Origin of the sequence: Streptomyces sp. URMC 126 (genome assembly GCF_051386555.1) — a bacterium.
GTDB lineage: Bacteria > Actinomycetota > Actinomycetes > Streptomycetales > Streptomycetaceae > Streptomyces.
In genome coordinates this window covers 1-40,859 of sequence record NZ_JBPQTX010000022.1, presented here as the reverse complement: position 1 = coordinate 40,859, position 40,859 = coordinate 1, and the positions used below count along the sequence as shown (strand labels likewise).

The following is a 40,859-nucleotide window of genomic DNA, read 5'->3' as shown; positions in this document are numbered from 1 at the left end:
CGGACGGGCTGATTTCAGCCCGTCCGGCGTTTGAGGACAACCGCGCGCAGCGCGGTTTGCGGGGGTCCGGGGCTCACCCCCCGCCGTCAGGCGAAGCTCTGGCTCCGGGAGCCGTCGCAGCGCTGGAGCCGTACCGGGTCCTTCGCCGACGCGAGCGTCAGGCAGAGATCGGGCGCGGCCGCCGGGCGGAACGTTCCCGCGGACCGGGTGAAGCGCTGGTTGTCACCGCCGTGGCAGTTCCACAGCGTCACGGCGGTGCCCGCCGCGTACTTCCCGCCGGGTACGTCGACGCAGCGGTCGTGGGAGAGGGCCGTGCGCAGGGAGCCGCGCCCGGCGTCGTACATCCAGTCCTGGTTGCGGGCGCCGGTGCAGTCCCATCCGCCGACCGTCGTCCCGTTACGGGAGGCGGAGCCGTAGGCGTCGACGCAGGTGCCGGTCGCGCTGTTGCGCAGCGGTCGGTACGCGTCGTCCCACGCGCCTCCGTAGAGCTCGGGCTTTCCGGTGCTCGCGGGATCGGCGCAGCCCGCCTCGCGGTGCGAGGAGGCGTAGAAGGCGCTCAGGCAGGCCGCGAAGGCGGCGTGGCCGCGGGCGTTGGGGTGGAAGGACTGGCGGACGGAGTTGGAGTCCGGCGGGAACGGGTTGGAGAGGTCGACGTAGAGGCCGCGGGCCCAGGCGTCGTCCATGCAGACCTCGTGGCCGTGGAAGAGGCGCGAGTTGTCCAGGTAGAAGGCGCCGGCCTCGCGTGCGGCCCGGCGCATGCCGCGTTCGAAGGCGGGGACGGCGGAGTTACGGCCCCAGGCGGCGTCGGAGGTGTAGCCGACGCAGCCGCCCGGGAGCTTGCCGGGGTAGGCGGGGTTGTCCTCGAAGTCGGGGCCGATGGGGCTCGGGTAGCCCATGACGACGAGTTTGTAGTCGCCGTCGGCGTACCCCGCGTCGCGCATGACCGTACGGAGGTCGCGGACGGTCTGTTCGACCTTGGGCACCAGGCCGTCGACGCGCGCCTGCCAGCCGGGGGCGTACTTCGGTTCGCAGGTGCCCTGGAGGGTGAGGTAGCGGGTGACGCAGTCGGTCATGACCGGGCCGAACTGGAGGTCGTCGTTGGCGCCGGCGACGAGCAGGACCATCTTGACGCGGGTGTTGCGGGCCTTGACGGCCAGGTTGTCGCTCTGGACGAGCTCGTCGGCGTACTGCTTGGTGCCGCCGGTACGGATGTTGGCGGTGTTGGCGCCGGAGCAGGCGACGTTGTAGGTGACGTCGGCGGGGATCGAGGTGCGGTGGATGGCGGCGTCGGGCGAGCGGTGGCACCAGTTGTCCGGGCCGTTGGTGCCGGGCTCGTAGGTGCCGACGCCCTCGCCGGATATCTCGCTGTCCCCCAGGGACAGCAGGGAGGTCTTGCGTTCGGCGAGCGGGCGTTCGGCGGGGTCGCCGTAGAGCCTGACCGCCTCGGCGGCGCGGATCTTCTCCAGCTCGGGGCTGAGCGGGGTCGACGCGGTGGCACGGTCCGCGGCGTGCGCGGTACCGGCGGTGGCCATGGTTCCGGTCATACCGCCGAACACGGCTGCGAAAGCCGCGACGGCTGCGATGGAACAGCGCAGGGTGGGTCTGCGTGTCATGAAGCCTCCCCGATTTCTGTTGTTACTCGCGGTATTTACTGGCTGGTAGTGGCCTTCGGGAACACGCTGAACCGGACAAACGCTGTACTCCACAGGAGGTAAGTGACGATGACCGAGAGCGATCAGTACCGGATCGAGCATGACTCGATGGGTGAGGTGCGCGTCCCCGCCCATGCCAAGTGGCGGGCGCAGACCCAGCGGGCCGTGGAGAACTTCCCGGTCAGCGGCCAGCGGCTGGAGCGGGCGCACATCGAGGCGCTGGCCCGGATCAAGGCCGCCGCCGCCAAGGTCAACGCCGAGCTGGGCGTGGTCGACAAGGAGGTGGCGGAGGCGATCGCCGGCGCCGCGGCCGAGGTCGCCGAGGGGCGCTGGGACGAGCACTTCCCGGTCGACGTCTTCCAGACCGGGTCCGGCACCTCCTCCAACATGAACACCAACGAGGTCATCGCCACCCTCGCGAGCGAGCGGCTCGGCCGGGACGTGCACCCCAACGACCACGTCAACGCCAGCCAGTCGTCCAACGACGTCTTTCCGTCCTCGATCCACATCGCCGCCACGGCCGCCGTCACCCGCGAGCTGATCCCGGCGCTGGAGCACCTGGCGGAGGCGCTGGAGCGGAAGGCCGAGGAGTTCGCCGAGGTCGTCAAGTCGGGCCGGACGCACCTGATGGACGCCACGCCGGTGACGCTCGGCCAGGAGTTCGGCGGGTACGCCGCGCAGGTCCGGTACGGCGTCGAGCGGCTGCGCGCCTCGCTGCCCCGGCTGGCCGAACTGCCGCTCGGCGGCACGGCGGTGGGCACGGGCATCAACACCCCGGCCGGCTTCTCCGCCGCCGTGATCGCCGAGGTCGCGCGGGCCACCGGGCTGCCGCTCACCGAGGCCCGCGACCACTTCGAGGCGCAGGGCGCGCGCGACGGTCTGGTGGAGACCAGCGGCCAGCTCCGGACCATCGCCGTCGGCCTCACGAAGATCGCCAACGATCTGCGCTGGATGTCCTCGGGCCCGCGCACCGGTCTGGCCGAGATCAGCCTTCCCGACCTCCAGCCGGGCTCCTCGATCATGCCGGGCAAGGTCAATCCGGTGATCCCGGAGGCCGTGCTGATGGTCGCCGCCCAGGTGATCGGCAATGACGCGACGGTGGCGACGGCGGGCGCGGCGGGCAACTTCGAGCTCAATGTGATGCTGCCGGTGATGGCCAAGAACCTGCTGGAGTCGGTGCGGCTGCTCGGCAACGCGGCACGGCTGCTGGCCGACCGTACGGTCGACGGGATCACGGCGAACGTGGAGCGGGCGCGGGAGTACGCCGAGTCGTCCCCCTCCGTGGTCACGCCGCTGAACCGGTACATCGGCTATGAGGAGGCGGCGAAGGTCGCCAAGAAGTCGCTGGCCGAGCGGAAGACGATTCGCCAGGTGGTGCTGGACGGGGGGTACGTCGAGCGCGGGCTGCTGACCATGGAGCAGTTGGACGAGGCCCTGGACGTGCTGCGGATGACGCGGCCGTGACGCGGCTTTCCTGAGTTTTCCGAGAGGTCTGCGGGGTCTGCGGGGTCTCCGGGGCCGCGAGGTCCCCGAGGTCCGTAAGTTCCGCGCGAGGAGGGCGGGGTGGCGTAAGCCCCGCCCCGGCCGGCCCGGGTGGCCACCGCCCGTGCGGTACACATCACGGCACGCCCCCGGCCCCGCCCCCTAAGATCTGCGCATGGCAGCGGAGACAGCGGACACCAGGACCACCACAGGCCCCGCGGGCGGGTTCTGGGCCCCCGGCGACCGGATTCTCTGGCGGTACCGCGCCAACGCCGAGGACCGCGTGCACATCTGCCGGCCGGTGACGGTCGTCCAGGACACCGCGGACCTGCTCGCCGTCTGGGTGGCGCCCGGGACGGAGTGCGTCCGTCCCGTCCTCGCCGACGGCACACCCCCGTACCAGGAGCCCCTGGCGACCCGTTACACCAAGCCGCGGACCACGCGCGTCGACGCCTGGTCCGGCACCGGCGTGCTCAAGCTGGCCCGGCCCGGCGAATCCTGGTCGGTCTGGCTCTTCTGGGACCTCGACTGGCGGTTCAGGAACTGGTACGTGAATCTTGAGGAACCGCTCGCGCGCTGGGCCGGCGGGGTCGACTCCGAGGACCACTTCCTGGACATCGCCGTCTACCCCGACCGCAGTTGGGAGTGGAAGGACGAGGACGAGTTCGCCCAGGCGCAGCGGGTGGGCCTGATGTCAGCCGCCCGGGCCGAGGAGGTGCGGGCCGCCGGGCGGGCGGCGGTCGAGCGGATCGAGGCGTGGGGCGCCCCGTTCGCCTCCGGCTGGGAGCACTGGCGGCCCGACCCCTCGTGGCCGGTACCGGCCCTCCCGGACGACTGGGGGCGCACTCCGGCGCCCTTGAGGGCGTGAAGCGCTTGCCGTCGCCCCGCGGGGCAACCGTAGGATCGTCCTCCGCGCCCCCGTGTGTGCCGCCGACCGGCAACGCACCGGGCCCGACGGGGAAAGTGACGAACAGTCAGCAGAATCAGGCGGAAGGGCGGAGCGGTGAGCGGTGACCACATCCGGCGGGCCTACGACGACTACGCCCCCGCGGGCCTGGACCGCAGCGGGCAGGCCGAGGCGTTCGACGCCATCGGCGACCGGTACGACGAGGCGTTCCCGCACAAGGAGGGCCAGCTGGCCTCCGGCGCCTGGCTCGCGGAGTCGCTGCCGGCCGGCTCCCGGATCCTCGACGTCGGCTGCGGCACCGGCCTGCCGACGGCCCGGCAGCTGGTGGAGGCCGGGCACGAGGTGGTGGGCGTCGACCTGTCCGAGGGGATGCTCGACCTGGCCCGGGCGCACGTTCCGGGGGCGGAGTTCCATCAGGCCGACCTCGCGGACCTGCGGGACGGGCGGCTGGGCACCTTCGACGGCGTCGCCGCCTTCTTCGCCCTGCTGATGCTGCCGCGCCCGGAGATACCGCACGCGCTGCGGATGCTGCACGGGCTGCTGAGACCCGAGGGGCTGATGGCTCTCTCGATGGTGGAGGCGGACGTGGACGACTATGCGATACCGTTCCTCGGTAACACGATTCGGGTATCGGGTTACCTGCGCGACGAGTTGCGGGAGGTCGTCCGCGAGGCGGGGTTCGAGATCGTCGGGGAGAACTCGCTGGCCTACGCCCCGCTGAGCACGGACGTCCCGCCCGAGATCCAGCTCTTCCTCAACCTTCGACGCGCCGCCTGACCATGGTGCGCCCTGTGCGACCGGGCTTGACGCCCCGACGGATGGAACCCCACGCGTGACGGAGCAGACCGACTCCCACGGAGGACAGCGGAATGCCGCAGTCCGGCATAGCCCCGCGCCGACGCCCGCGCCGACGCCTTCGCCGGCCGGCGCGTCGCGCCCCCGCCCCGGCGACGCCCCCGACGACAGGCCAGGCGACCGGGCCGACGACGGCCTGCCGCTGCCGCGCGGGGCGCGGCCCGTACGGCCCGTCATGAGCGCCTCCGAGGCGGCCGGACCGCCCGCCGGCACGGGCCCCGCGGCCGGGGCGCACTCGGGCGGCGGGGAGCGGCTGCGCTTCGTCGGCGCCGCCACCCGCAGGATCGCCCGCGGCATCGACCTGGACGAGATCGTGCTGGGACTCTGCCGGGCCACCGTGCCGACGTTCGCCGACGCCATCCTCGTCTACCTGCGCGACCCGCTGCCGGTGGGCGACGAGCGGCCGGTCGGCCCCGTCGTCCTGCGGCTGCGGCGCACCGACCGGCTCCCCGAGTACGCGCGCGGCCTGGGCACGCCGGACACCGCCTGGCCGCCGGAGACGCCGGCCGGAGCGCCGTCGGGGGTGTCATCGGGGGTGCCGTCCGGGGCGCCTTCGGGGGCGCCGTCGGGGGCGCCGGAGACCGCTCGTCCCGCCCAGGCCGGTGCCGCCGGGCTGGGGCTGGAGCTCGCCGACGAGGCGGCCGAGCGCTGCGAGGTACGGATAGGCGGGCCGCTCGCGGAGGTGCTGCGGGGTGTCCGGCCCGTCTTCGGGGACTCCTCGGCCGCGCGGGCGGCCCTGCCGGAACTGCTGGGCGAGGACCGGCACGTCCCGCAGCGGCGCCGGACCATCCTCGCGCCGCTGCGCGGGCGCCGCCGCGTGATCGGCGCGGCGGTCTTCATCCGCCGCCCCGACCGGGCGGCGTTCGAGGGCGACGACCTGCTGGTGGCCGCGCAGCTCGCCACCCACACCGCGCTCGGCGTGGACAAGGCCGTGCTCTACGGCCGCGAGGTCTACATCGCGGACGAGCTCCAGCGCACCATGCTCCCCGACTCCCTCCCGCAGCCCACCGGCGTCCGGCTCGCCAGCCGGTACCTCCCGGCCGCGGAGACCGCCCGGGTGGGCGGCGACTGGTACGACGCGATCCCGCTGCCCGGCAACCGGATCGCCCTGGTCGTCGGCGACGTGATGGGCCACTCCATGACCTCCGCCGCGATCATGGGCCAGCTGCGCACCACCGCGCAGACCCTGGCGGGCCTGGACCTGCCGCCGCAGGAAGTGCTGCACCACCTCGACGAGCAGGCCCAGCGGCTGGGTTCGGACCGGATGGCGACCTGCCTCTACGCGGTCTACGACCCGGTCTCGCACCGCATCGTGATCGCCAACGCGGGCCACCCGCCGCCCATCATGCTGCACCGCGGCGGCCGCGCCGAGGTGCTGCGCGTGCCGCCGGGCGCCCCGATCGGCGTCGGCGGCGTGGACTTCGAGGCCGTGGAGCTGGACGCGCCCGCCGGCGCCACGCTGCTCCTGTACACCGACGGCCTCGTCGAGTCGCGAATCCGGGACGTCTGGACGGGCATAGAACAGCTCCGCGAGCGCCTCATCGACACCGCCCGCCTCACCGTCCCCAATCCGCCGCCGCTGGAGCCGCTCTGCGACGAGGTGCTGGGCATGCTCGGCCCGGGCGACCGGGACGACGACATCGCCCTGCTCGCCGCCCGCTTCGAGGGCATAGCGCCGAGCGACGTCGCGTACTGGTTCCTCGACCCGCGCCCGCAGACCGCCCGCCAGGCCCGCCGGCTGGCCCGCCGGGCGCTGGACCGCTGGGGCCTGACCGACCTGACCGACGCGGTGGAGCTCCTGGTCAGCGAGGTGATCACCAACGCCGTCCGGTACGCGGAACGGCCGATCACGCTGCGCCTGCTACGGACGGACGTCCTCCGCTGCGAGGTCGGCGACGACGTACCGCAACTGCCGCGGCTGCGGCAGGCACGCCCGTCGGACGAGGGCGGGCGCGGCCTCTACCTGGTCAACAAGCTGGCCCGGCGGTGGGGCGCGACCCGGCTGAGCACGGGGAAGGTCGTCTGGTTCGAGCTGGGGCTGTCGGGGGCGCCGGGGTCCTCCACCGTCAATGAGTGAAGGGCGGCGCTCCACAGCCCGTGTCCGGGTACGGGCCGTGGACGTCGACCGCGACGCGGTTCTTGGCCACGCTTCCCGACACACAAGCGGTAGCGCCCACTCCGAAGGAGAACTCGGAGCCTTCTTCCCGCGCTCCGGACCGCGCCGGCCGTAGCCGGTTCACGGACAGGACGGACGGGCCGACGAGGCGCCCGAGCGCCGTCCGTACCGCCGCCGGGCCGACGTCGCCGCGACGGCGTGACGCGTCGAGCGCCTTCTCCGCCTCCGCCGCCTTCGCCCGCGCGTCCTTCTCGTCACGCGGGTCCATCGCGGCGGCCCGGGTGACGCGGGAATTGTCCGCGTGATTCGGCGGCGCGTCCCCTGGGGGCGTCCCTTGGGGTGTCCCTTGGGAGGACGTCGTGGGCGCGTCGTGACCGTTCATGTTCTTGAACAGGTCGTCCTCGTCGACTGCCCCGCACCCCGTCACCATGAGGGCGGTCACCACGGCGACGAGGGCGCCGATTGTCCGTCGTGCCGGTGCGTGCTGCGACATACGGCCAGTCTCCCCTCTCGGGCGGGCGGCGTTCATGAGTACCCGTACTCAATTACGGTTTCCGCATGCGAAAGGACCGGGCCCCGCTGCCGCGAAACCCGGTCCCTCAAGCGCCGGCCGGGTGGTCCCGGCCTCGTGCGACGGGCTAGAGACCCATGCCGGCCATCGTGCTTTCCAGCGCGTCGGCGTAGAGCCGGGCCCCACCGATCTTCGGGTGGAACGACTGGGCCGAGAGGCCGTACTTCTCGGTGATCACCCGGGAGTACTTGCCGATGATCGGGAAGTCGTCCAGCGGCTCGTCGGAATCCACGAGCGTCTTGACCACACCGTGGACGGTCTCCGGGTCACCACAGACCGTCTTCCCGGCGAAGTTCTCCTTGGGGTTGGAGAACCAGGCCTGGACGCCGTCCTTCCTGACGTCGTCGACCGCGCTCCCCATCGCGCCGGACAGCGTGTCCGCGACGGTGTTGAGCCACGCGGAGGAATCCTCGGACAAGCCGAACGAGACGCCGAATTCGAAGCGCAGGCACTCGCCCTTCTTGGAGATCAGCGGCGGATACCCCATGAGCACGATCTTCGCGTTCGGGGCCTTGGCGTGTATCTCCTTCAGCGTCTTGGCGATATCGGCGCGGACCACCTCGTTGATGATTCCGGGAATGGCCTCCTTCAGGGGCTTCCCCACGAATTTCCGGTCCCGGCCCTCGACGCGCCGGTCCGTGTCGCCTTCTCCGAAACCGTCGTCCTCGCAGCTGGACGAGCCCATCTTGATCAGGCACTTCTGGATGACCGCCGCGAAGCGGGCGTCGTTGCCGCCGATGCTGATCGTGACCAGGGACGTGTTCTGGTCGAGGTATCCCTTGTCGAGCTGCGGCAGTTCACCGCCGTTGCTCTGGACCTCGCCATAGGGGAGCACGTTGTACGTACGGGCGCCCGAGCAGGCGATCAGGTGGTAATCCAGCGACGGATCGCGCTGGTCGGCGCGGGACCCGTTGGACGCCCCACGGCCCGGGATGGTCGCCTGCCGCGACCAGGCCTGGGTGGACCGGTGGCAGGCGTCGCGTGCCGAGGAGTTCTGCTTGTCCCGGAAATTGGTCTCCGGGTAGTAGTCCCGGTTGCCTTCCGAGGCGCCTTCACCGGACGAGTAGGAATCGCCCATCGCGACGACGAAGTCCTTCGGCTTGCCCGGCAGCGGCTGGAAGGCCACGGAATCCCAGGCGACGTCCTCCTTGCCGACACCGTCGTCCGTATCCGCTTCCAGGGTCACGGTCGGAGTGCCGGTGAAACGGAAGACACCCAGGTCGACCCAGCTGTTCTTGCCGATGCGCTGCGGCTGCACCCGCTTGGGGCTGGTGGAATCGGTTCCGCCCACGACGTACCTGGCCTGCCGGGTGTGCGCGCCGTGGTCCGGAATGTGGGTGTACACCCGCATCCAGCCGCGCTGGGACGAGTTCAGCGTCCATTTGCCGCTGACGGCCATGCGCTTGCCCTCGGCCGTCGCCTTCCAGCGGGTGTGGGCGAACCAGAAGTGGTTGCCGTTGCCGGCGCCGATCTGGTGCAGGTCGACTCTCGCGTTGTCGCTGCCGAAGTCGAAAGCGAACGACCCCTGCGAGGACACGGCTCCGCACCCGCGTGACGGTGATCCTGCCGGCACCGTGCCGTTGGGCAGGTCGTCCACGATCAGCGAACCGGCGGGGAGACCCGTGTTGCAGCGCGGCGGGTAGGAGTCCGCGTCCGGCTGCTCGGGATAGGTGTCGTCGAAGCGGTGCACCGGATTGCCGCACTGGGCGAGGACCGTGCACTCCTTCCATTTCGCCGGACGGTTGTACCAGCACTTCAGGTACAGCGGGTTCTTGGTGTCGGGGTCACCGGGCAGCAGGCACGGCCCCTTGCCGGTGGCGTTCGACGCGTCCGTGCCGATGGCCGACGGATTGCAGTCGTTGCTGCCGTCGCAGAACAGGCCGATCGGCGGCTTCGCCGCGGTACGGGCTTCCTTGCTGTTCCACCACGCGGCCCGGTAGCCGGGCTGGAAGTCCCCGGGCTTGGCCATCGCCGAGATCGGCCGGGCGGCCCAGCCGATCACCTTCTCCTCGTAGGGCCAGTCCTGGGGATGAGCCGCGTGGCTGTAATCGTCGGTGCCGTCCGGCTTTTCCAGGAAAGGAGTGCGGTTCTCCTTCCACAGCGGGTTGGCGGGATTGTTCGTCCAGCCGACACCCCACTTGCCGTTCTCCGGGCTCGACTTGGGGTGGTAGCCCGCGTTGTACGCCCACAAGGCGTAGAACCAGTTCTCGATGTACTTGGGACTGCCGTCATTGATGACGAGGCCGTCCTTCTGGGTGGAGTTCCACTTCTCGATGAGGATGTTGACACCCGCGGCGATGTTCGCGGCGTAGTCCAGCGCCACGGCCTCCTGCTGCACCGTGGTCTTGGGCTGCTCGATCTTGTTGCCGTTCTTGTCTGTCTTCTCCTTGCCGTGCACCCGCATGCCGTCGGTGACCTGCGTGATGCCGTAACCGCAGTCGGCCTCTTTGAAGTCGATGGCGAACGGGTCGGCCTGGTTTCCGTCGGCGGAGTACTTGACCCCGTAGAAATTGCCGATGAGGGAGTTGCCGGTGGCACCCGGCACCACGAAGCGGGTGGCCTGCCACATGTTGGATTCCTGCGCGGTGATGCCGAGCATCACCGTCGCGGGTACGTGCCAGTCGTCCCCCTTGCCGCCGGCCAGCGGCGTCAGGGGAAACAGCGACTGCGGCGCGTACGCCGCCATGCCGGTGTTCTTCCAGTTCGCCGGACGGGTGGCGCCCTTGTTCAGTTTGCCGACGACCGCCTGGTCGACGGCCCACTCGATCTGGCGCGGCGTCGGCTGGAACGCCTGCTTCCGCGGGTCGTTGCGCGGCACGGAGCAGTAGCGGTCGGGCTCGACCGTACCGCCCGCGACGGAGCGTCGGGACGCTCCGCCGCCCTGCGCCGCGAGCGCGGGCGACGGGGCGCCTCCCGCCCGGAGGGCGGGCTTCCCGCCGATCGGGTCGCCCGCGGGCGGGGCGTCCAGCTCGATCGCCTTACCGGTGTCCAGGGCCTTCACCGTGGTCCGCACGGTGCGCTCTTCGAGTGCCTCTTCGGGCCGGATGCGGGAGTCCTTGCCGTCAGCCCAGCGTGAACTGACCGCCGCCCGCCCCTGGCTGGACACCCGGGCGTCCTTGTCGATTCCGCCGGGATTGTGCAGCGGGCCCTCGGCACGGCCCTTCGTCGCGGCCTTGCCGGTGACGTACACCTGCCCGCCCGGGGAGGCCGACAGGTCGAACTCCGTCAGCTTGCCCTGGGCGAGGACCGCCGGTTTGGTGTCCTTCTTCGGCTTGCCGAGTTCGTTCGCGCCCACGCGCGAGACGGTGGCGGTCTCCGCGGCCGGGGCGGCGGTCGCGGTCGCGGTCCGCCGGGGGCCGGAGGCCGCGGGCGTGCGGTCGATGAAGGTGACGCCGCCGTCCGCGTCCGCCTTGAGCTGGAACGGCCAGGCCCTCGTCGTGGCGACCGGGCGCACCTTGCCGTCCTTGACCGTGACGATGTGCGGCCCCGAGGCGCCGACGACGCCGTGTCTGGTGGGGATCGCCGACGTGACCTGGCCGGCCACCGTCTGTTTCTCGCCGATCCGACCGGTGGCGGCGTCGACCGTGACGAGACGGGTCTGGTTCTTGTCCGCCTTGTCGTCCGACAGCGCGGTGAACACGGCCTGGTCGCCATGGCCGCAGCCGGGTGAGAAATAGCCGAGCGTGGCCTGGAAGGGAAGCTTGGTGACCTTTCCGGCGGCCAGGTCGACGACCGCGGTGAAGGCACCGCGCGACATCAGCTCGGGTTTGTTGGTGAACGTCCGCGGCGCGTAGGCGACGGCCGCGTAGGCGCCCGACGCGGTCACACAGGCGTTGCCGATCCAGGTGTCGGTGTCGAACCCCGTCTCGGACAGGGACGCCGCCGTCCGCCAGGCGTAGCCGTTCTTCTCGTCCGCGACCATGAGGTGGAATCCGGTGCCGTCACCGGAGGTGGTGAAGGCGCGGTCGCGGGAGTCCTTCCAGTCCTTGCCGAGCAACTCCGCCCGCTTCTCCACCGGTACGGCGGGCGCTTTCTCACCGTCCTTGCCGTTGCCGGGCCCGGCGGGCGCCGACCAGCCGTCGGCGCTTCCGGGGGGCGGCGTGGCCCCCGCGAACGCCTGGGTGGTGCCGACGCCGGCGGCCAGCGCCATGGCCACGGCGAATGTCACGGGTATGCGCGTGCGTCTCCACAGAATGCGTATCACTCTCGGTCCTTCGCTGGGATGGGGAGAGAAACGTCCCTGCACCGGGACATGGGAAATCACGCCCCGAAGGGCGCGCAGGAGAATGCCGAGCGGGGCCTCGGCCTGTCGCTCAAGGCCCCGCAAGGGAAAGTGGTCTCGACCGTCGTTCAGAAAGACGCCGAGCCCACGCTTCCGTCAAGTGAACAGAGGTACCGTGGAACGGTCCGGGTTCTCAGGACGTAGGCGGAACGTTCAGCGGGCCTCACGCGCCCGGAACTCCGCCTGTGAATCGGCACTTGCCTCTACCGGGTAACCCGAACCCCTCGGGCATACGACGTACGACGTCGAGTCCGGGTCGGTCCAGTGCCCGAAATACCAGCCATTCACTTTACTGCACCGCACAGCGGGACGAAATGCAATGGATTTGCAGTAGGCGACGGCCTTGTCTCCGTCGATCCATGCCGAGCACCTACTGCCGTTCACACTCAGGGTGACACCTCCGATTTCCTGGCGGTCAGCCGTGACCGTCTCCGCGGAGGAGATGCCGGCGGACGCGAGCACAGCGGCCCCCGTCGCTACCGATACCGTCACGGCACGAACCTTGTTTGCCCAACTCATGGCCTTCTCCTTCGTCTTGAAGGCGAACACCGGAGATCATTCCCGCGGGGAGAAGGCAGGCGCCAGGCGCTATCCCGCCACGTTGCTTTTCAGCCGCGCGGCTCGGGGCCGGCACAGGACCGGAAGTGATCGTTTCCGTCGCGCCACCCATGGGAGGTGTTACGGGAAAAGACACCTTTTAAGGGCGCTATGGCGGCTATTCGAGGCACGAGAGAACGGCGCCGCGGCTCCCCTTCCGCGCAACTCAGGAGCAGGCGGGCGCGGTCGGAGCGACGTGTCCGGGCGGGCGGCGGGGCGGAGGGCGCGCGGCAGTACCCAGAGCCGCCCTCAGGTATGCCTGATTCCGGCCGGCTACGGCCCGGCACCCGGCCTTGGCGACCGTACGGCTCGTGGCCGGGATGTGACGTCGCGAGCGGGTGGTTCTCGTGCCCCGCGGACAAAAAGCGGACAAAAAAGCGGCTGCCGTGCCCCCTTGAGGCACGGCAGCCGCTCGGCTCCGCTACGGCAGGTTCAGCCCGTCGTCTCCACCCGGGCCACCCGGGCCACCGGGGTCACCGGTGTCACCCGGACCACCGGTGTCCGGCGGCTTGGGGCGGCCGGTGTGCGGCGGCTTGGTGACGGGCGGCTTGGGCGGAAGCGTGTGCTTCGTTTCCTTGTCGCTGGGCGTCTTCGGCGTGCTCGGCGTGTTCTTGGTCGGCGGCGGCGTCGACGGCGCCTTCGTGGTGGGCGGCGGCGTCGTCGGCGGGGCCGTCGTGGCCGGCGGGGCCGTGGTGGCCGGCGGGGGCTCGGCGGTGGCGGCGCCGTTCTCCGTCTGCAGGTCGAACTTGGCTTCGGCGTTGTCGCCGAGGGCCGCGTCCGTGTAGGCGGACCAGATCTCGGCGGGGAAGCTGCTGCCGCCGATCCGGTCCCTTCCGCCCGCGCCGTACAGCGGCACGTGGTCCTTGCCGGACTCGCCGTAGACGGCGACGATCGTGGTCAGCTCCGGCGTGTAGGCCGTGAACCAGGCGGACCGGTCCTCCTCGGACGTACCCGTCTTGCCCGCCACCTCGTAGCGCGAGTTCTTGACCAGGTTCGCGGTGCCGTCGTCGCTCTCGACCACGCTCTTGAGGACGGCGGTGACGCCGTCGGCCGCGTCGCGCTTGAGGACTTCTTCCCTGCCCGAGGTGCTCGGCAGGTCGATGTCCTGGCCGTTGCGGCTGATGGACTGGATGATGCTGGGCTCGACGCTCTTCCCGTGGTTGTTCAGGGTGGCGTAGGCGGCCGCCATGTGCAGCGGGCTCTGCGACATGGCCCCGAGCGCCATGGCCGGGTGGGCGCCGAAGTCGTTGGCGTTGCCGTTCATGCCCAGGGCGACGGCGGTCTCCTTGACCTTGTTCAGGCCGACGTCCACAGCCATCTGCGCGAAGACCGGGTTGATCGACTTCTGCATCCCGAACTCGACGGTGACCGGGCCGTAGCTGCGCTGGTCCTCGTTCTCGGGGTGATAGCCGTTGGCCCCCGGGCCTTCGATGACGTGCTCGTTGTCGCCGTTGTAGATGGTGTTGGCGTTGATCGGCTTGCCGCCCTGGGTCTTCGAGCCGTTCGTCAGGGCCGCGGCGTAGATGAAGGGCTTGAACGTCGAACCCGGCTGGTAGTCCTCACGGGTGGCGTTGTTGATCTGGTGCTGCTGGAAGACCTTGCCGCCGTACATCGCGACGATCTTTCCGGTCTTCGGGTCCACGGAGACGGCACCCGGCTGGACGGCCCGGTCGACCTTGCGGGTCTTCGGGTCCAGTCGGCTCCACAGTTTGTCGTCGACCGCCTTCTCCAGGGCCGCCTGGCGCTTGGGGTCGATGCTCAGCGTGATGGTGTAACCACCGGCGCCGATGTCCATCCCCTTTTTCTTGAGGATTTCCGAGGCCTGCTCCTGGGCCAGGTGGTAGAGGTACCCGTTCTGGCCCTTGAAACCGGTGTCCGCCTTCGGCCTCTTCACCGTCGGGAACTTCATGGTCTGGCGCTTGTCCTTGGCCAGCCAGTTCTTCTCGACCATCTTGTCGAGGACGTAGTTCCAGCGCTGGTGGGCGAGCTTCTTGCCCGTCTCCGAGCCGGTGATGACGTCGTACTGGCTCGGCGCCTGGAGCAGGGCGGCGAGGTACGCCGACTCCTCTATCGTGAGCTTGGAGAGCTCCTTGTTGAAGTAGGCGTGGGAAGCGGCCTGGACGCCATAGGAGTTGCGGCCGAAGTAGCTCGTGTTCAGATAGCCCTCAAGGATTTTCTCCTTGGACATCTTGTTCTTGAGCTTCAGCGAGATGATCAGCTCGGTCACCTTACGGCTGACGGTCTGTCGCTGGTCGAGGTAGTAGTTCTTGACGTACTGCTGGGTGATCGTCGAACCACCCTGCTTGCCCTCGCCCATCACCGTCTTGACGATGCCGCGCGTGGTACCCATCAGGTCCACGCCCGAGTCGTCCCAGAAGTCCTTGTTCTCCGCCGCGATGACGGCGTTCTGGACGTTCTTGGGGATCTTCGAGAAGTCGACCATTTCGCGGTTGAACTCGCCGTCCCGCTTGATGGTCTTGCCGTCCGGCAGCTTGTAGATCGTGGCCTGTGCCATGGCCGCGTGCTTGCCGTCCTCCGGCACGTCCACGTACAGGTACAGCGCCACGAAGGCGCCCACCCCCAGGGCTATCAGCCCGAAGAAGTACGCGAGCAGCTTCTTCCAGGTGAAAAAGCGACGTATACCGGTCTTTTTGGGCTTCTTGCCCTTGGCGCTGCGGGCACTGCCCTTCTGCGCCCGTCGTGCTTCGGCTCGACCCATCTCTCCCGTAGCTCCACTCTGTCCGCCCCCAACCAGCTCACGAAGCTAACACCGCAAGTGTGACCAAAGGCCCATCGATCAAGGGTTTGGCGCACGTGACATATAGCACCCCGGAGGACGGAACCCGGGTGCGGCGCGATGCGGGAAACCGTACAGGGAGATAAAGTGATATCAGTTTGCTAGACACCATCCAGGGGGAGAGCCATGCCCGAAGCGCCCATCGACACCGCCGTCGACACCACCACCGCGCCCGCGTCCGGGGCGCCCCGGCCACCCGTCCACGAGGTGCCGGCCAAGGACATCGGGGGCGGACTCGCCCTGCTGCTGGGGCTGGTGGGACTGCTCGCCGGTGTGGGGCTGGTCGTGCTGGGCGCGGGTTTCGGGGCGGACGGGAACAAGGGGGCCGCCGGCGCTCTCATCGCCGCCGGGGTGGTCATCGGCCTCGGCGCGATCATCGCCATGTGCGGGCTGAACACCATCGCCCCCGGTGAGACCCGCGTCGTCCAGCTCTTCGGCCGCTACCGCGGCACCATCCGCACCGAAGGCCTGCGCTGGGTCAACCCGTTCACCAGCCGGGAGAAGATCTCCACCCGGGTGCGCAACCACGAGACGGCCGTACTGAAGGTGAACGACGCCTACGGCAACCCGATCGAGCTGGCGGCGGTCGTGGTGTGGCGGGTCGAGGACACCGCCCAGGCGATGTTCGCGGTGGAGGACTTCCAGGAGTTCGTCGCCGTGCAGACCGAGGCGGCCGTCCGGCACATCGCCATCGAGTACCCCTACGACGCCCACGACGAGGCGGCGCTGTCGCTGCGCGGCAACGCCGAGGAGATCACCGAGAAGCTGGCCGTCGAGCTGCACGCCCGGGTCGCGGCGGCGGGCGTCCGGATCGTCGAGTCCCGGTTCACGCACCTCGCCTACGCTCCGGAGATCGCCTCCGCGATGCTCCAGCGGCAGCAGGCCGGCGCGGTGGTGGCCGCCCGGCAGATGATCGTCGAGGGGGCGGTGGGCATGGTGGAGCAGGCCCTCGCCCGCATCAACGAGCAGGGCATCGTGGAGCTGGACGAGGAGCGGAAGGCGGCGATGGTGAGCAACCTGATGGTGGTGCTGTGCGGGGACCGGGCCGCACAGCCCGTCCTCAACACCGGCACCCTGTACCAGTGACGGACGACCTTCCCCCGCAAGGACGGCCGCGGCAGCGCAAGCAGGTGCTGCTGCGGCTCGACCCGCTGGTCCACGACGCGCTCTCGCGCTGGGCCGCCGAGGAGCTGCGCAGCGCCAACGCGCAGATCGAGTTCCTGCTGCGCAAGGCGCTGGCCGAGGCGGGCCGGCTGCCCCGGAACGTAGGCGCCCTCCGCCGGCCCGGGCGTCCGGCCGCGTCGGAGGGGCGGGCGGGACGGGAGGAACCGGAGGGACGGCGGGGAACCGACGGCGGCGGTTGAGGCGTCCGAGACTTCGGGACCCCGTTCCGGAGCGGGCCGTGGCACCGGCCCTCCCCGCCCCCAGGCCGCCGCGAGCGCTCTACACCATGTCTATACATTTCGGGTATAGACCTGTTGTACAGTCGCGGGCATGTCGATCGGACACACCCTGCTCGGTCTGCTGGAATCCGGCCCGCGGCACGGTTACGACCTGAAGCGGGCCTTCGACGAGCACTTCGGCCACGACCGGCCGCTGCACTACGGCCAGGTGTACGCGACGATGTCGCGCCTGCTGAAGAACGGGCTCGTCGCGGTGGACGGGATCGAGCAGGGCGGCGGTCCGGACCGCAAGCGCTACGCGATCACCCAGGCCGGTGTCGCCGACGTCGCCCAGTGGCTGGCCCGGCCCGAGAAGCCCGAGCCATACCTCCAGTCGACCCTCTACACCAAGATCGTCCTCGCCCTGCTGACCGGCCGGAGCGCGGCCGGGCTGCTCGACGCCCAACGGGCGGAGCACCTGCGGCTGATGCGCGGGCTGACCGAGCGCAAGCGCTCCGGCGGCCTGGCCGACCAGCTGATCTGCGACCACGCGCTGTTCCATCTGGAAGCCGATCTGCGCTGGCTGGAAGTGACCGCCGCCCGGCTCGACCGGCTCGCCGAGGCGGTGGGCGCGTGATACCCGCCGGCTCCCTGCTGAGCGCCGTCGGCCTGCGCAAGGCGTACGGCCCGACGCGCGCCCTCGACGGCGCCGACTTCTCCGTCCACCCGGGAGAGGTCGTCGCCGTCATGGGCCCCTCCGGCTCCGGCAAGTCGACGCTGCTGCACTGCCTGGCCGGCATCATGCGGCCGGACGAGGGCGTCGTCACCTACGACGGCCACCGTCTGACGGACCTGCCCGACGCCGAGCGGAGCGCCCTGCGGCGCGGGGAATTCGGCTTCGTCTTCCAGTTCGGCCGGTTGGTACCCGAGCTGACCTGCGGGGAGAACGTGGCCCTGCCGCTGCGGCTGTCCGGCGTCCGGCGCAAGGAGGCCGAGGCCAGGGCGCTGCACTGGCTGGAGCGGCTGGAGGTCGCCGACATCCGCGGCCGGCGCCCCGGCGAGGTGTCCGGCGGCCAGGGGCAACGGGTCGCCGTCGCCCGCGCGCTCGTCACCACGCCCCGCGTGATCTTCGCGGACGAGCCGACGGGCGCTCTCGACACCCTCAACGGCGAGCGCGTGATGGAGCTGCTCACCGCCGCCGCCCGGGAGACCCGCGCGGCCGTCGTGCTCGTCACCCACGAGCCGCGGGTCGCCGCGTACTCGGACCGCGAGGTCATCGTCCGGGACGGCACGGTCCGGGACATGGCGGGAGTCCTGTGACGGAAGGGAAGCCGGCGACCGATCCTGCGACGGAAGGGAAGCCGACGGCCGATCCCGTGACGGCCGGGAAACCGACGGCCGGCGGGACGGGAAGCGTCCCGCCGTACGCGGGCCCGGCCCCGCACGGCACACCGCGCCCCACCGGCCCCCGTGGCCCCGCCCGTTGGCTCCGCGATCTGTGTCTGGGCGCCCGCTACGCCATCGCCGGCGGCCGGGAGGGGCTGCTGCGGGCCGTGTGCACGGCGGTCGGCGTGGGGCTCGGCGTGGCCCTGCTGCTGCTCGTCGCGTCCGTCCCGTCGATGCTCGCCGACCGGCACGCCCGGGAGACGGCCCGTTCGGTGGGCGTCACCGGTGAGTTCCGCGACCCGGCCGAGCCGGACGCCCGGCGCGGCCCGGACACCCTGCTCTACCAGGAGGTCCACACCGACTTCCACGACCGGCCCGTCACCGGCGGGCTGCTGGCGCCGGACGGGCCGGACGCCCCCCGCCCGCCGGGTGTGGACCGGATCCCGGAGCCCGGCGAGATGGTGGTCTCCCCCGCGCTCGCCGCGCTGCTGGCGTCGGACCGGGGAACGCTGCTGCGCGACCGGTTCGCCGCCTACCGGCCGGTCGGCGTCATCGGGGACGCGGGGCTCATCGGCCCCGACGAGCTCTTCTACTACGCGGGCAGCGACCGGATCCGCCCGGCCACGGGCGCGAAGCGCGTCGACCGGTTCGGGTACGACGAGCCGGACGTGCCGATGAACCCGGTCGTCGTGGTGCTCAGCGTCCTCGCGTGCGTCGTGCTGCTGACGCCGGTCGCGGTCTTCGTCGCCACCTCCGTCCGGTTCGGCGGCGCCGGGCGCGACCGGCGGCTGGCCGCGCTGCGGCTGGTCGGCGCGGACCGGCGGATGGTCCGCCGGATCGCGGCCGGCGAGGCGCTGACCGGCGCGGTGCTCGGGCTGGGCGTCGGCGCGGCACTCTTCCTGTGGCTCCGCGAGTACGCCCGCGACCTCACCCTTCGCGACATCGCGGTCTTCCCGTCCGACGTCACGCCCGCTCCCTGGGCGGCGGTGCTGATCGCCGTCGCGGTGCCGGCCTGCGCGGTGGCGGTCACCCTGTTCACCCTGCGCGGCGTCGCCGTCGAACCGCTGGGGGTGGTCCACGGCACCGCGCCCCGGCGGCGCCGGCTGTGGTGGCGCCTGCTCGTCCCGGCCCTGGGGGCCGTCCTGCTCTCCCCCGCGCTCGGCCGGGTGACCGGCGTACTGCCGGGGCTGTCGGAACTGCCGCTCCCGACGGTCCCGCCCGTCCCGCCGGGCCTTCCGGTCGACGCCTGGCAGGTGGCGGCCGGTGCCGCGCTGCTGCTGCTCGGCGTCACGGCGCTGCTGCCGTGGGCCGTCGAAGCGTTCGTCGCCCGGCTGCGCGGCGGCCCGCCGTCGTGGCAACTAGCGGTGCGGCGCTTGCAGTTGAACAGCGGCCCGGCGGCCCGGGCGGTCGCCGGCATCACCGTGGCGGTGGCCGGGGCCATCGCCGTACAGACGGTCCTGACCGGTGTACGCGGACACCTCGACGACTCCCCCGAGGCGATCGCGAACCATTCCCGGCTCGTCGGCTCGCACGTGGTCGGCTCCCCGCGGCAGGTCCACGACTGGGTGGACCGGCTCCGGCGCACCGAAGGCGTGCGGGCGGCGGCCGGTTACGTGGAGCGCTACATCGAGAAGGACGGCGAGCCCGACACGGTCACCACCGTCGTCGTCGGCGACTGCGCCACCCTCGCCGAACTCGCCGACATCGGCTCCTGCCGCGACGGCGACACCTTCCTCGGCCGCTCCGGCGGCCCCGGCCGCGCCGAGGCGTTCGGGCCCGGTACCAAGGTTCTCGTCAGCCCGTATACGGAGGGCTCGGCGCGTCCGTACCGCTGGACCGTCCCCGACTCGGCGCGGGTGGTGCGCACCCGGGAGGACCCGACGGGTGAGCACCCCGACGGCGTCCTGGCCACTCCCTCGGCCGTCGACGCCTTCGCCCTGCCCGACGCCAGGACCCGGCTGGCCGTGCAGACCGAGCCGGGCGACCCCGACGCCATCGAACGGGTCCGCAACACCGCGGCCGGCATCGACCCGGCGCTCCGTATCGGGCGACTGGGCGGTGTGGTGAAGGAGGACAACCACTCGCTGGTCCACCGCGGGCTGCTGCTTGGGGCGGTGGGCGTGCTGGCCCTGATCGGCGCGGGCCTGCTCGTCACCACACTGGAACAGCTGCGCGAACGGCGGCACACGCTGGCCGCCCTCGTCGCCGTCGGCACGCCCCGCCGCACGCTGGCCTGGTCGGTGCTGTGGCAGACGGCGGTTCCGGTGCTGCTGGGCACGGCCGTCGCCGTGGCCGGCGGCCTGGCCCTGGGCTGGGCCGTGCTGCGGCTGACGGACGCGCGGGTGGCGGACTGGTGGGCGTTCCTGCCGGTGGCGGGCGCGGGCGTGGGCCTCATCGGCCTCGTCACGCTCGCCACACTGCCGGTGCTGCTGCGGATGACGCGGCCGGAGGGGCTGAGGACGGAGTAGCGGGCGCTTTTACCACAGGTCAGGCCGTATTCCTCGGGCTGCTTCCCCCCCCCTGCGGGTGAACACACGCGCGAAGGAACGGGACGGCCGTACCGCCCTACGATGATGGTCTCGACACCGGCCGCCAGGAGGCACATGATGTCCGCCGCAGCAATCGAGCGCCCCTGCGATCACGACGAGCCGACCCTGCTGGAGGAGGCCGAGCAGCTCGCGGAACAGCTCCCCGGCCACCGCGTCGAGGTCCTGGGGGGACAGATCACCGTGACACCACCGCCCGACATCAAGCACGCGTGCTCTCTGACCGGTCTGACCTTCGACTTCCAGGCAGCTGACACCGACGAGACCTGCGTGGTGCAGAACGTGAGCGTCTGGCTCCCCGACGGACCGTACGACTACGCCATCCCCGACCTGGCCGTCGTCGACGCCGACGCGGACGAGCACGCCGTCGAGTCGACCTACTACGACCCCGCCGTCTTCCGCATGGTCCTCGAAGTCACCTCGACCAACTACGCCCAGGACGTGCGGACCAAGGTCGTCGCCTACGCGATCGCCAAGATCCCGGTCTACGTCATCGTCGACCGGAAGAAGCAGCGCCTGCACGTCCTCACGGACCCGTTCGCCAACGAGTACCGCAACCACCGCGTCTACGCGCCCGGCGAGCGTGCCGTGCTCCCGGATTCCATCGGCGCGACGATCGAACTCGACGTCGAAGCCGTTCTCAAGAAGGCCGGTCGGCGAGGCTGAGCCCCGCTCACCCCACGATCCGTACCGGCAGCGAGCTCAGCGCGTCCCGCAGCGCGTCCGCGAACTCCTCGAACTCGCTCTGCCGCGCCGCGCCCGAGCGCATGGCCAGGGCGATCCGGCGGGAGGGCGGGGGCGCGGCGAAGCAGCTGGTGGCGAGGCGGTCGCTGCGGGCGGTCTCGACGCGGACGGCCGTGCGCGGCAGCAGGGTGACGCCGAGCCCGCCGCCGACCAGCTGCACGAGGGTGGACAGGCCGGAGGCGCTGGTGGCCACGGGCGCTCCGGTGGCGCGGCCGGCCTCGCGGCAGACATCGAGGGCCTGTTCGCGCAGGCAGTGGCCCTCGTCGAGCAGCAGCAGGTCGAGGTCTCGCAGGGCGCTGCGCGGGACGTCGGTACGGCCGGCCAGTTCGTGGTCGCAGGGGGTGACCAGGACGAAGTCCTCGTCGAACAGCGGCATCTCGGTGACACCGGGCGCGCCGAGCGGCACCGCGAGCAGCAGCAGGTCCAGGCGGCCCTGGGTGAGGCCGTCGAGGAGGGACGAGGTCTGCTCCTCGTGCACCTGGAGGTCGAGGTCGGGGTAGACCTCGTGGACCAGCCGGAGCACGGTGGGCAGCAGGTACGGCGCCACGGTCGGGATCACACCCAGTCGCAGCACGCCGGTGAAGGGCGCCCGCGCGGCCTCGGCCTCCTCCATGAAGTCGCCGACGGCGTCCAGGACGGTACGGGCGCGCGCGGCCAGCCGTTCACCCGCCGGGCTGAGCAGTACTCTCCGCGTCGTACGCTCGAAGAGCTGAATTCCCAGCGACTCCTCCAGGGCCGAGACGGCCCCCGAGAGCGCGGGCTGGCTCATCGAGATGGCCGTGGCGGCGTCCCGGAAGTGCAGGTGCTCGGCGACCGCCGCGAAGGCTCTGAGCTGGGCCAGACTGGGCTGGCGGGGACGGCCGGACGACGCTTTCGCGCCACCCGGACGGGTGGTCTGCTCCTGGGGTTCGGCGCTCCGGGCGGCCCGGTTCCGCGGTATGGACGACTCCATCGATAACCACCTCCGATCAACACCAATCAGTCTAACTATTTCCGCTATCAATGCCTCCTGTGGCAGGGTGGATCACGTCCAACCCCGCAGAAAGTCCGCAACCAGGGACTTTCTTCGCTGCAAGGAGAGCGCGTGCTCACTGTCGGTGACAAGTTCCCCGAGTTCGACCTGACCGCCTGTGTGGACCTCGACGCGGACAAGGCTTTCGCGCAGATCGACCACAAGACCTACGAGGGCAAGTGGAAGGTCGTCTTCTTCTGGCCGAAGGACTTCACCTTCGTCTGCCCGACCGAGATCGCCGCGTTCGGCAAGCTGAACGACGAGTTCGCCGACCGTGACGCCCAGATCCTCGGTGTCTCCGGTGACTCGGAGTTCGTCCACCACGCCTGGCGCAAGGACCACGCCGACCTGCGTGACCTGCCCTTCCCGATGCTGGCCGACGCCAAGCACGAGCTGATGCGCGCGTGCGGCGTCGAGGGCGAGGACGGCTACGCCCAGCGCGCCGTCTTCATCGTCGACCAGAACAACGAGATCCAGTTCGTCATGGTGACCGCCGGCTCCGTCGGCCGTAACCCCAAGGAGGTCCTGCGGGTCCTCGACGCGCTGCAGACCGACGAGCTGTGCCCCTGCAACTGGAGCAAGGGCGACGAGACCCTCGACCCGGTCGCGCTCCTCTCGGGCGAGTGAGCTGATCTCCCATGGCTCTCGATGAACTGAAGTCCGCCATACCGGACTACGCCAAGGACCTGAAGCTCAACCTGGGCTCGGTCATCGGCAACTCCGAGCTCCCGCAGCAGCAGCTGTGGGGCACCGTCCTCGCCTGCGCGATCGCGACCCGTTCGCCGATCGTCCTGCGCGAGCTGGAGCCCGAGGCGAAGGCGAACCTGTCCGCGGAGGCGTACACCGCCGCCAAGGCCGCCGCCGCCATCATGGCGATGAACAACGTCTACTACCGCACCCGGCACCTGCTGTCGGACCCGGAGTACGGCAACCTGCGCGCGGGTCTGCGGATGAACGTCATCGGCAACCCGGGTGTGGAGAAGGTCGACTTCGAGCTGTGGTCCCTGGCCGTCTCCGCCATCAACGGCTGCGGCATGTGCCTCGACTCGCACGAGCAGGTGCTGCGCAAGGCCGGTGTGGCCCGCGAGACGATCCAGGAGGCGTTCAAGATCGCCTCCGTGCTCCAGGCCGTCGGCGCCACGCTCGACGCCGAGGCCGTGCTCAACGGCTGAGGGCACCCCTCGTAGTACGTCGACAGACGAAAAGCGGCCCGCCAACCTCTCCGGTTGGGGGGCCGCTTTTCGTCGTGAGCGGGCGGGCTGGGGATACTCGGCGGGACGCGGGCGGGGGCGCCCGGCGCGCGTCTCTCCGCTCAGGCCCCTCCCGGTTCGTCCGCTCAGTCCGCCCGTTCGCCCGGAGCCTCGCCCCGGGAGTACGCCTTGAGATAGCCGACGACCGTGTTGGTCACCGCCACCAGCGGCACCGCCACCACCGCGCCGCCGATCCCGGCGACCATCGAGCCGGCCGCCACGGAGAGCACGACCGCCAGCGGATGGACGCGCACGGCCCGGCCGAGGATGAACGGCTGGAGGATGTGACCCTCTATCTGCTGCACGGCCAGGACGACGACGAGCACCATCGTCGCGGTGAAGACGCCCTGGGTCACCAGCGCCACGACCACGGCGAGCGCTCCCGACACCACGGCGCCGACCAGCGGAATGAAGGCGAACAGGAAGATGAAGACGGCCAGCGGCACGGCCATCGGCACCTTCAGGAAGTACAGGCCGATGCCGATGCAGACCGCGTCGATCATGGCCACTATCACCGTGCCGCGCACATAGGCGGTCAGCGTCGCCCAGGCGCGCGGCCCGGCGCCCGCGACACCTTCGCGCGCCGCGCTCGGGACCAGCCGGAGCACCCAGCGCCAGATCCTCGGCCCGTCGTAGAGCAGGAAGAGGGTGGTGAACATCGCCAGGATGATGCCGGTCAGCGTCTCGATGATGACCTGTACGCCCTCTATGCCCGCCGAGGTGATCTCCTTGGTGTTGGAGCTCAGGGCGTCACTGAGGTTCTCGGTGATGTTGTCGATCTGCTTCTGGGTGACATGGAACGGGCTCGTCCGGAGCCATTCCTTGAGGTCGTGCAGACCCGTTTCGAGCTGTCCGGACAGGTCGTCGACGTTCTCCATCACCTGCCAGACCACGAACCAGCCGACCAGCCCCATGACGACGAAGCCGGAGATGAAGGTCACGGCCGTGGCCAGGCCCCGGTGCAGGCCCCGCCGCTTCAGCGCGGCGACCGTCGGCTGGAGCAGCGCGGTGATCAGCAGGCCGGCGACGAACGCCAGCACCACCAGTTGCACCGCGCTGATGACGCGCATCAGCACCCACAGCGTTCCCGCGAGCACCAGCAGTCGCCAGCCCGCCTCGGCGGCGACGCGTACACCCCAGGGGACGACGGCGACCGGGTCGGGGCGCGGCGGTTCGGCGAGGACGGCCGCGGCGGAGAGCGGCGGCGTCCGTTCGGCCGGGGTCGGGGCCTGGGCCGGAGCGGCCTCGGCGTCGGCGCCGGCCGGCGGAGTGGCGGCGTCGGTCCGCGGTTCGCCGGACCGTGCCGCGGAGGCGGCGGCCGGTTCACCGGAATCGGATCGGGGGGGCGTGGCGGTTCCGGGCTCGGCGGCATCCGCGTCCGCGGGTTCCGCGGCGGGCCGCTCGCCGAGGGGGGCGCCGGCCGGCGGCTGCGCCCAGGCGGGCACGCCGTCCGGGTCGGTGCGCGCCTTGCGCTCTTCCAACCGGTGGGAGAGCCGCGTCAGGCCCGAGCCGACACTGCCGAGCCATTGTGGCAATCTGGACATTTTTCTTCCTCTACCCCCACATCCCCCGCGGCCATCCGGCATGAACGTTACCTGGGCCCCGCGAGTCGGAGACGAAAGGTTTCCGCCCGTAGGGCCCGCGTTCCCCCCGGAAGACCCACAAAGCCCCCGACCGGTTGAGGTCGGGGGCTCGCGGAAGCGTTGCGCGGCGCGCGCCGTGAAACCCGGTACCGGCCCGGTACCGGCCGTGGGGGCTGATACCCGGACCGGGCGTCGAGGCGCCTAGTACCAGTTGTTGGCCTGCCAGAAGGACCACGCGCCACACGGGCTGTGGTACCGCTCGTTCATGTAGCTGAGGCCCCACTTGATCTGGGTGGCGGGGTTGGTCCGCCAGTCCGCGCCCGCGGAGGACATCTTCTCGGCGGGGAGCGCCTGGACGAGGCCGTAGGCGCCGGAGGAGGCGTTGGTGGCCGTGTAGTCCCAGCTGCTCTCGTTGTTCACGATGTTGCTGAAGCACTGGAACTGGTCGGCCGGGACGATCTGCCGGGCTATCGCCTGGACCTCGGCGGTGCTGTAGGAGCCCTTGACCGGGATGTCGACGGAGTCGCGCGTGGCCGAGCGGCTCGCGACCTCGTCCTTCTCCTTCTTCTCCCGCTCCTTCTCGGCCTTCTCCTTGGCCTTTTCCTCCGCCTCCTTCTTGGCCGCCTCCTCGGCGGCCTCCTTCTTGGCGGTGGCCTCTTCGGCGGCCTGCTTGCGGGCGGTCTCCTCGGCCTCCTTCTTGGCGGCCGTCTGCGCCACGCCGACCTGGGTGTCCGCCTGCTGCGTCAGCGACGCGGTCTGGACGGCGTTCTGCCCGGCGGGAAGTTCCGCGAGAAGCGTCGTGTCGGCGGCGGCGGCCTGTACTCCGCCAGTCGTCGTCTTGCCCTGCTCGTCGCCCTGGGCGACGCCCACGACGGCGCCGACGGTGGTGACCGCGGTGGCGGAGGCCACGGCGAATCCCCGGACCGAGATCCGGCTCACACGCTTTCCTTCCAGCATCGCCCGCGCAGGTGACCCTCGCGGACGCGATCGCGCCCCTGACGCTGGCCTCTGCTGGTACGGAACCGCGAACGCGGGACCGGCCGGTCACTGGAGGCACTGGCCCGGCGGACCGCCGGCGAACCCCCGCTGAGGAAGGTTCGTACGGTGCACGGGCGGCATACGGCGACACTGTTCAGTTGTCGGTCCGGCGGTGGGAAACCGCGCACTCCCTGGGGAGCCCGAGGAGCAAGTGCCGTATGCGGGGCCTGACAGGAACCAGACTCTGCCCGACGCGCACGCTCGGAGGCAATTCCGCGTTGCGTGGGAAACGTCACACCATGTTCGACCCGGCGGAATTGCGGGAACCGGGGGCGCGGCAGCACAACGCGCGGCTAAGCTCCCAGGCTTTGCCGCGCGTTGTCCGCGAAAGGCCGTGCGCTGCCCGCGAAAGACCGCGGGCCGCGATCGGGCGCCTCGTCAGATCCGCCCGTCCTCCAGCATCTCCGTGACGAGCGCCGCGATCGGCGACCGCTCCGAGCGCGTCAGGGTGACGTGCGAGAACAACGGGTGCCCCTTCAGCTTCTCCACCACCGCCGCGACCCCGTCGTACCGCCCGACGCGCAGGTTGTCGCGCTGCGCCACGTCGTGGGTGAGGACGACACGGGAGTTGGCCCCGATGCGCGAGAGCACGGTGAGCAGCACATTGCGCTCCAGCGACTGGGCCTCGTCCACGACGACGAACGCGTCGTGCAGCGAACGGCCGCGGATGTGCGTCAGCGGCAGCACCTCCAGCATGCCGCGCCCCACGACCTCCTCGATCACCTCCGTCGTGGTCACCGCCGAGAGGGTGTCGAAGACCGCCTGGGCCCAGGGGCTCATCTTCTCCGACTCGCTGCCGGGCAGGTAGCCCAACTCCTGGCCCCCTACCGCGTACAGCGGACGGAACACCATCACCTTCCGGTGCTGCCGCCGCTCCAGCACCGCTTCGAGGCCGGCGCAGAGCGCCAGCGCCGACTTGCCGGTACCGGCCCGGCCGCCCAGCGAGACGATGCCCACCTCGGGGTCGAGCAGCAGGTCCAGGGCGATGCGTTGCTCGGCGCTGCGCCCGTGGATGCCGAACGCCTCCCGGTCGCCGCGGACCAGGCGGACGGCGCCGTCCGCCGTCATCCGGCCCAGCGCCTTGCCCCGTTCCGACTGGAGCACCAGGCCGGTGTGGACCGGAAATTCGGCCGCTTCCGGGATGTATGTCCGTTCCGCCGCGAACAGTTCGTCCACCTGTTCGGCGGTGACGGACAGCTCCGCCATCCCCGTCCAGCCCGAGTCGGTGATGGCCAGCTCGGCCCGGTACTCCTCGGCCAGCAGGCCCACCGACGACGCCTTGATGCGCAGCGGCAGGTCTTTGGAGACCACCGTGACGTCGTACCCCTCCGCCTGGAGGTTGCGGGCGACCGCGAGGATGCGCGAGTCGTTGTCGCCCAGCCGGAAGCCGACGGGGAGTATGGCCGGATCGGAGTGGTTGAGCTCCACCCGCAGGCTGCCGCCCAGGTCCCCGATGGGGATGGGCGCGTCGAGCCGGCCGAACTGCACCCGGTACTCGTCCAGTCGGCGCAGCGCCTTCCGGGCGAAGTAACCGAGCTCCGGATGGTGCCTCTTGGCCTCCAACTCCGTGACCACCACGACGGGCAGCACCACCTCGTGCTCCTCGAAGCGGCACATGGCGCCTGGATCCGCCAGCAGGACGCTGGTGTCGAGGACATAGGTGCGCCGGTCGTTCTCACGGCGCTTCTTGCTGGTCACCACGGGTGCACGAACCCCCTCGGGGAGAGGTCTGGACGCGACCTGGGTCGCGGGGAAGGGGCCGGGTCCACGCCCTTCGAGGGCCGGTCGGCGGCCCTCCACGTCCTCCACGCGACCCGCGGGGGCGGCAAGATCCGCCTGCACCACTCAGCCGTCGCGGGCTTCGTCCGTCGCAAAGGGCCTCCCGGGCGGACGGCCCCATGCCGTCCGCTGCAGAGCGACGGTCATGGGAGCGACCGCCGGCCTGGAGGGGATATTCCCGCCGAAGCGCTTGACCATGCAACGGCATATGCGACGAGCAGGTGAACGACCGATCACCGGACCGCTACGGCGGTCCGGCCGACGACGGTGCGGAACCGGGCAATCGCCCAGCGCACATGCGGGGCAAGGGCGGTGACGCCCCGTGCGGCGGCCGTGCGCGGGCTCGCTTCCGGCGGGTCCGTTCAGTATCCGTAACGCCGGTGGCGCGCCGCATAATCACGCAGTGCGCGGAGGAAGTCGACCTTGCGGAAGGCCGGCCAGAAAACCTCGCAGAAGTAGTACTCGGAATGCGCGCTCTGCCACAGCATGAAGCCGGAGAGGCGCTGTTCGCCGCTGGTGCGGATGATGAGGTCCGGGTCGGGCTGGCCACGGGTGTAGAGGTGCTTGGTGATGTGCTCGACGTCCACGGACTCGGCGAGTTCCTCGAACGACGTGCCGTTCTCGGCGGCTTCCAGGATCAGGGAACGGACCGCGTCCGCGATTTCCTGCCGGCCGCCGTATCCGACGGCCACATTGACGAGTATTCCCTTGACGTCGAGCGTGGCCTGCTCGGCCTCTTTCAGGACGGTCTGCGTCTCGGCCGGGAGCAGGTCGAGCTGCCCCACGTGGTGGACGCGCCAGCGGCCGTCCGCAGCCAGCCCGCGGACCGTGTTCTCGATGATGCCGAGGAGCGGCTTCAGCTCCTTCGCCGGCCGGTCCAGGTTGTCGGTCGAGAGCATCCACAGGGTGACGACCTCGACGTCCGTCTCGTCGCACCAGCCCAGGAGGTCCTGGATCTTGTCCGCGCCGGCCTGGTGCCCCTGCTCCGGGGTCCGCCCGTCGGCACGGGCCCAGCGTCGGTTGCCGTCCAGGATGACGCCGATGTGCTTGGGCACCTGGGCGTGATCGAGGCGGCCTTCCACCCGGTGTGCGTAGAGCCTGTACACCAGGTCGCGCAACTTCACGTTTCCAGCCCCTCCATGCCACTGCGGTTCCCCGCCACTGCGGGCACCCGAGGGCGCCACATTACTGCCAGCGTGTCGCGAGGACCCAACTCGGCCGGTCACCGGGCCGTGATAGTCAGTGGCGACATGACCGATTCGCACTACCGCGCGGCCGAAACACGCTACGACTCCATGGAGTACCGGCGTACGGGCCGCAGCGGGCTCAAGCTGCCCGCCATCTCCCTCGGACTGTGGCACAACTTCGGGGACGACCGCACGCTGGCCTCACAGCGCGCCATTCTCCGGCGCGCCTTCGACCTGGGGGTCACCCACTTCGATCTGGCCAACAACTACGGGCCGCCGCCCGGTTCCGCCGAGCTGAACTTCGGCAAGCTCTTCGCCCAGGACTTCCGCCCCTACCGCGACGAACTGGTCCTTTCCACCAAGGCCGGTTATCTGATGCACCCCGGGCCGTACGGCGAATGGGGCTCCCGGAAATACCTGCTCTCGTCCCTGGACGCGTCACTGGTCCGAATGGGTATCGATTACGTCGATATCTTCTACTCGCACCGCTTCGACCCGCACACCCCGCTGGAGGAGACGATGGGCGCCCTGGCGTCCGCCGTCCGGCAGGGGAAGGCGCTCTACGTCGGCGTCTCCTCGTATTCGGCGGAGCAGACCCGGGAGGCGGCGCGGCTGCTGCGGGAGATGGGGGTGCCCGCGCTGATCCACCAGCCCTCCTACTCCATGATCAACCGCTGGACGGAGGACGACGGCCTGCTCGACGCGCTGGAGGACGAGGGCATGGGCTGCATCTCCTTCGCACCGCTGGCCCAGGGGCTGCTCACGGACAAGTACCTGGGCGGCGACGTCCCGGCGGGCTCGCGGGCCGCGAAGGGCACGTCGCTGGATCCGGCGCTGCTCAGCGAGGACGTACTGCGCCGGCTGCGCGGGCTCGACGGGATCGCGCGGCGGCGCGGGCAGTCCCTGGCGCAGCTGGCGCTGCGCTGGGTGCTGCGGGACGAGCGGATGACCTCGGCCCTGATCGGCGCCTCCAGTGTGGGCCAGCTGGAAGCGAATGTGGCGGCGCTGGAGGGTCCGGAACTGACCGGAGAAGAACTGGCTGAGATCGATTCCTTTGCGGTGAGTACAGAAGGGGTCAACATCTGGGCGAATCGCGGCGCCTCGTAGAGGCCCCTGGGGATCCGGGGTCGTGGGCACCCCGGCGGGGGCGACGCAGTCCCAGGGGCTGACGTCCCTGCATACGGGGAGAGCAGGGGCCGGGCGCCCGAGAGGGCGGCGTCGCTCCGCGCGCCCCGGCGCCTGCCCCGCGACCGGGCCCGCGTCCGCACCCGCGCCTCTGCCCACATCCGCGCCTGCACCTGCGCCTGCACCCGGCCGCCCGGCGCGCGTAACCCTGCGTGGGTTCGTCTTCAGCATTCCGTAGACGTCTCGCGAATGCTTTGTGCATGAATCGTGGGTGATTCCGTCGCGCTTGCCGCGCCGAAATTCCACCGCATCCGGATCACAACTGTCCGGAGTCGCACGAATCCATACGGAGAGTGACATCACCCCACGAAAAACGGGCCGGTCCGTGGGGGGGATACGGACCGGCCCGAGGGGGGGTTTCCACCATAACCGGTCGGAGGGGGTGCATCGCGCATCCGCAGGGGTGACATAGCGTGGCGCGCTGACTTTCGGCACTGTTGATGATCTTGAAACGGTCGGTCGATGGGGTGGCGCCACTCCCATTCCGCCATGTCAGCACTAGGGCTACGGTGTAGAACCAGCCAAGTGATCAGCGCTCCACCATGCTCTCCGTCACCTTCATCGAAATGTTGCACAAACTCGTCGCCGACTTGACGGGCCTGGGCCGAATGGGTGGGTGCGCGGTCAGTTCCCTGCCGTCCACGCCCCCACCAGGAGAGCCGGCCAGGCCCCGGCGAGCAGGAAAGGACCGAGGGGCATGGTCGTCCCGCGTCCCGCGCCCCGGGTGAGCATCAGGGCTATGCCGTAGGCCGAGCCGAGTAGGAGTCCCCCGAGGCCGCCGAGTATCAGCACGCCCCAGCCGTACCAGCCCAGGGCGCAGCCCAGGCCGGCGGCGAGCTTGACGTCGCCGAATCCCATCCCGGCCGGATGCGCCAGGAACAGCACGAGATAGGCGCCACCGAGCACCGCGCCCCCGAGCAGGGAACCCGGCCAGGACCCGCCGGACGCCGGCAGCAGGGCCGCCAGGCCGAGCAATACGGCCATGCCCCCCGCCAAGGGCAGCGTCAGCACGTCAGGTAGCCGGTGCACGGCCCAGTCGACTCCCGCGAGCACCACGCCCACCGGTATCGCCAGCAACCACACGGCGAGTTCGGGCCGCGGGCCGACCACCGCTGCCGTCGCCGCGCACAGCACGACCGTCACTCCGGCCGGCCACACCGCCCCCGGCCCGTACCTCGTTCTCCCGCACACCGCGCACCGGCTCCGCCCCAGCCCGCGGCCGAGGGCGTGCCCGCAGGGAGCCGTCGTCCGCCATGTCTCGTCCGGCTCGACCGACAGCCGGTACCGCGCGCCCGGCACCAGCGCGCCGGCCAGGATTCCGTAGAGGGCGGCCGACGCCACCAACGCGATCAACAACCAGTCCATGCGCCGAGGTTACGGAGCCGGCGGCAGTTGGCGGGACGATCTCGGGAAAGCTGTGGACGTCCCGTCGAATGTGGATAACTTGGCCACTCGGAAGGCTGAGAGGGCAAGGATTTCCCGAGCGGAGGGCCGTGTTGACGCCAAGCTGGACCGACGGCTTCACCCACCTCACCGTCGAGCCCGTGGACCACACGCTCCCGGCGGTGCCGGTGGAGGTGGCCGCCTCCTACCGCGCCCGGACGCGCGGACTGCTCGGAAGGGAAGGAATCGAGGGGATCATGCTGTTGACTCCGGCCGGCTCGGTGCACACCTTCGGTATGCGGTTTCCCATCGACGTCGCCTACGTGAGCCAGGACATGTGGGTGCTCGCCGTTCGCACGATGGCTCCGCACCGTCTCGGCCTGCCCCGGCCGATGGCCCGGCACGTGTTGGAGTCGGCGGCCGGGGCGATGGCGCGATGGGGGGTGCGCAAGGGCACGCGTATACGGATCGCGCCCGTTAAGCCAGGTCGAGACGGGTCCTGACCGGCTTATTCCTCCGGCCTGCGGGCCGCCAGGTACCAGCCGCCGAGACCCAGGAGGAGTGCCGTCCCGGTGCCGACGCCGACGTAACCGAGGGTCTTCAAGCGTCCGTCCGGCGCCGGGGAGGCGCTCGCGGTACGGTCCGTCACGCCGCCGGGGCCGTGGTACGTGCGGGGGCCGGGCGGTACGGCCGCCGTGCTCCGGGCCGGGGCGGTGATCACCGTGAGCGTGACGGGCACCGCGCCCGAAGGGCCGAGCGCGGCCTTGGCGTTCAGGCTGACCTGGAGGTAGTACCAGCCCTCGGACGCCGTGTCCCGCGCCGGCGGGGGTGCGGCGAGCGGAACGGCGACGGTACGGCCCTGGTAGCCGTCGGTCCGGTTCGTCACATGACCCCGGGCGCCGTCGTTCAGGCCCAGGCGGACACCATTGGCGACGTAGGGGACACGTCCGGAGGCGTCACCGAACGTCGCTTTCGCGAACAGTTGGCGGCCGATGGCGACGGGGGTCCGGTAGAAGCGGGTCTCCCCCGGTCGGATCGTGTCCTTCCAGACACCGGCCCGGACGTCCGTCGCGTCGTTGAACCCGCTGCCTCCGGCGACCTCCTTCGCCGGCCCGACGGGTGCGGGCGGTGGTTCCGAGCTCCATGTGCCGGGTGACGAGGGTGAGGTGGGTGCGGTCGACGGGCGGCGTGTGGCGGTGGTGAGCTCCAGCGGAACGGGGGCCGGGTCGCCGCCGTCGGCGTCCCCCCGGGTTACGACGAAGTAGTACGTACCGGCGGCCGCGCAGGGCCCGTCCGTCCCCGCGAGGCGTTCGGCGTGGTCCGCGAGGGGGTAGGCCCCGCCCTGGGCGAGGAACGAACGGTGGCGGGCCGGTCCGCAGCGGGTGCCGTCGGCGCGCTGGAGTGCCACGTCGATGCCGTCGCGCAGCCCCGGAGTGCCACCCGGGCGTGGTGCGGCGACCGCCGAGACGTAGGTGTCGGACGTGCCGTCCACGCGGACACCGTAGAATTTCCGCTCGCCCGGGGCGATGGTGTCGGTCGCCGTCCGGCCGCCGGGGATGAGGGGCGGGGTGGCCGTGACAGCCGGTGCTCCGTGGATCTCCTGGGCGCCGGGGGCCATCCGGTAGGCGGCCGGCGGCCCGGTGCCGTCCGGCCCGCCGGGTGCGGCCGTCGCGGGCGCCGCTGTGGAGACGAGCGCCCCCAGAGCGAGGGCCGGCAGCAGGGTGCCGATCCTCTTCCGTGCCGACCGCCTCGTACCGCCCGTCACGTACCGCCTCCCTCAGTCGCCACCAGGGCACTCGGAAGACCCATCCTGCCGCGTGCGGACGGTGGTTGGCGAGGGAGCGAGGGTGGCTCAGGGGGCTATGGAGGTGATCTCGCAGGCGCGGGCGTCGAGGCCCCAGGGGTGGGCCTCGGCCAGGACCTCCTCGGGTCCGTCGCCGAGGCGGGCGGTGAGGACGAACCGGTGGACAGCCCCGACGCGTCGCGGTTCGAACGCCAGGTGGGCGAACCAGCCCGTGCCCGGCCCGGTCGCGGCCCCGCGCAGCCGGGCGAGCTCCGTTTCCGTCCGGGACCATTCCGCGGGCGGTACGTACTGCCGCATCACGGAGTGCCAGACGACGGTGAGGGTGCCGGGCCGGAGTTCCGCTTCGGCCAGGAAGTCGGCCGCGCCCCGGGGGAGGACCCGGGCGGGCTGCCGCCGGGCGAGGGCCAGAGCGCCGGAGAGGCGGGCGGCACGGGTGGGGTGTTCGGACCAGACGTAGGCACGGAGGGCCAGGGCGCCGGCGGGGTGAAGGGGGTCCAGCGGATCGACGTCACAGCCGAGGCGCTCGATGATGTCCAGCGCGGGGACGCGGGCCGCGGCGTCGGCGATTCGGGGCGGCGGTCCGCCGTCGCGCCAGGCACCGTCGAGGACGACGGGCGAGTCGGGGTCACCCCAGGAGAAGCGAGGACCCGCCGACGGGCCGCCGGAGGTGACGCGGAAGCGGTCGGCCCGGAGGTTCAGGCCGGCGCTGGCGCCGAGTTCGAGCAGGCGGATGGGGGGCGGTTCGGGGAGCCGCAGGGCGGCGACCATGGCTAGCAGGCCGCTGATCAGCATGTTGGCGCGGCCGACCTCGTTCGTCTGGGGTGGGCGGCGCATCCAGGCGGCGATGTGCTCGGGGTGTTCGGCTACGGCGCGCCGGAACGGTTCCCACGCCGCGTCCGGGTCGTCGGCGCCGCCGCCCGCCGTGGGGTAGTGGGCGGCCAGGTCGGGCGCGTCACCGAGCAGGACGAGCGCGTGGACGGCGCCCATCAGGCGGAGGCCGACGGCGGCGGGGCCCGGGGCGCCCTCCAGCGGGGCCACGGCGTCGGCGCACGGGCCGCCGTCGCGGATGTCCTGGGCGGCGCGGGCGAGGAGCGCCGCGTACAGCGGAGCGTCGAGCTCGCCACAGGCGCGTGCCTGGGTGTCGACGAGGTCGGCGGTGCGGGCGCGGGTCACATGCCCTCCTCTGCGGCTGGACGAGCTGTCGCCAACCTAGTGTCGGAGGAAGGGGTTCCGAGGGAGAGACAGGCGTGATCCGCGCCTCAGGGGGGGGCGAGTTGGGTGAGCGGGTGGACGGGCGGGACGTCGAGCGCTCACCGGCCCTGGCGGGGGAAGCTGACTTCCACCCGGCGGTTCTTGCGGCGGCCGTCCTCCGTGGCGTTGTCGGCGATCGGGTAGTCCTCGCCGTAGCCTCGGATCTGGTAAGTGATCGACGACGAGCCGAGTTCCTTCGCGAGTTGGCGTTGCACGGCGTTGGCACGCTCCTTGGACAGCAGCGTCCCGTGGTCGGCTGATCCCAGGTTGTCGGTGAATCCGAAGACGCGCAGCGTGGTGGCGCGTTGTTTCCTGACCTCGTCGGCGATGGCCTTTATGCGTTGGGCCGCCGCCCCGTTGAGGGAGGAGCTGTCCTTGTCGAACAGGACTTCCGCCTGAAGCGCGAAGGTGACGTTCACATTGGTGTCCACACGGCGTTCGCTGCCGTTGCCGGATTCGATGACGGACTTGATGTCGAGGACGCGACCGGGCGCCAGCTTCGCTCCGTCGCGCAGCCTGAGTCCGGAGGCGTGGGCGTCGAGTTTGACGGGCGGCTCGCTGCGGGCCGGGTCACCGGGGCCCCCGGCGTGGGCGGGGACCGGGGCGACGGCGAGCAGGACGGTCGCCGTGAGCAGAGCCGTGGCGAGGGCGTTGTCGAGGGCCTTGCCCCGGCGGCCGCGGGGGCCGTGGGGACGGGCGGATGAGGTCGGGAGGCGGCGGGTCACGGGTCATCCCGAGAGCGCGATGCGGACGGAGGGCATGGTGGGGATCTGGAAGTCGACCTGGGTGACGTCGGAGGGCGGGGCGGGGAACTGGGCGAAAATGGGCCGGGATTCCTGGGGCTTGATTCCCGTGAGGCCGGTACTGCAAAGGCATTGGCCGTCGGTGTCGCGGAGGACGAGGTAGCGCTTCTTTCCCTTGGCGTCGACGAGAGTGGCGCCCGAGACGGCGGACTGCGATCTCATGTCCGTTTCCTTGGAGCGCCATTCCAGGGCGTTGAACATTTTGGTGCCGCGGTTGGTGACGGTTCCCTGGACGGTGACGAAGCCGCCGTCCTCCCGTGCGGCGGAGGTGATGGTGACGACGATCCCGTCGCCGTTCCGCATTTCCCCCAGCGTTTCGGACGACGATGTCTTTCCCGGACCGTTCGGCGCGGGCTTCCCGGTGTTCGCGGTGGCCGGCCGGCCGGTCGCGTTCCGATCGCCGCCGCCGTCGTCGCCGTTACCGCCGCAGCCGGACAAGGCGAGCACCGCGGCGAAGGCGAGCGGCACCAGCGGCATGGCCCGGGGTGGTCGGCGCCCTGTGCTCATCGGTGGCGTTCCTCCGCTTGTGAGGTCATCGGTCGGTGGCGGCGAGGCGGACGGCGAACAGGGTGCGTCCCCTGAGCCGGGGGTCGGGATGGGCGGGATCGACGGTCAGCGGCCCGTCGTCGCAGTCGAACCGGATGTACGGGGCTCCGGCGCCCCCGTCCGGTGCGGGACGGCAGCGGGGGGTGACGACGGCACGGGAACTGACGGTGGGGTGGACGTCCTCGGTGCCGGGGACGACGGACGCGCCCACCCCGTCGCGGGACGTGACGGTGACGTCGAAGGCCGATGCCGTGGGATCCGGGCCCGGGGCCGCGACGCAGCCGGGGCCGGTGAGATCGGCGCCGTTGTCGCGCGCGAGGCGTTCCGCCTCCCGGCAGGCGGTGCCGGGGGCGTCGCCGCGGCCGTCGAACCAGCGGCGCCAGTCGCCGCCGGGCCGGGCCGCGAGGTCCCGGAGGAAGCCGGTGAACGCCTGCTCCCGGTAGTCCTGGGCGGCGGCGAGGGCCGCGGCATCGGCGGCGGACCGGGTGCCGTTCCTGGCGGCGCCGGCCATGCCGACGGCGAAGACGGCGAGCGCGACGAACAGGAAACCCGCCACCGCCACAACGTACAGCGGGAACGCCTGGCCCGCGTCACGCCGCCCGGGAGGCCGTCGAGGCGCCCCGGCGTCGGAGGTCACTTGGCGATTTTTTGAATCTGGTCCATGATCGCTTTTGCGATCACCGTGCCGAAGTCCGTCGTCGTGAGGACGAGCACGATCGCCACCACGACGGCGATGATGCCCAGGTACTCGACCGAGGTCTGCCCCCGGTCGTCCTCCCAGAAGCGCTTCCCCATTCTCATCCCCTCCACGAGTGGCCGGGCGCTGCGGGTGGCGTCCGGGACGGCCGCTCGCCGCAGGGGAAACGTACGCCCGAACACCGGCCACGGGACAGGGTGCGTGCCTCTTGTTCCCTCTTTCGCAGGGGAGTTGGGCGTTCCCTTGCGTCACGCACACCACCCCCGTCCGGCCCGGCGTTCTCTCGTCGAGGTGCCTTCGGGCGAAGACTGTCCCACACCTGGTTGCACAAGCGAAGGGCATTCACAGAACTCGTGCGTCCGGTGCACCGCCGGGCCCCGTCCTCCGGTCATCTGCCGGACACCGATCCGAAGTCGACGCCGGAGCCGAGGAAGAAGCCCGCGATCATCAGCGCCAGCGTCCCGGGGACCATGAACGTGGTGATGACGACCGTGGCCTTGGGGACGGCCCGCGCCGCCCGACGGCGGGCGTTCTGGGCGTCGGTACGGCGCATGTCGGCCGCCAGGTCCATGAGGGTGTCCACGATGGGCGAGCCGAGCTCCTCACCCTGCTGGAGGGCGGAGACGAACTGGGCCACCTGTTCCGAGTCGTTCCGTCGACGCAGCCCTTCGAAGGCATCCCGTCGGCTGACGCCCATGTCCATCTGCCGGAGCGCGATACGGAGTTCGTCGGCCCATGGGCCCTCATACCGCTCGGCGACCCGGTCGAGGGCCTGCCGGAAGCTCAGGCCGGCGCTGACGACGACCGCGAGGACGTCCAGGAAGTCGGGGAGCGTCCGTTCGATCGCGCTCCGCCGCTCCCGGACGGCGGCCCAGATGCCGACCTCGATCCAGAACAGGCCGAAGGCGACGAGCAGCGCGGCTATGAGCAGCCGCCCTTCGGCCAGCATGACGACCGCTCCACCGAACCCCAGCGCTCCGTACACCGCGCGCCGCGCCGCGTAGCGGTCGACGGTGAGACCTCCGGGGTTGCCCGCGCGGTCGATCCGCGTACGGATCCGGGCCACGCGGCGCGCTCCCATCAACCGCAGCACCAGCGGGGCCCACCGCATGCCGAGGCGGTCGACGGCCGAACCGACGGCGGTGGTGCGGGTGGCGCCGACCTCCAGGGCGACGGCGAGGTCCGGCGGGAGCCTGGCCTCGCTGCGCCAGAGGGCGATGCCGTAACAGACACCGGCCACGGACGCGCCGGCCAAGAGGGCTGTCAGCAGGCCCATGTCCGTCTCCTCGGATGGTTCGGATGGTGGAGTGTGCGATCGGCGGGGGCGGGAGTCCGGGTCGGGGCCGCCGGGGTGCGAGCGGGCGTCCCGAAGGGGTCAGATGTCGATGCGGGACATACGGCGGATGAGGAAGAACCCGATGCCGTAGAGCAGGAACGCGCCTATCACCGTCAGCTGTCCCAGGGTGGTGCCCGTCATGCGGTCGATGGAGCCCGGCGCTATGCGGTCCATGAGGAAGAGCGTGCCGACACCCATCAGGGGAACGACGTAGGCCGTGGCGGTGACCTGGGACAACTGGGTGCGGACTTCGCGCCGCGTCTCCTTCCGCTCCTCCAGCGTCTCGGTGAGGTTGCGCAGAGAGCGGACGACCGAGCCGCCCGCGCGGTGCGAGAGGACCAGAGTGGTGACGAGCACGCCGAGCTCGCGGGAGGGCAGCCGGTCCGCGAGCTCGGCGAGGGCCTCGTCGACGGAGTGACCGACGGCCAATCGGTCGGCCACGGCAGCCAGTTCCTCACCCGCCGGGGCGTCCATCTCCTCCGCCGCCATCCCCAGGGCCGTGCGCAGGGCGAGGCCCGCCTGGGTGGCGTTGGCGAGGATGCGGGCGAGCTCGGGCAGTTGGTTGATGAACTTCTCGATGCGCTTACGCCGCTGCCATCCCAGGAAGGCGAACGCCGTCCAGACGGCCACGATCGCGGCGAGCGGCCCGAAGAACGGGGCCAGGAGCAGGGCCGCCACGACCCACAGGGCGGCTGCCGCAGCGCCCGTCCACAGCAGGAAGTCTCCCGGCGCGACGCTCAGCCCGGTGACGGCTATGCGCAGCTCCAGCCGTCTGCCGAGGCGCGTCCGACGGACCGCCCGGTCGAAGCGGCGAAAGGGCCGTGAGCGGCCTGGGGGCCGAGAGGTGTCGCCATGATCCACAAGGCGTTCGACAAGGGCGGCCTGCCGCTCGCGTCCGGCCAGATACGTCCGGACACCCGCTACGGCGAACGCGCCGCACAGCAGGGTGGCGCCCAAAGTGAGGAGCGTGAGCGTGTCGTCCATGTCCGGTCGCCTTCCATGGCCTTCCGTGGCCTCTCGTCCGTACGGTGGGTGACTGTCCCGGCCGCTGCCGCCGGTGTCCTGATGGGTCTTCCCGCGAGGCGTCCCCGAGTGAACCCCCAGACGCCCCGGAAGCGGCCCGGAGATCACTCCCCTAGGGGGCCCATTCGCCGTCCGCGACATGCGTGGCGCTGCCGGGCCGCGCGGCGACTCCGAACGCCTGCGGAACCGGCTCGTTGGCCAGCCGCAGCCGTCCGACGGCCCGCTCCGGCAGCGGGAAGTGGGAGAACGTACCGCGAACGACACGGTCCGGCCCCATCGGCAGCGCGTCGAAACGGACGACGGTGACGAGGCGGTAGCCACCGGCGGCCGGCGCTCCACCGCCGAGCCGCTCGTACTCGTAGGCGACGCCCGGCCGCTCGTACCCGGCACCGGGCCGCTCGTCCGGAACGCCAGGCCGCGCGTACGAGGCTCCTGCCCGCTCGTGGGGCGCGTGCGAGTCCAGCAGCGTCACCTCGCTGATGCGCCGGGCGCCGTCCGCCGTGCGGGTGAGCTGGACGACGCAGTCCACCGCGCTGTCGATCTGGTCGCGCAGCGCCTCGTACGGGATCTTGACCTCCGACATGGAGGCCAGGGTGCGCAGCCGCATCAGCGCGTCCTCGGCGCTGTTGGCGTGGACGGTGGCGAGGGAGCCGTCGTGCCCCGTCGACATGGCCTGGAGCATGTCGAGCGTCTCGCCGCCCCGGACCTCACCGACGATGATGCGGTCGGGGCGCATGCGCAGGGAGTTGCGCACCAGGTCGCGGATGGTGATCCGGCCCTTGCCCTCGACGTTCGGCGGGCGGGATTCCAGGCGGATCACATGTGTCTGCTGGAGCTGCAACTCGGCGGCGTCCTCGACGGTGATGACCCGTTCGCCCTCCGGGATGAGACCGGAGAGGGCGTTGAGGAGCGTGGTCTTGCCGGAGCCGGTGGGCCCGGAAATGACGATGTTGAACTTCGCCCTGACGAGTCCCGCGAGGAGCATCACCGTCGCCTCGTCCAGCGTGCCGACGCCGACGAGTTCACGCAAGGTGTAGACGCGAGGGAAGCGACGGATGGTGAGGGTGGCGCCGTTGAGGGCGAGGGGCGGGATGATGACGTTGACGCGTTCGCCGCTGGGGAGCCGGGCGTCGACCATGGGATTGGACTCGTCCACGCGGCGGTTGACGGTGGAGACGATGCGCTCGATGGTCTGCATCAACTGTTCGTGGGAGGCGAACCGCACGGGGACGGACTCGACGCGGCCGGCACGCTCGACGAAGACCTGGTCCGGCCCGTTGACCATGATCTCGGTGACGGTGGGGTCCTCCAGGAGCGGCTCCAGGATGCCCAGCCCCAGGGCCTCGTCCACGACCCTGCGGATGAGCCGGTCGCGCTCGGCGGTGGAGAGGACCGGGCCCTCGCGGCTGATGATGTGCCCCAGCACCCGCTCCAGCCGCGCGCGCCGCTCGGCGGCGGCGAGCGCCGACATCTCGGCGAGGTCGATCTCCTCCAGGAGCTTGGCGCGGTAGACCGGGACCAGGTGGTCCGACTCCCGGCCGCCACCGTGCGGTTCGGGACTGACGACACGTGCTCGGAGACTCATGGGCGGTCCTCCTGGGAGAGTACGCGGGGCTCGCGAGGAGTACCGGGAGGGGCGTGGGGGGCGTCCGGAGAGTAACGGGG

34 protein-coding genes are annotated in these 40,859 nt (G+C 71.2%); 14 read left to right on the top strand and 20 right to left on the bottom strand.

Features of this window, described 5'->3' with window-relative positions; translation table 11 throughout:
- Positions 1-86 precede the first annotated feature (86 nt).
- Positions 87-1,613 carry a ricin-type beta-trefoil lectin domain protein gene (locus ACSNOK_RS04870; protein ID WP_436779308.1) on the bottom strand — a complete coding sequence of 509 codons (1,527 nt, stop codon included), beginning with the start codon at positions 1,611-1,613 and terminating at the stop codon, positions 87-89.
- 108 nt (positions 1,614-1,721) lie between these two features.
- On the opposite strand from ACSNOK_RS04870, the gene ACSNOK_RS04865 reads away from it, so the two are divergent.
- The 4 genes from ACSNOK_RS04865 (at position 1,722) to ACSNOK_RS04850 (ending at position 6,973) form a co-directional block, all read left to right on the top strand.
- The gene (locus ACSNOK_RS04865) at positions 1,722-3,116 is read left to right on the top strand and encodes a class II fumarate hydratase (protein ID WP_436779307.1); all 1,395 of its coding nucleotides are present in this window, start codon (positions 1,722-1,724) and stop codon (positions 3,114-3,116) included.
- A gap of 193 nt (positions 3,117-3,309) precedes the next feature.
- Entirely contained in the window at positions 3,310-4,002 is a 693-nt protein-coding gene (fomD, locus tag ACSNOK_RS04860) for a cytidylyl-2-hydroxypropylphosphonate hydrolase (protein ID WP_436779306.1), read from the top strand.
- A gap of 135 nt (positions 4,003-4,137) precedes the next feature.
- A complete protein-coding gene (locus tag ACSNOK_RS04855; protein WP_436779305.1) occupies positions 4,138-4,818 on the top strand; it encodes a class I SAM-dependent methyltransferase in 681 nt (226 codons plus the stop codon).
- A 55-nt stretch (positions 4,819-4,873) separates the two neighbouring features.
- Positions 4,874-6,973, top strand: a complete 2,100-nt coding sequence (locus tag ACSNOK_RS04850; protein WP_436779304.1) for a SpoIIE family protein phosphatase — start codon at positions 4,874-4,876, stop codon at positions 6,971-6,973.
- On the opposite strand, the gene ACSNOK_RS04845 is transcribed toward ACSNOK_RS04850, so the two are convergent.
- From ACSNOK_RS04845 to ACSNOK_RS04830, 4 genes are all read right to left on the bottom strand, one after another.
- A complete protein-coding gene (locus tag ACSNOK_RS04845; protein ID WP_436779303.1) occupies positions 6,963-7,505 on the bottom strand; it encodes a hypothetical protein in 543 nt (180 codons plus the stop codon). The two genes, ACSNOK_RS04850 and ACSNOK_RS04845, sit on opposite strands and share 11 nt — an antisense overlap.
- 145 nt (positions 7,506-7,650) lie before the next feature.
- On the bottom strand, positions 7,651-11,751 hold the full coding sequence (locus tag ACSNOK_RS04840; RefSeq protein ID WP_436779302.1) for a NocE: 4,101 nt from the start codon (positions 11,749-11,751) through the stop codon (positions 7,651-7,653).
- 267 nt (positions 11,752-12,018) lie between these two features.
- Positions 12,019-12,414: a hypothetical protein gene (locus ACSNOK_RS04835; protein ID WP_436779301.1), complete on the bottom strand. Its 396-nt coding sequence runs from the start codon at positions 12,412-12,414 to the stop codon at positions 12,019-12,021.
- 469 nt (positions 12,415-12,883) lie between these two features.
- On the bottom strand, positions 12,884-15,181 hold the full coding sequence (locus ACSNOK_RS04830; RefSeq protein ID WP_436779300.1) for a transglycosylase domain-containing protein: 2,298 nt from the start codon (positions 15,179-15,181) through the stop codon (positions 12,884-12,886).
- A gap of 204 nt (positions 15,182-15,385) precedes the next feature.
- Between ACSNOK_RS04830 and ACSNOK_RS04825 the strand changes: the two genes are divergently transcribed.
- From ACSNOK_RS04825 to ACSNOK_RS04800, 6 genes are all read left to right on the top strand, one after another.
- Complete coding sequence (locus tag ACSNOK_RS04825; RefSeq protein ID WP_436779299.1) at positions 15,386-16,345, top strand: SPFH domain-containing protein; 960 nt, start codon at positions 15,386-15,388, stop codon at positions 16,343-16,345.
- Positions 16,342-16,623, top strand: a complete 282-nt coding sequence (locus ACSNOK_RS04820; RefSeq protein WP_436779298.1) for a hypothetical protein — start codon at positions 16,342-16,344, stop codon at positions 16,621-16,623. Before ACSNOK_RS04825 ends, ACSNOK_RS04820 begins: the two co-directional genes overlap by 4 nt.
- Before the next feature lie 130 nt (positions 16,624-16,753).
- Positions 16,754-17,278 (top strand): PadR family transcriptional regulator, encoded by a 525-nt coding sequence (locus ACSNOK_RS04815; RefSeq protein ID WP_436779297.1) that lies wholly within the window; start codon positions 16,754-16,756, stop codon positions 17,276-17,278.
- On the top strand, positions 17,275-17,961 hold the full coding sequence (locus ACSNOK_RS04810; RefSeq protein WP_436779296.1) for an ABC transporter ATP-binding protein: 687 nt from the start codon (positions 17,275-17,277) through the stop codon (positions 17,959-17,961). Before ACSNOK_RS04815 ends, ACSNOK_RS04810 begins: the two co-directional genes overlap by 4 nt.
- Before the next feature lie 56 nt (positions 17,962-18,017).
- Positions 18,018-20,495: an FtsX-like permease family protein gene (locus ACSNOK_RS04805; protein ID WP_436779295.1), complete on the top strand. Its 2,478-nt coding sequence runs from the start codon at positions 18,018-18,020 to the stop codon at positions 20,493-20,495.
- A gap of 138 nt (positions 20,496-20,633) precedes the next feature.
- Positions 20,634-21,239 (top strand): Uma2 family endonuclease, encoded by a 606-nt coding sequence (locus ACSNOK_RS04800; RefSeq protein ID WP_436779294.1) that lies wholly within the window; start codon positions 20,634-20,636, stop codon positions 21,237-21,239.
- A gap of 7 nt (positions 21,240-21,246) precedes the next feature.
- Here the strand turns inward: ACSNOK_RS04800 and ACSNOK_RS04795 are convergent, their stop codons facing one another.
- Positions 21,247-22,269 carry a LysR substrate-binding domain-containing protein gene (locus ACSNOK_RS04795; protein ID WP_436779293.1) on the bottom strand — a complete coding sequence of 341 codons (1,023 nt, stop codon included), beginning with the start codon at positions 22,267-22,269 and terminating at the stop codon, positions 21,247-21,249.
- 132 nt (positions 22,270-22,401) lie between these two features.
- On the opposite strand from ACSNOK_RS04795, the gene ACSNOK_RS04790 reads away from it, so the two are divergent.
- Both ACSNOK_RS04790 and ACSNOK_RS04785 read left to right on the top strand, forming a co-directional pair.
- Positions 22,402-22,956: a peroxiredoxin gene (locus tag ACSNOK_RS04790; RefSeq protein WP_185941816.1), complete on the top strand. Its 555-nt coding sequence runs from the start codon at positions 22,402-22,404 to the stop codon at positions 22,954-22,956.
- 11 nt (positions 22,957-22,967) lie between these two features.
- Positions 22,968-23,501 (top strand): alkyl hydroperoxide reductase, encoded by a 534-nt coding sequence (locus ACSNOK_RS04785; protein WP_436779292.1) that lies wholly within the window; start codon positions 22,968-22,970, stop codon positions 23,499-23,501.
- Positions 23,502-23,665: 164 nt separating this feature from the next.
- On the opposite strand, the gene ACSNOK_RS04780 is transcribed toward ACSNOK_RS04785, so the two are convergent.
- From ACSNOK_RS04780 to ACSNOK_RS04765, 4 genes are all read right to left on the bottom strand, one after another.
- A complete protein-coding gene (locus ACSNOK_RS04780; protein WP_436779291.1) occupies positions 23,666-25,123 on the bottom strand; it encodes an AI-2E family transporter in 1,458 nt (485 codons plus the stop codon).
- A gap of 240 nt (positions 25,124-25,363) precedes the next feature.
- A complete protein-coding gene (locus ACSNOK_RS04775; RefSeq protein ID WP_436779290.1) occupies positions 25,364-26,101 on the bottom strand; it encodes a transglycosylase SLT domain-containing protein in 738 nt (245 codons plus the stop codon).
- Positions 26,102-26,578: 477 nt separating this feature from the next.
- On the bottom strand, positions 26,579-27,901 hold the full coding sequence (locus ACSNOK_RS04770) for a PhoH family protein (RefSeq protein WP_436779289.1): 1,323 nt from the start codon (positions 27,899-27,901) through the stop codon (positions 26,579-26,581).
- 440 nt (positions 27,902-28,341) lie between these two features.
- The gene (locus ACSNOK_RS04765) at positions 28,342-29,103 is read right to left on the bottom strand and encodes an isoprenyl transferase (RefSeq protein WP_436779288.1); all 762 of its coding nucleotides are present in this window, start codon (positions 29,101-29,103) and stop codon (positions 28,342-28,344) included.
- A gap of 126 nt (positions 29,104-29,229) precedes the next feature.
- Between ACSNOK_RS04765 and mgrA the strand changes: the two genes are divergently transcribed.
- The gene (mgrA, locus tag ACSNOK_RS04760) at positions 29,230-30,273 is read left to right on the top strand and encodes an L-glyceraldehyde 3-phosphate reductase (protein WP_436779287.1); all 1,044 of its coding nucleotides are present in this window, start codon (positions 29,230-29,232) and stop codon (positions 30,271-30,273) included.
- A gap of 702 nt (positions 30,274-30,975) precedes the next feature.
- Here the strand turns inward: mgrA and ACSNOK_RS04755 are convergent.
- Entirely contained in the window at positions 30,976-31,716 is a 741-nt protein-coding gene (locus ACSNOK_RS04755; protein WP_436779286.1) for a prepilin peptidase, read from the bottom strand.
- Positions 31,717-31,844: 128 nt separating this feature from the next.
- Here ACSNOK_RS04755 and ACSNOK_RS04750 point away from each other — a divergent pair, with 128 nt between their 5' ends.
- A complete protein-coding gene (locus tag ACSNOK_RS04750) occupies positions 31,845-32,237 on the top strand; it encodes a DUF192 domain-containing protein (RefSeq protein WP_436779285.1) in 393 nt (130 codons plus the stop codon).
- Positions 32,238-32,242: 5 nt separating this feature from the next.
- On the opposite strand, the gene ACSNOK_RS04745 is transcribed toward ACSNOK_RS04750, so the two are convergent.
- The 9 genes from ACSNOK_RS04745 to ACSNOK_RS04705 form a co-directional block, all read right to left on the bottom strand.
- Positions 32,243-33,499, bottom strand: coding sequence for a hypothetical protein (locus ACSNOK_RS04745; protein ID WP_436779284.1), 1,257 nt, complete (start codon positions 33,497-33,499; stop codon positions 32,243-32,245).
- A gap of 87 nt (positions 33,500-33,586) precedes the next feature.
- Positions 33,587-34,711 (bottom strand): DUF2332 domain-containing protein, encoded by a 1,125-nt coding sequence (locus ACSNOK_RS04740; protein ID WP_436779283.1) that lies wholly within the window; start codon positions 34,709-34,711, stop codon positions 33,587-33,589.
- Positions 34,712-34,848: 137 nt separating this feature from the next.
- A complete protein-coding gene (locus ACSNOK_RS04735; RefSeq protein ID WP_436779282.1) occupies positions 34,849-35,514 on the bottom strand; it encodes an OmpA family protein in 666 nt (221 codons plus the stop codon).
- Between the two features lie 3 nt (positions 35,515-35,517).
- Positions 35,518-36,099 (bottom strand): hypothetical protein, encoded by a 582-nt coding sequence (locus tag ACSNOK_RS04730; protein WP_436779281.1) that lies wholly within the window; start codon positions 36,097-36,099, stop codon positions 35,518-35,520.
- 25 nt (positions 36,100-36,124) lie between these two features.
- Positions 36,125-36,775: a pilus assembly protein TadG-related protein gene (locus ACSNOK_RS04725; protein ID WP_436779280.1), complete on the bottom strand. Its 651-nt coding sequence runs from the start codon at positions 36,773-36,775 to the stop codon at positions 36,125-36,127.
- Positions 36,772-36,933, bottom strand: a complete 162-nt coding sequence (locus ACSNOK_RS04720) for a Flp family type IVb pilin (RefSeq protein ID WP_004947925.1) — start codon at positions 36,931-36,933, stop codon at positions 36,772-36,774. Before ACSNOK_RS04720 ends, ACSNOK_RS04725 begins: the two co-directional genes overlap by 4 nt.
- Positions 36,934-37,223: 290 nt before the next feature.
- On the bottom strand, positions 37,224-38,111 hold the full coding sequence (locus ACSNOK_RS04715) for a DUF5936 domain-containing protein (protein ID WP_436779279.1): 888 nt from the start codon (positions 38,109-38,111) through the stop codon (positions 37,224-37,226).
- A 99-nt stretch (positions 38,112-38,210) separates the two neighbouring features.
- Positions 38,211-39,155, bottom strand: coding sequence for a type II secretion system F family protein (locus tag ACSNOK_RS04710; protein WP_436779278.1), 945 nt, complete (start codon positions 39,153-39,155; stop codon positions 38,211-38,213).
- Between the two features lie 151 nt (positions 39,156-39,306).
- Positions 39,307-40,779, bottom strand: coding sequence for a CpaF family protein (locus ACSNOK_RS04705; protein ID WP_436779277.1), 1,473 nt, complete (start codon positions 40,777-40,779; stop codon positions 39,307-39,309).
- Between the last annotated feature and the right edge of the window lie 80 nt (positions 40,780-40,859).

Bases quoted from the DNA above. Each gene is read 5' to 3' on its own strand.
- ACSNOK_RS04870 (WP_436779308.1), bottom strand. From the start codon at position 1,613: ATGACACGCAGACCCACCCTGCGCTGTTCCATCGCAGCCGTCGCGGCT.
- ACSNOK_RS04865 (WP_436779307.1), top strand. From the start codon at position 1,722: ATGACCGAGAGCGATCAGTACCGGATCGAGCATGACTCGATGGGTGAG.
- fomD (WP_436779306.1), top strand. From the start codon at position 3,310: ATGGCAGCGGAGACAGCGGACACCAGGACCACCACAGGCCCCGCGGGC.
- ACSNOK_RS04845 (WP_436779303.1), bottom strand. From the start codon at position 7,505: ATGTCGCAGCACGCACCGGCACGACGGACAATCGGCGCCCTCGTCGCC.
- ACSNOK_RS04830 (WP_436779300.1), bottom strand. From the start codon at position 15,181: ATGGGTCGAGCCGAAGCACGACGGGCGCAGAAGGGCAGTGCCCGCAGC.
- ACSNOK_RS04825 (WP_436779299.1), top strand. From the start codon at position 15,386: ATGCCCGAAGCGCCCATCGACACCGCCGTCGACACCACCACCGCGCCC.
- ACSNOK_RS04815 (WP_436779297.1), top strand. From the start codon at position 16,754: ATGTCGATCGGACACACCCTGCTCGGTCTGCTGGAATCCGGCCCGCGG.
- ACSNOK_RS04800 (WP_436779294.1), top strand. From the start codon at position 20,634: ATGTCCGCCGCAGCAATCGAGCGCCCCTGCGATCACGACGAGCCGACC.
- ACSNOK_RS04795 (WP_436779293.1), bottom strand. From the start codon at position 22,269: ATGGAGTCGTCCATACCGCGGAACCGGGCCGCCCGGAGCGCCGAACCC.
- ACSNOK_RS04785 (WP_436779292.1), top strand. From the start codon at position 22,968: ATGGCTCTCGATGAACTGAAGTCCGCCATACCGGACTACGCCAAGGAC.
- ACSNOK_RS04780 (WP_436779291.1), bottom strand. From the start codon at position 25,123: ATGTCCAGATTGCCACAATGGCTCGGCAGTGTCGGCTCGGGCCTGACG.
- mgrA (WP_436779287.1), top strand. From the start codon at position 29,230: ATGACCGATTCGCACTACCGCGCGGCCGAAACACGCTACGACTCCATG.
- ACSNOK_RS04755 (WP_436779286.1), bottom strand. From the start codon at position 31,716: ATGGACTGGTTGTTGATCGCGTTGGTGGCGTCGGCCGCCCTCTACGGA.
- ACSNOK_RS04730 (WP_436779281.1), bottom strand. From the start codon at position 36,099: ATGAGCACAGGGCGCCGACCACCCCGGGCCATGCCGCTGGTGCCGCTC.
- ACSNOK_RS04720 (WP_004947925.1), bottom strand. From the start codon at position 36,933: ATGGGGAAGCGCTTCTGGGAGGACGACCGGGGGCAGACCTCGGTCGAG.
- ACSNOK_RS04715 (WP_436779279.1), bottom strand. From the start codon at position 38,111: ATGGGCCTGCTGACAGCCCTCTTGGCCGGCGCGTCCGTGGCCGGTGTC.
- ACSNOK_RS04710 (WP_436779278.1), bottom strand. From the start codon at position 39,155: ATGGACGACACGCTCACGCTCCTCACTTTGGGCGCCACCCTGCTGTGC.
- ACSNOK_RS04705 (WP_436779277.1), bottom strand. From the start codon at position 40,779: ATGAGTCTCCGAGCACGTGTCGTCAGTCCCGAACCGCACGGTGGCGGC.